Source organism: Lentzea sp., from assembly GCF_035525475.1.
Classification (GTDB): Bacteria; Actinomycetota; Actinomycetes; order Mycobacteriales; family Pseudonocardiaceae; genus Lentzea.
In genome coordinates this window covers 1-42479 of sequence record NZ_DATLEC010000258.1, presented here as the reverse complement: position 1 = coordinate 42479, position 42479 = coordinate 1, and the positions used below count along the sequence as shown (strand labels likewise).

The window sequence follows — 42479 nt, the reverse complement described above, 5'->3', positions numbered from 1 at the left end:
TGCTGCTCGACGAGCCGACGAACGACCTGGACATCGACACGTTGCAGCAGCTGGAAGACCTGCTCGACTCGTGGGCGGGCACGCTCGTCGTGATCTCCCACGACCGCTACCTCGTCGAGCGCGTCTGCGAGAAGGTCGTGGCGCTCTTCGGCGACGGCGGCCTGACCGACCTGCCCGGCGGCATCGACGAGTACCTCCAGCGCCGCGACTCGCTGCGCGACAGGGAGAGCACCACCACCGCGCCGGCCGCGGACAAGGCGCCGTCGAACGCCGCCGACCAGCGCGCCGCCCGCAAGGAGCTGGCACGGCTGGAACGGCGCCTCGAGGTGCTGCACAAGAAGGAAGCCGAGCTGCACGCCGCGCTCGCGGAGGCCGCGACCGACTCCGCCAGGCTGCTGAAGCTCGACGCCGAGCTCCGCGCCGTGCTGGCGGAGGAGTCCGACGTCGAGGCCGCCTGGATGGCCGCGGCGGAGGCCGTGGAGGGCTGAGGCCTGGTGAGAGGGGCTACTTGCCCCGGCGGCGGAGCTCGTTCGCCAGCTGGGGCAGCAGCTCGTCGATGAACGACGTGTCGTAGCCCTGGCCGGAGAGCAGGGCGTAGCTGAACCGCGCCTTCATGACCTCCTCCGAGGTCGCCCCCAGCATGCCGTCGAGCGCGACGCCGATCTCCTCCAGCATCCGGTCGACCTGCGCGGTGCGGTAGCCGCGCTGCCCGGCCGCCGCCTGCGGGATCCGCAGCTGCCGGAGGTCCTTCCACGACTTGACCGCGGGCATGCTGCGCATCGGTCCGGAGAGCTGCTGCTCGATCTGGCCGAGGAACGCGTCCACCTCGGTCTCGTCGTACCCGCGCCGTCCGATGAGCGGACGGGAGAACCGGATGTCGCGGACGTCCTTGCCGGTCAGGTTGTCCTGGCCGAGGAGGGTTGCCTCGATGCGGTCGAGGAACGCGTCCACCTGGGACTCCTGGTAGCCGCGGCGGCCGCGGGGAGGGCGGTGGAACGCGACGTTGCGGATGTCCGCGGCTGTGAGCTTCGGTGAGTCGACGGACGCCGGCGCCGCGGGTCGCTGCACGGGAGGCTGCTGCTGGGGGCGCTGCGGCGGTTGTGGACGCCTTTGCTGGGGTCGCTGCTGCTGTTGCGGCAGCTGGGTCGTCACGGGAGGCGCCTTGGGCGGCGGAGGCGCGGTCTCGAACATGAGGACCACGAGGTCGAGGAACGTGTCGACGTCCTCCTGGTCGTACCCGAACGTCCCCGGCGCCGACTCGCCGAACACCGCGTCCTGGACCTGTTGCGCGGTCAGGTTGTCCCTGCCGCGCAGGGTGGCCTCGATGCGGTCGAGGAAGGCGTCGATCTGGCCTTCGTGGTAACCGCGGGTCCCCGGTCTGGGCTTGTGGAAGCGCACCGCGGCGACGTCGTCCGGCGACAACCGGACCGCGGGTCTCATCGCCTGCGACGTGGCGTGCGCACCCTGCGCGGGAGCCGAGGCCTGCTGGCGTTGCGGAGTGGACCGCAGCGTGTCGGCGACGAGCTCCATGAAGACGTTGACCTCGTTGACGTCGTAACCGGGGTCGCGGGTCGCCGTGCTGAACCTGACGTTCAGCACGTCCTCGCGCGTCAGGGCGTCCCTGCTGCGCATCGTGTTCTCGACACGGTCGAGAAAGGAGTCCACCTCGGTCGCGTCGTACCCGCGCTGACCCCTGGGGGGCCGGTGGAACGCGACGAGCGCCACGTCCTGAGCGGAGAGCAGAGGTGCCGGATGCGCGGGCAGACGATGCTGCGCTCCGGGGCCGCCCCGATCCACCAATGACCTCCTCCTGCGTACCTGTACTGGGGAGTATCGCGTTTCGCGTGGCATAACGTTTCGCCCTGATGGACCAAACGGCGCCACTACGATCGCGAACATGAGTCAGTTCGTGGATGTGATGCTGGCAACGGCCTCCAGCGGCGGGGACAGGGGCATGACGACGGGTGAGCCCGCCGAACCCGTCCGCCGGACCTGGGCCGAGGTGCACGAACGCGCCCGGCGGATGGCTGGTGCGCTCGACGTGGCGCCGGGCACCGCGATCGCGGTGCTCGCCGCCGAACCAGCCGTGATCGCCCCAGCCGTGCAGGCCGCATGGCTGTGCGGAGGCAGCGTCACGATGTTGCATCAACCCACACCGCGCACCGACCTGGCCGAGTGGGCCGAGGACACGCTGCGGGTGCTCGCCATGATCGACTCGCGTCTCGTCCTGCTCGGCAGCCCGTTCGACGCCCTGGCTCCCGTGCTGGACCAGCACGGGATCCCCTACCGCAAGTTGTCCGAGCTGGACGCGGAGCCGATCGCTGCTCCTGTTCCCACCCCCGAGGATGCCACGGCCCTGCTGCAGTTGACGAGCGGGTCGACCGCGGATCCGAAGGCGGTGCGCATCACACACCGCAATCTGATGGCCAACGCGGAGGGAATGCGGATCGCGGCGGCGCTGGACCCGTCCTCCGACGTGATGGTGTCCTGGCTGCCGTTGTTCCACGACATGGGGATGGTCGGGTTCCTGACCGTCCCGATGCTGTTCGGACTGGAACTGGTGAAGGTCACCCCGGTCGACTTCCTGTCGCGCCCGACCCTGTGGGCCGACCTGATCACGCGGCACAAGGGCACGATCACCGCCGCGCCGAACTTCGCCTACGCGATCGTGGCCCGCCGGCTGGCCTCCTCGTCCGACTCGTTCGACCTGTCTTCCCTCCGGCTCGCCCTGAACGGCGCCGAGCCGATCGATCCGGCCGCCGTGGAATCGTTCGTCTCGGCAGGGGCCCGTTTCGGATTGCGGCCCGAGTCCATTCTGGCCGCGTACGGGATGGCGGAGACCACGCTGGGTGTGGCTTTCGCGCCTCTGTTCACCGGACTTTCGGTGGACGTGGTGGACGCCGACGCCGTCGAGGCCGACCGTCGTGCCGTGCCCGCCGCCGAGGGGCGTGCCTTCCCGTTGCTCGGGCCGCCGTTGCCGGGGCTGGAGCTGCGGGTGGTGTCCGGCTCCGGTGAGGTCCTGGGCGTCCGGGACGTCGGTGAGCTGCAGATCCGGGGCGAGGCCGTGACTCCGGGGTACCTCACCGTGGACGGTCCGCTGGCCACTCAGGACGCTGAGGGGTGGCTGTCCACTGGGGACGTCGGGTACGTGGTGGAGGACGGTCAGGTCGTCGTCTGCGGGCGGCGCAAGGACGTCATCATCATGGGCGGGCGGAACATCTACCCGACCGATGTGGAGCGTGCCGCCTGCTCGGTCGAGGGTGTCCGGGCCGGCAACGCCGTCGCGGTGCGGTTGGACGCCGGAACGCAGCGCGAGCGGTTCGCCGTGGTCGTCGAGTCGAAGCTCGCCGGGGACGCGGACGCGGAGAAGGACCTGGTCAAGCAGGTCACCGCCCGTGTCGTCGACGCGGTCGGGCTGCGGCCGTTCGCCGTCGTGGTGCAGCCGCCGGGGACGTTGCCGAAGACCCCGTCCGGGAAGCTCCGCCGATCGGCGGCGGCCGCCCTGGTCTAGGCCCAGTCCGGCAGGGCCTAGTGGAAGGCGTTCTGCGCGGCCTCGAGGCCCTTGGTGACGAGGGCCTCGGTCGCGTCCGCCGCCCTGTCGACCTCCAGCGCGAGCTGCTTGCGTTCGACGGTGGAGAAGTCCTTCAGGACGTAGTCCGCGGGGTCCTGGCGGCCCGGCGGGCGGTCCACCCCGAAGCGGACGCGGTGGTAGTCCTTGGTGCCCAGCGACTTGGTGATCGAGCGGAGTCCGTTGTGGCCGTTGTCGCCGCCGCCGAGCTTCATGCGGATGGCGGCGAACGGCAGGTCCAGCTCGTCGTGGACCACGACGATGGTGGTCGGCTTGAAGAACTTCACGGCGCTCGCGACGGGGCCGCCGGAGAGGTTCATGAAGCTGCGCGGCTTGGCGAGCACGACGCGGTGACCGGACAGGCGGCCCTCGACGATCTCGGCACCCGACCTGTGGGCCTTGAACTTGCCGTTCATGCGCGCGGCCAGCTCGTCGAGAACCAGGAAACCGATGTTGTGGCGGTTGCCCTCGTACTTCGGACCAGGGTTGCCGAGGCCCACGACGAGGGCGAGGTCAGCGTCCACGGAACCGCAACTCCTGCTCGAGATCGTCCAGCAACGTGTCGACGGCCTGCACCTGGTACCCCTTGCCCAGCAGACCGGACGTGGTGCTGAACCGGGTGTTGCGGACCTCGGTGGAGGTCATCGCGCCCCGGCCGTCCAGGTTGGCCCCGGCGCGGAGGATGAAGGCGTCGACTTCGGCGCGATCGTAGCCGGTGCCGGACTTCGGCAGCTTGCGCGCGCGCAGGTCCTCGCCGGTGTTCAGGCCCGTGGGCGGCACGATGCCGTTGCGGAGCTGGAACTCCAGCAGGTGCAGGACGCCGTCGACGCTCAGCGGGTCGTAGCCGTTGGGGACCGCGGCGAACCGGACGGTGCGCACGTGGTCGGGGTTCAGGCGGATCCGGCCGGCCAGCGCGTCGGCGATGATCAGCAGGAACTCGTTCACCTGGCCGGGGTCGTAGCCCTGGCGCTTGCGGCGGAACGTCTTCGACCTGACATCGGTCGGGCTCAGGTACCGCAACGGCGCGCCTCCCCCCTCGTGAGGGGGTGGCGCGCCGTCTGTGCGGCCCGACGTGATGGGGCTCAGCTTTCCTCGGTGGCCTCAGACGCCTCGGCGCCCGTGTCGTCACCCTCGAGCTGCGCCGCGGACGGCGCCTCGTTGACGGCGACGACGAGAGCGTCGGCGTCGGTGATCAGGACGGCACCGTCCGGCAGGGTCAGGTCGCTGGCGTGGATCTGCGTGCCGGCGGCGACACCGGCGATCGACAGCTCGATCTGGTCCGGGATGTTCATCGCGTCGGACTCGATCTGGATCGTGCTGAGGTCCTGCGTCAGCAGCGTGCCCGACGCGGGCTCGCCGGAGATGACCAGCGGTACCTCGACGGTGACCTTCTCGCCCCGCTGGACGAGGAGGAGGTCGACGTGCTCGATGTAGTTCTTGATGGGGTGCGTGGTGACGGTCTTGGTGAGCGCCAGCTCGTTCCCGCCTTCGAAGGCGAGGGTGAGGACGGCGTTCTGGCCGTGCTCACGGACAACACGGGCGAACTCGAGCGCCGGCAGAGCCAGGTGCTTCGGGTCGGAACCGTGGCCGTAGAGCACCGCGGGGATCTTGCCGGCGCGACGGGTACGGCGGGCTGCGCCCTTGCCGAATTCAGTGCGCTGCTCAGCGGCGAGACGGACCTCGGACACGGTGGGGTACTCCTTACAAGTCTGGCCTTGTACGTCGGGGCGGTGCACAAGTACTCAGCGTTGGGTGGTGGCCAGCGGCGGCGAGCAGCGCGGAAACGGGTCAACACGCGCGGCATCAAGCCACCGCGTCGATCACGCCGAGCTGGGGAGCTCGCCCTCGCCGAGGCAACCCGACCAGTGTAGGTGAGTGGGCATCGGGGAGGCCAATCGGGGGTGGCTGAGTGGGTTTTGGGTGGTGGGTGGGGGTGTTCGGCTTGGGGTGGGCGCGAGTTGGTGGGTGGTCGTTTTGCGTGGCGCGACCGGGTGGGTGGTTGTTTTGCGTTGGGCCGTGCCTGTTGCGTGCTTCCCCAGGGGCTCTGCCCCCGGACCCCCGGCAATCTGATCGGGGGACCGCGCCGCTCGTGGGTTGATGGCACGCCTGTTTCGTCGGGCGGCTTGCGGTTTCGTAGGTGGTTGCGTTGCGGTGGGGTCCCCGTCACAAGTCGCACCAGAAGCGGGCCACATGCAGCAGGAGCTGTGGCGCGACTCGTGACGGGGACCCCACCGCTGGAGCTTCGCTTCGCGCGGCGCCTCGGCTCTTGTTGTTGTCAGGCGTTGCCGTCGAACAGTGACGTCACCGAGCCGTCCTCGAACACTTCCTGGATCACTCGGGCCAGCAGTGGTGCGATGGACAGGACCGTCATGTTCGGGAAGCGCTTCTCCGCCGGGATCGGGAGCGTGTCGGTGAACACGACCTCGCGGGCGCCTGACTCCTGAAGGCGTTTGGTGGCCGGGCCGGAGAGGATGCCGTGCGTCGCCGCGATGACCACGTCGGAGGCGCCTTCGCTCAGCAGCTGCTTCACCGCTCCTGCGATCGTGCCGCCGGTGTCGACCATGTCGTCGATCACGATGCAGAGGCGGCCCTCCACCTTGCCCACCACTCGGTTCGAGACCACCTCGTTGGGGCGGAGGGGGTCCCTCGTCTTGTGGATGAAGGCGATCGGGGTGCCGCCCAGGGTGTCCGCCCACTTCTCGGCCAGCTTGGTGCGGCCCGAGTCGGGGGAGACGACTGTGATCTCGTGGCCCGCGTACTTGCCCCGGATGTGGTCCGCCAGCAGGGGCATGGCCCACAGGTGGTCCACCGGGCCGTCGAAGAAGCCCTGGATCTGGGCCGTGTGGAGGTCGACCGAGACGAGGCGGTCGGCGCCTGCCGTCTTGAAGAGGTCGGCTACCAGCCTGGCCGAGATGGGTTCGCGGCCTCGGTGCTTCTTGTCCTGGCGGCTGTACGGGTAGAACGGCATGATCACGGTGATGCGCTTGGCCGAGGCTCGCTTCAGGGCGTCGACCATGATCAGCTGTTCCATCAGCCACTGGTTGATGGGGCTGGTGTGGGACTGGATGACGAAGGCGTCGCAGCCTCGCACCGACTCCTCGAAGCGGACGAAGATCTCGCCGTTCGCGAAGTCGTAGGCCTGCTGCGGGGTCACCGTGACGTTGAGGTGCTTCGAGACCTCTTCTGTCAGCTCCGGGTAGGCACGCCCGCCGAAGAGCATCAGGCTCTTCTTCGGTGTGCCGGGCATCTGCGGGTTCACGGTCAGCGACCCTCCTCTGTCTTCTCGTCCGCATTCTGCTTCGCGAGGGCTGCTGCCGCCGCCTGGGCCGCGGCGGTGCCCTCACGGCGGTTCAGGACCCAGCCCTCGAGGTTTCGCTGCGGGCCGCCGGACACGGCCAGCGCTCCCGGTGGGACGTCGCGGCGCAGGACGGTTCCCGCGCCGGTGTAGGCGCCGTCGCCCACCGTCACCGGTGCTACGAACATGTTGTCCGAGCCGGTGCGGCAGTGGGAACCGACGATCGTGCGGTGCTTGTTCACGCCGTCGTAGTTGACGGTCACCGAGGCGGCGCCGATGTTGCTGTGGTCGCCGATCGTGGCGTCGCCGATGTAGGACAGGTGGGGGACCTTCGAGCCCTCGCCGATCGTCGAGTTCTTCGTCTCGACGAACGTGCCGATCTTGCCCTTCACGCCCAGGGACGTGCCGGGGCGCAGGTAGGCGAACGGGCCGACGGAGGCGTTGTCGCCGATCACCGAGTCGCTGCCGTGGGTCCGCACGACCGACGCGCCCTCACCGACCGTCACGCCCGACAGGGTCGTGTCCGGGCCGACGGTGGCGCGGGCGCCGATCACCGTGCCCGCGCGGAGCTGCACGTTCGGCTCGACCAGGGCGTCCTGGCCGATCCGCACGTCCGCGTCGACCCACGCCGACGACGGGTCGACGAACGTGACGCCGGCGCGCAGGTGGCCCTCGACGATGCGGCGGTTCATCTCGGCGCCGACGGCCGCGAGCTGCACCCGGTCGTTGATGCCCTCGACCAGCCAGCGGTCGGACGCGATCAGCGCGCCGACGCGCAGGCCGTCGCCGCGGGCGATGCCCAGGACGTCGGTCAGGTAGAGCTCGCCCTGCGCGTTGTCGGTGGACAGCCGCGACAGGCCGTCGCGCAGCACCGCCGCGTCGAAGGCGTAGACGCCGGAGTTGATCTCGTTGATCGCCTGCTCGGCGGAGGAGGCGTCCTTCTGCTCCACGATCCGCTGCACGGAGCCGTCGGAGTCGCGGACGATCCGGCCGTACCCGGTGGGGTTCTCCACCACGGCCGTCAGGACGGTCACGGCGTTGCCCGCGGCCGAGTGCTCCGCGAGCAGTGCCCGGAACGTCCTGGTGTCGAGCAGCGGCACGTCGCCGTAGCTCACGATCACGGTGCCGCCCAGGTCGTGCGGCAGCTCGGCCAGGCCGCACGAGACCGCGTGCCCGGTGCCCTTCTGCTCGGCCTGCACCGCGACGGTGACCTTGCGGCCCAGCGTCCCGGCGAGGGTCTCCAGATGCTCAGTGACGGCTTCACGGCCGTGGCCGACGACGACGGCCAGGTGGTCGGGGTCTGTGCCGGCAGCCGCACGCACCGCGTGTTCGACGAGTGAGCGTCCGGCGATCCGGTGCAGCACCTTGGGCGTGGACGACCGCATGCGGGTGCCTTCCCCGGCGGCGAGCACGACCGTGCTGACAGGGCCCTCGAGCATCAATGCTCTCCCTAACAGGCTGGGTGGTTCGAAGTCCGCGGACCAGCCTAAGCCTCCGGGGACGGCTCTCCGGCCACAGCCGCAACCTGGCAGCCACCCTGGCGCTTCGCCACGTACATCGCGGAGTCAGCCCTCGACAGGGCCTGGTTCGCGGATTCGCGGGGGCGCAGCGAGATGACGCCGACCGACAGCGTCACCCCGCGGGAGAGGTCGATTGGCAGGCCTGCCACGGCATCCACGGCCCTGCCCAGTGCCGCTTCGGCGGCGTGCAGGGGGGCGCCCGGCAGCAGCACGACGAACTCGTCGCCGCCGTAGCGGGCCACCATGTCGTCACCCCGCAGGGCCTGCCGGAGTGTGCTGGCAATCACCCGGAGGACGTCGTCACCGTCGGCGTGTGAATGCCGGTCGTTCACGCCCTTGAAGCCGTCGAGGTCGACCAGGGCGATCGAGAACGGGTCGACCTGGCCGGCGATGAGCTCGGCCATCTTGTCGTCGAGGGCACGGCGGTTCGGCAGGCCGGTCAACGGGTCTTGCAACGCCTGCTGCGCTATCGCGCCGTGCGCGCGCGTCAGCCGTTCGTGCTCACGGCGCGTCTGCAACGTGGCCACGCGGGACTCCCGCATCTGCCACAGCTCCAGCTCCAGCGCCGCGTTGTACGCCTGCAGCGCGGACGTCGTGTGCGGGCCGCAGAGGTGCGCGTACTCGCGCTCCAGCGACAGCACCAGCGACGGTTCCGACGTGTCGTGCTCCATCTGCGTGCGCGTGTCGCCGAGGACCTTGAGCGCGTCGTCGAGCCGGTTCGCCTCGACTAAGCACCGGGCCAGCGCGATCGCGACGATGATCAGCTCTCGCGCGTACATCGACAGGCCGCGCAACGACCACAGCCGGTCGAGGTGGTCCTCGGCCGGGTTCGTCAGCGCGTGGGCGGCGCCGAGGATCGGCACCTGCTCGGCGGCGTCGAGGTCGCGCCGGCCGGGGTGCAGCGACTGCCGGAACGGCACCTCCGCGGCCTCGGCGAGCCCGGAGGCCACCCGGAACTGCTCGGCCGCCGCGTCGTGCAGGTTCACCCGTTCGAGTCGCAGGCCCCAGCCGATCCGCAGCCGGGCCCTGTTCACCAGGTGCACGTAGATCTGGTGCGGCTGGCCGCTCTCGCGCAACGCGTTGTTGGCGCCCGCCAGCACGTCGTCGGCCATCTCGTAGACGCCCAGCTGGGTCAGCACGAGCGCGATGTCCTGCAGCGTCGTGGCCAGCAGCTGGTCCCACGTCCGCTTGTCGAAGACCGGGTCGACCTCGGGTTCCTCGTCGAGCATCATCGCGAGCGCCGACGCGATCTCGGTCAGCGCCTTGTCCTCGGCGTTGCCCAGCAGGAACCGGCGTCCGCGCAACGCCCGCGCGTCCGCCTCCAGCACGATCAGGCCGTGGCGGCGGGTGTGGGCGAGCATCTCGTCGAGCTGCGGGTCGGACATGTCGACGAGTCCCGGGGTGACCAGCCGGACCACGGCGGCGGCCCTGAGCAGCTGCGCGACGATGCGGGGCTCACCGCGGCCCTGCGCCTCCGCGAGGATGTGGTCGATCTCGGAGGCCGCGTCCAGCTGTGCTGCGAGGTGGCTGCTCTGGGCGACGGCGACGAGTTCGCTCGCGCGGCCCACCAGCCACGCGTCGGACATCTCGTGGTGGCGGTGGCGCACGTTGCCCTGCTCGTCGACCGTTTCCTCGGGCAGCTCCGCACCTCCCAAAGACACCTCGACCCTGTGCTTCCAGGGCCCTGCTCCGCCACCAGGATTCGAACCTGGACCATCGGAACCAAAATCCGAGGTGCTGCCTTTACACCATGGCGGACCGGGCGGGCGCGCGCCCGTCCTGCGCACATGTTGTCATGAGACCTCCCGCCGTTGTCCAACCGCCACTCGTCCGGCTCAGGTCATGATCGCGTTTTCACGCCGATCGAGCTGGTCAGGAACTCGCTCAGGGCGGCCTGGTACGTGTCCGTCGCCACATTCCAGCCCGACGTGTGGTCGGCGCCGGGGATCTCGACGTACCGCAGGGGCCACCCGAGACCGCTCGCGGCGGCCGCCAGGTCGCGCGACGACTGGGCGGGCACGGTGCCGTCCGCGGAACCGTGGAGGATCAGCGTCGGGGGCCTGAGCGCCGGTGGGTTGCGGACGAGGTCGAACCGGTCGAAGTCGAGGTCGGCGCGCCAGCCGGACACGACCTCGGCGACGGGCGTGAGCCACGTCGGCACGCCGCGGTTCTGGGCCTGGAGGTTCAGCGTCCGCGTCCAGTTCGTGACGGGGGAGTCGAGCACGACACCGCTCACGGCCGCCGCGATGCCCGACCGTGCCAGCGTCTGGCCGACGATCGCGCCGCCCATCGACCAGCCGTAGAGCACGACCTTCCGCGCACCCCGCGACTGCGCGTACCTGATCGCGGCCTCGACGTCGCGCCACTCGGTGTCGCCGAGGTGGTAGAGCCCGTCGGGCGATCGGGGCGCGCCGGCGTCGTTGCGGTAGGTGATCAGCAGGACGGGCAGTCCGGCGGTGTGCAACTGCGGAACGACCCGCAACGCCTCTTCCCGCGACGCGCCCCGCCCGTGCACGGTGATGACCCACGTGTCCTGGTTCGCCGCCGGCACGAGCCAGGCGGGCATCTCGCCGAGCTCGGAGGGCACCCGGACCTCGCTGTAGACCAGACCCAGCGTGGTCTTGGGGTCGCCGTCGTGGACGTCGGTCTCGATGCGCACCTTGGTGCCCTCGGGCGGTGCGGTGCCGTCGAGCAGAGGACGTTCGACGCGGCCGTTCTCGTTCGCGGCGACGTCGCCGACCTTCGCGGCGCCACCGGGCCAGACGACGCCGAACGTGCCGCGCAACGTCGTGAGCTTCGACTCGGCGAGGACGAGGTTCTTCTCGTCCATGCCGAGCGCGGTCTCCGGGTAGCGCTGCGGCTGAGCCTCCGCCGGCTTGAGCAGCTCGTTGCTGTAGTACCAGCCGACACCACCCAGCGCCGCCGTGACCAGCACGAGCAGGACGAGCACCGAGGTCGCGGCGATACGGATGATCTTGCGTCTGGCCATGTGTCGATGATGCCCGGTCGGCGTCCGGCCAGGGCCGGCGCCGGGCGGTGGTCTTTGTAGGCTGGCTCGGTGGCCAGGGTCAGGATGACGGGCAAGGAGCGGCGGGAGCAGCTCCTGGACGTCTCCCGCGCCCTGTTCGCCGAGAAGGGCTTCGAGGCGACCTCGATCGAGGAGATCGCCCACCGCGCGAGCGTGTCCAAGCCCGTCGTCTACGAGCACTTCGGCGGCAAGGAAGGCATCTACGCCGTCGTCGTCGACCGCGAGATGCGGCGCCTGATGAACCAGATCGCGGAGGCGCTCGACGGCGGCTCGCACCCGCGTGAGCTGCTCGAACGGGCCGCGTGCGCGTTGCTCGGCTACATCGAGGGCTCGACCGACGGCTTCCGCATCCTGGTGCGGGACTCGCCCGTCGCCTCGTCCTCCGGCACGTTCTCCTCGCTGCTGAACGACATCGCCTCGCAGGTCGAGCACATCCTCGGCCAGCACTTCGCGCGCAGGGGCTACGACCGCAAGCTCGCCCCGCTGTACGCGCAGGCGCTGGTCGGCATGGTCGCGCTGACCGGCCAGTGGTGGCTGGAGGCGCGCAGGCCGAAGAAGGACGAGGTCGCAGCCCACCTGGTGAACCTGGCGTGGAACGGCCTCTCGGCGATGGACCACAAGCCGAAGCTGCGCAGCCGTTGGTGAAACGGTTCGAGTCCTCCCGAACGATGTCCTCAGAGCATGGCGCCGTCGCGCCGTTCGTCGAGGGGTCGAGCGGCACGGCGGCCTACACGTCTCCGGTGAGCCTCAGCAGCTTGTCGTTCGAGCCGTTCGACGTCGTGATGTAGAGCGACCCGTCGGGTGCGGTCCTGGCGGCGCGCAGGCGGCCGTACCTGTCGTTGAGCTCGTCCGGGATGCTGACGTTCTGCACCTTGCCCGCCTGGTCGAGCGTGAACAGCAGCAGCTTCGCGCCCTTGAGCGCCGTGATGGCGAGCTTGCCGTTCCAGAACGCCGCCTGGCAGATCGCCTCGGTGGGGGAGCCGGAGGACCACACCGCCGGCACCGCGTCCGGGAACCGCTGAAGGTCGGTCATCGGCACGCTCTCGTCGTACCCGCCCCGCGTGCCACCCTCGGAGGGGTCCCAGCCGTAGTTGGCACCCGCCTCGAGCAGGTTGACCTCGTCGTCCACCGAAGGCCCGTGCTCGCTGGAGAAGGCCTGCCCGGAGTCCGGCCGGAACACGACGCCCTGCACGTTGCGGTGGCCGTAGGTGTAGATCCGGCGCTCGTTGGCGTTCGTCGAGCCGATGAACGGGTTGCCCGCCGCGCCCTCGCCGGTCTCGGCGTCGATCCGCAGCACCTTGCCGCCGAGGCTGGTGCGGTCCTGGGGGTTGCGGGCCTGCGCGATGTCACCGGTGGCGACGTACATCGACCCGTCCGGCGCGAGCGTGGGCCGGCACCCGGAGTGCCGCCCGCTCGAGTTCGACGGCATGCCGGTGAGCAGGTCCTTGGTCTTCGTGGCCTTGGTGCCGTCGAGCGTGAACGTCACCAGCCGCACGTCCCTGGTCGTGTTGTAGCAGACCGTGAAGCGCCGGTCGTCCGGGTGGACGACGAGCCCCATCAAGCCGCCCTCGCCACGTGCCTGCAGGTCGGTCAGGTCGATGTCGACCGGGGTGACCTGGCCGTTCCTGACCAGCTTGACCGCGCCGGGGCGTTCGGTGACGAGCATCGAGCCGTCCGGCAGGAAGCCCAGGTCCCAGGCGTGCTGGAACCCGCCGGCGACCTCCTCGACCTTCAGGCCCTGAGGTGCGGGGGCCTTCGACGGCGCGGTGCCGCCGGGTTCCGGCGCGGAGCAGGCCGTGAGGGCCAAGACCGAGACAGCAGCAACGAGTGCGCGCATGTCCCAACTATGCGTTTTGTGTCGTGGTGGTTGCGTAAGGCCGTTCGACGGGCAGCAGCGCACGCGCTCCGTCCAGGTCGTGTGCGAGCACCTTCTCGTGGACCTGCCTGGCCAGCGGTGTCACGTCGGTGATGCTGACCGTCCACTCGTGGACGTACCTCTCGACGGCCTCGCGGGTCAGGCCGATCTGGATCGACCGGTGCGGCAACGCCTCGTGGTGCAGGCCGCGTTCGGGGTCCCACTGCACGCGGACCTGCGGCTTGCCGCCGATGGTGCTCTCGACGGCGTTGGCGACCGCCCAGTCGAACCCCTCGCGCGTGATGCGGACGGCCAGAACGCGTTCCTGGCCTTCCTTCCGCGCGTATCCGCAGCGGTACATCATCCAGAGGAACGACGGCTTGATCCACGTCATCCGCTCCATCTTGAACGGCGGCACGAACCGTTGCACCGCCACGGCCGGATCTGCGATCACGGGTGAATAGGCCTGGTAGACCACGATGGACTGATCGTCGTAGTCAGCCCTGATCTCTCTCATCGACACACCGACAGGGTGACTGCCCGGCAGCGCGAGAGCCACCGATATTCGCTGTCCGCCCGCCATGCCCCGTGCTAGACACCGGCGGTGCAGAACGCTCTGGGCTTCCCCGACCTCCTCCGCCTCATCGACGAACGGTCGGCCGCCTTCCGCGCCGCCGTCGCCGCCGCACCCGACCTCGGCGCCAAGGTCCCGAGCTGCCCGGAGTGGACGCTCGCGGACCTCGCGCAGCACATCGGCGACGGCCGCAGGGCCTGGGCCGCCACCGTCGCCGCGGGTCCCGCGACCGCCAAGGCGGACGTCGGGGACGTCCCGATGCCCGAGCAGCGCGACGAGATCCTGGCCTGGCTGGAGGACGCGACGCGGGAGCTGGTGACCGCCCTCGACGAGGCCGGCCCCGACCGCGAGTGCTGGGCCTGGTGGACCGGCTCGCCGCACAACGCTCGCGCCGTCGCCCGCCACCAGCTCCAGCAGCTCGCGGTCCACACCTACGACGCCCAGCTCACCATCGGCGCCGAGGAACCGCTGCCGACGGACATCGCGCTCGACGGCGTCGACGAGTTCCTGCAGACCTGCGTGACGACGGCGTCTCCCTGGCCGCACGAGCCCGCGACCATCGGATACCACGCGGCGGAGGGCCGGAGCTGGTGGCTGCTGCTGGACGGGAACGGCGCGCGCACCGTCCAGGAGACCGACGCCACCGCGGAGGCCACCGCCACCGCCAGTGACCTGGTTCTCTTCATGTACGGCCGCCACGACCTGAGCGCGGTGGACGCCAGGGGCGACCACCGCGTGTTCGAGCGGATCATCGCGTGGGAGCCTGCTTGAGCCGCGCCGGAACCACCCGATGAGGATTCGCTCCACGAGCTAAGGTGGGGAGTGAGACCCCTCGTCCCAGGCAGGGGTCTGTCCGGCGTCGCAAAGCACTTGACCGGGGTTTCTCACTATGCCGCTGCTCGGCCTGCTCGATGGTGTCCTTCCCGACAAAGCACTCCGCACGTTGATCGACTCCGCCGGTGTGCCCGAGCTGGGGCTGGACGGCCCGCTCGCCGCCCGGCCGCTCGTCACCGCGGCGCTGTCCACGGTCAGGCCCGTCCTGGCCGTCACGGCGACCGGCAGAGAAGCCGAAGAGCTGACGAACGTCCTCAAGGACCTGATCGGCCAGGACGCGGTGGCCTTCTTCCCCAGCTGGGAGACGCTGCCGCACGAGCGCCTGAGCCCGCGCGCGGACACCGTGGGCGCGCGCCTGCAGGTCCTGCGCAGGCTCAAGCACCCCGAGGGCAACCCGATCAGGGTCCTCGTCACCACGGTCCGCAGCCTCATCCAGCCGATGGCGCCGGACCTGGGCGAGCTGCGGCCCGTGCACCTGAAGGTCGGCGAGGAGCAGGACTTCGCCGAGCTGGTCACGCGCCTGGCCGAGAACGCCTACACCCGCGTCGACATGGTCGAGAAGCGCGGCGAGTACGCGACGCGCGGCGGCATCCTCGACATCTTCCCGCCGACGGCGGAGCACCCGTTCCGCGTCGAGTTCTGGGGCGACGAGGTCAGCGAGATCCGGCCGTTCTCCGTGCAGGACCAGCGGTCGCTGCCCGAGGAGGTCGCGGAGTTCGTCGCGCCGCCGTGCCGTGAGCTGCTGCTGACCGAGGACGTGAAGCAGCGCGCCGCGAGCCTGGCCGAGGAGCACCAGTCCGACGCCCACCTCGCGGAGATGCTGGAGAAGATCTCCAACGGCATCGCGGTCGAGGGCATGGAGGCGCTGATCCCCGCGCTCTGCCCCGGCGAGCTGGAGCTGCTCACGGACGTGGTCCCCGCGGGCACGCACGTCCTGCTCAACGACCCCGAGAAGATCCGGGCCCGCGCCGCCGACCTGGTGCGCACGGGCCAGGAGTTCCTCGAGGCCTCGTGGATGGCGGCGGCGGGGGGCGGCAACGCGCCGATCGACCTCGGGCGCAGCGCCTACCAGGGTCTCGGCGAGATCGCGGACCACGCCAGGGCGAACGACCGTCCGTGGTGGACGCTCAGCCAGCTCACCACCGACGCGCCGGACGTCGTGCACCTCGACGTCAAGCCGGTCGAGGCCTACTCCGGCGACGTCGAGCGGGCGTTCGCGGACCTCAAGGCGCACACCGCGACCGGTGGCGCGGCCGTGCTCGTCGTACCCGGCGCCGGCACCGCGCAGCGCGCCTACGAACGCCTGCGGGAAGCCGAGGTCTCCGCCGTCTGCGTCGAGTCCCTCGACAAGGCGCCTAAGGCGAGCACCGTCACGGTCGTGCGCGGCTGCCTCGAGGACGGCTTCATCCTGCCGGACCTCGCGCTGGTGGTGCTCACCGAGACCGACCTGACCGGCGGTCGCGGCGGGACGTCCACCAAGGACATGCGCAAGATGCCGTCGAAGCGGCGCAACGCGGTGGACCCGCTGGCGCTCAAGGCGGGCGACTTCGTGGTGCACGAGCAGCACGGCATCGGCAAGTACGTGGAGATGGTCCAGCGCACGGTCGCGGGCGCCACCCGCGAGTACCTGGTCCTGGAGTACGCGAGCAGCAAGCGCGGCCAGCCCGGCGACCGGTTGTTCGTCCCCACCGACCAGCTCGACGAGGTCAGCCGGTACGTCGGCGGTGAGCTGCCGACGCTCAACAAGCTCGGCGGCAGCGACTGGAAGAACACGAAGTCCAAGGCGCGCAAGGCGGTCAAGCAGATCGCGGCCGAGCTGGTGCAGCTCTACGCCGCCCGCCAGTCCGCTCCCGGCCACGCCTTCGCCCCGGACACCCCCTGGCAGCGCGAGCTGGAGGACGCCTTCGCGTTCACCGAGACGCAGGACCAGATGGCCGCGATCGACGAGGTCAAGGCCGACATGGAACGCGGCGTCCCGATGGACCGCGTCATCTGCGGCGACGTCGGCTACGGCAAGACGGAGATCGCGGTCCGCGCGGCGTTCAAGGCCGTGCAGGACGGCAAGCAGGTCGCCGTGCTGGTGCCGACGACGCTGCTCGCGCAGCAGCACCTCAACACGTTCGCCGAGCGCATGCGCCAGTTCCCGGTGAACGTCAAGGGGCTCAGCCGCTTCACCGACCCCGCCGAGTCCGGGCAGGTGATCGCGGGGCTCGCCGACGGCGAGGTCGACATCGTCATCGGCACGCACCGGCTGTTGCAGAAGACCGTGCGGTACAAGGACCTCGGCCTCGTGATCGTCGACGAGGAGCAGCGGTTCGGCGTGGAGCACAAGGAGCACATCAAGGCGCTCCGCACGCACGTCGACGTGCTGACGATGTCCGCGACGCCGATCCCGCGCACGCTGGAGATGTCGCTCGCGGGCATCCGCGAGATGTCGACGATCCTGACCCCGCCGGAGGAACGGCACCCGATCCTCACCTACGTCGGCGCGTACGACGACAAGCAGGTCGGTGCCGCGATCCGCCGCGAGCTGCTGCGCGACGGCCAGGTCTTCTACGTGCACAACAGGGTCTCGACGATCGAGAAGGCCGCGAAGCGCATCCGCGAGCTGGTGCCGGAGGCCCGTGTCGTGACCGGGCACGGCCAGATGAACGAGGACAAGCTCGAGCACCTCATCCAGGGCTTCTGGGAACGCGACTACGACGTCCTCGTCTGCACCACGATCGTGGAGACGGGCCTGGACATCTCCAACGCCAACACGTTGATCGTCGAACGCGGCGACCTGCTCGGCCTGGCCCAGCTGCACCAGCTGCGCGGCCGCGTCGGCCGTGGCCGCGAACGCGGGTACGCGTACTTCCTGTACCCGCCGGAGACGCCGCTGACCGAGCACGCGCACGACAGGCTCGCGACGATCGCGCAGAACACGGAGCTCGGCGCGGGCATGGCCGTCGCGATGAAGGACCTGGAGATCCGCGGCGCCGGCAACATCCTCGGCGCCGAGCAGTCCGGTCACATCGCGGGCGTCGGCTTCGACCTCTACGTGCGGCTGGTCGGCGAGGCCGTCGAGGCGTTCCGCAAGCACGCCGGCGCCGACGGCGGGGAGGTCGAGGAGGAGCTCGCCGAGGTCCGCGTGGACCTGCCGGTCGACGCGCACATCCCGCACGAGTACGTGCCGGGCGAACGGCTTCGGCTGGAGGCCTACCGCAAGATCGCGGCCGCCGCGGACGAGGCGTCGCTCCAGTCCGTCTGGGACGAGCTCAAGGACCGCTACGGCACGCCGCCGGAGCCCGTCGAACGCCTGCTCGGCGTCGCCCGCCTGCGGCACACCTGCCGCCGCCACGGCGTCACCGAGGTCATCGCGATGGGCCAGAACGTGCGGTTCGCGAAGCTGGAGCTGCTCGACTCGCAGCTGGTCAGGTTGCGCCGGCTGTTCCCGAAGGCCCTCTACAAGCAGGCGGTGGGGACGGTCACCGTTCCTAGGCCGACGGAGGGAGCCGCGGGCGGCCGGATGGGTGCACCGCAGCTGCGTGATCAGCAGCTGCTGAACTGGTGCGGTGCGTTCCTCGACTCACTGGCGGGGACTCCCGTGACCCCGGTCACCACGGCGTGAGAGGGTAGATCCTCGTGAGCACTGTTCTGAAGCGTTTCTCGCTGGTCGGTGTGGCTGTGGCACTGCTTGCCACCGGTTGTGGCACCGGCCCCGCCAAGGCCGGTTCGGCCGCCATCGTCGGTGATCAGACGGTCAGCCTGCAGACCGTCCAGGACCGCACCGTGACGGTGCTCAAGAAGGAGCCCGCCGCCCAGCAGATGCAGGACCAGGGCAAGCTCGACCAGGTCTCGCGGCTCGTGCTGGCCGACGAGATCACCCACCAGATCGCGGCCGCCGCGGCGCAGCGCGAGAACATCACGGTCGACGAGACCAAGGTGTACGACGCGGTGCAGGAGAAGGGCGGGCCGGAAGAGGCCGCCAAGCAGAGCGAGCAGGACTCCACCACGATCTACCGCCGCCAGCGCGACGTGCTGGTCATGGGTGAGCTCGCGCGCCGCAACCTCTCCACGCTCGAGGTCGTGATCGACTTCTTCCAGGCCAAGGACCCGAAGGAAGCCAGGGACAAGGCCGCGGAGGTTGCCGCCGACCCGTCGAAGATGGCGCGGTTCATCCAGGAGGCCCCGCGCACCACCAGCGGCCAGCAGGCGTCGGCGACGAACCAGCGCGTGCGCGTCACCGAGAACCCGTCGCTGGTCCACACGATGCTGTGGGGCGTGCGGCCCGGCACCGTCGTCGCCTTCCCCGCCGACGAGCAGCAGGCCAGCTGGATGGTCGCCGTGGTCAAGGAGCGCAACAAGGTCTCGCCGACGCCCGGCGAGGAGGACCTGACCGAGCGCATCGACCCGCAGCTGCTCGCCGCGTTCGGCCTGCGGGTCGCGCAGTACCTGGCCGCGGACATGGACGTCGAGGTCAACCCCCGCTACGGCGTGTGGGACCCGACCGCCGCGACCGTCGTCGCCGCCTCCGGTGAGAAGGCCGGTTTCGTCGGCGTGCCCGCGGCCAAGAACAAGTCTTGATCACCGCAGTCGTCCTGAGCGAGCGGCTCGGCGCCGTGCTGCCCGCAGCCGCCCTGCCCGCGTTGCGCACGGCCAAGGCCGTCTACGCGGGCGAGGGCGTGCCCCTGGAGTTCTGGTCCGATCTCGGGGTCGACGGGCCCGCGCCCGCCGTCGTGGAGGACGGTGCGGTGGTGATCACGACCGACGCGTCGCCGTACCCGGACGCCCGCGTCATCACGACGCCGGAGCCGCTGGGCGCCGCCCTGCTCGACGCCGCCGCGGTGATGCACCGGCTGCGGTCGCCGGGCGGCTGCCCCTGGGACGCCGAGCAGGACCACGAGTCGCTGCGCCAGTACCTCGTCGAGGAGACCTTCGAGCTGCTGGAGGCGATCGAGGACGGCGACCGCGCGGCGATGCGCGAGGAGCTCGGCGACGTGCTCCTGCAGGTGCTGTTCCACGCGCGGGTCGCCGCCGAGGACGCCGAGGACCCGTTCGACATCGACGCCGTGGCGTCGGACCTGGTCGCGAAGCTCGTCGGCCGCCATCCGCACGTCTTCGAGGGCAACGATCCCGCCGTGCACGACGCCACGTCGCAGCAGCACCGGTGGGAGGAGCTCAAGCAGGCCGAGAAGCAGCGCGAGTCCAGTGTGGACGGTGTGGCGCTCGGCCAGCCCGCGGTCGCGCTGGCCGCGAAGCTGGTGCAACGCACCCGGCGCGCCGGCTTCCCCGTCGACCTGCTGCCAGAGGGCGACGACACGGGCACGACGTTGTTCGCCGTGACCGCCTTGTCCAAGCTCGCCGGGGAGGACCCGGAGACGGAGCTGCGCCTGCTCTGCCGCCGTTTCGCGGCGAACGTCCGCGAGGCGGAGGCCAAGGGACGGGCCGAAGGTCTGGATTCTCTTGCAGCTGAAGACTGGCGGCGTTTTTGGCCCTCCTGAGACGCTGAGCGTGGGCTACCGTCGATCACGTGACTTACCTGCGGTATCCGCACCTTCGCGGTGACTTGGTGACGTTCGTGGCCGAGGACGACGTGTGGCTCGCGCCCGTCGACGGAGGAAGGGCTTGGAGGGCGTCCGCGGACCAGGTCCCGGTTCGCTCGCCGCGTTTCTCCCCCGACGGCACGCATCTGGCGTGGGCCAGCACGATCGACGGCGCTTCCGAGGTGCGGGTGGCGCCTGTGGACGGTGGCCCCGCCCGCCGGTTGACGCACTGGGGTGCCGCCCGGACGGCGGTGTCGGGCTGGACACCGGACGGGCGGGTGCTCGCCGTGTCCGCGGCAGGTCAGCCGTCGAGGAACCGCAAGCACGCGCACGCCGTCCCGCTGGACGGCGGACCGTCCGAGGTGCTGCCGTTCGGGTGGGTCAACGACGTCTCCTTCGGACCCGGCGGCCAGGTCGTCACGTCCTCCAGCTACCTGCAGGAACCCGCGGCCTGGAAGCGGTACCGCGGCGGCACGGCGGGCAAGCTGTGGGTGGACACCGACGGCTCCGGTGACTTCACCCGGATCCTCGGCGACCTCAAGTCGACGCTGTCGAACCCGATGTGGGTCGACGGCCGCATCGCGTTCCTCTCCGACCACGAGGGCGTCGGCAGCGTGTACTCGGTGCTGCCGGACGGCACCGACCTGCGCCGTCACTCGTCAGGGGAGTTCTACGCGCGCAACGCCTCCAGCGACGGCTCGCGGGTCATCTTCCACCAGGCCGGTGAGCTGTGGCTGCTCGAAGGCCTGTCGGACCTGCGCAAGCTCGACATCAAGCTCGGCGGCCCGCGCACCGGCCGGCAACCGCACCACGTCAAGGCTTCCGGCAACGTCGAGTCGTTCAGCGTCGACCACACCGGCCGTGCGTCGGCGGTCGAGGTCCGCGGTTCGGTGCACTGGGTGACGCACCGCGACGGCCCGGTCCGCGCGCTGGCCGACCGGTCCGACGTCCGCTCCCGGCTGCCGAAGGTGCTCGGCGAGACCGGCCACGTGGTGTGGGTGACCGACGTCGAGGGCGAGGAGGCCCTGGAGATCGCGCCGGTCGGCGGGGTCGAGCCGGGCAACACGGCCCGTCGCGTCGCTTCCGGCCAGCTCGGCCGGGTCATGTCGCTGGCGGCCGCACCCGACGGGTCGCGCGTCGCCGTCGCCACGCACGACAGCCGGTTGTTGCTGGTGGACATCGCTTCCGGCGAGGTCCGCGAGGTCGTCCGCGGTGCGAACGCGCACATCACGCACCTCGCCTTCTCGCCCGACTCGTCGTGGGTCGCGTGGTCGCACCCCGGACCGGCCTCGTTGCGGCACATCAAGATGGTGAACGCGACCGACCTGTCCGTTGTGGACGTCACGCCGCTGCGGTTCGTGGACTTCGCGCCGACGTTCACCGAGGACGGCAAGCACCTGGCGTTCCTGTCGATCAGGACGTTCGACCCGGTCTACGACGCGCACGTGTTCGACCTGTCGTTCCCGACGGGCTGCCGCCCGCACCTCGTGCCGCTGGCCGCGACCACGCCGTCGCCGTTCGCACCGATGCACGGCGGGCGCCCGGCCGGTGACGAGGACAAGGACTCCGAGGACGACGACGAGAAGCCCTCGGTCACCAAGGTCGACTTCGAGGGCCTCGCCGACCGCGTGGTGCCGGTGCCCGTGGCCGCCGCCGACTACATCGCGCTGAAGGCGGCTCGCGGCGGACTGCTGTGGCTGCGCCGGCCGCTGCTCGGGGTGCTGGGCGACAACCTGGCGTCGCCCGAGGCACGACCGCCGCGCACGGCGCTGGAGCGGTTCGACTTCGCGAAGCAGAAGACCGAGTGCCTGGCGGACAGCGCGGACGCGTTCGCGGTGTCCGGCGACGGCAAGCGGATGGTCGTCGAGGACCGCGGCGACCTGCGCGTGGTGCCGACCGACAGCAAGGCGGACGAGGACTCCGCCGACTACGTGGAGATCGACCTGTCGAGGGTGCGGGTCGTGGTCGACCCGGCCGCGGAGTGGGCGCAGATGTACGCCGAGAACGGGCGGCTCATGCGTGACCACTTCTGGCGCACCGACATGGGCGGCGTCGACTGGCAGGGCGAGCTCGACCGCTACCGGCCGCTGGTGGCCGAGGTGGGCAGCCACGACGACCTCGTCGACCTGCTGTGGGAGGTGCAGGGCGAGCTCGGCACGTCGCACGCGTACGTGTGGGGCTCCGCGCCGCACGTCCCGGCGTCCCGGCGGCAGGGGCTGCTCGGGGCCGATCTGGTCCGGTCCGGTTCCGACTGGGTCGTCGAACGCGTGATCCCCGGTGAGACGTCCGATCCGCACGCCCGGTCGCCGCTGTGCGCGCCTGGTGTGGCTGTCCGGGCCGGGGACGCGCTGGTCGCCGTCGACGGCCGTCCTGTCGGTCTGGCCGGGCCTGGCGCGTTGCTGGTCGGGACTGCCGGAAAGCCCGTCGAGCTGACCGTGCGGCCTGCTGGTGGTGGTGAGCTTCGCCGGGTTGTCGTGGTGCCGTTGGCCGATGAGGAGCCGCTTCGCTACCACGACTGGGTGGCCAACCGGCGTGCCCGCACGCACGAGCTGTCCGGTGGGCGCGTGGGGTACCTGCACGTGCCGGACATGATGGGGGCCGGGTGGGCTCAGCTGCACCGGGACCTGCGGGTCGAGCTCGCTCGTGAGGCGCTGGTGCTGGACGTCCGCGAGAACGGCGGCGGGCACACCTCGCAGCTGGTGATCGAGAAGCTCGGGCGGAAGGTCATCGGGTGGTCGGTGGCTCGCGGGTACACGGCCTCGGAGTCCTACCCGCAGGACGCGCCTCGCGGTCCTGTGGTGGCCGTTGCGGACGAGTACGCCGGGTCTGACGGGGACATCGTCAACGTGGCGATCAAGGAGCTCGGGATCGGGCCCGTGGTCGGGGTCCGGACCTGGGGCGGGGTGATCGGGATCGACATGCTCTACACGTTGGTCGACGGGACCATGGTCACCCAGCCGAGGTACGCGTCCTGGTTCAAGGGGCACGGGTGGGGTGTCGAGAACTACGGTGTCGATCCTGACATCGAGGTCGTGATGACGCCTGCGGACCGGGTTGCCGGGCGGGATCCTCAGCTGGAGAAGGCTGTCTCGCTGGCGTTGGAGAGCTTGGCTTCATCGCCTGCTGCTCACGCTCCGGAGTTGCCGCCGCTGGCTTGATTTACCCCCATCGTGTCGGGCGAGAACTGTGACGGACTGTTCCATGTGGACGATTGATCAGGTGGAACAGTTCGGTCACCGTTCGGGGGTGTGGGCTTTGAGTCATCGGGATGAGCCTCGTAGTGGGCGTGGGTGCTTCGGGGCGGTTGTCGTTGTGCCGTTTCTGGCTTTGGGTGGGATGTTCGCCCTGATCGCGTTCACCGGGACTGCTGGGAAGTCTCCTGTGGGTACTCCGCCGGTTACTCGGCCCACCTGGTCTTGGTGGGGTGAACCGGTTGAGACTGCTGGGACTCGGGTGGTTCTGTCCACCGTCACCCAGACTGTCGTTCGTGGGGGTGGGCGGGTGGCCGGGCCTGCTTCTACCGTCACTCAGACCGTCCGCAGTACGGTCACGGCCACTTCGGTGGTCAAGCCTTCTGCTGTTGGGCGCAGTGAGGTCGAGCCCGATGTCGTGGAGCCCGTCCCGTCTACTTCGGACAGTTCCTCGCCGGTCGCCACTTCTTCCGGGGTTCCTGTGTCCTCCGGCTTCGAGGCGCCGGTTTCTTCTGCGGTCACCACGCCCGAAGCGCCTTCTGAACGTTCGCTGCCCGTGGGTGGGGAAGGTTCTGCTCCAGGCGCGGGGCTCCTGCCCGGATCCAGTCAGCCGGCCAAGGACCGGCCGGCGCCGCACGCGGGTTGACGGCGCGCCTGTTCGTGTTGGGCGGCTTGCCCGTGCTCTTCTACTGTGCTGTGCTTGCTCTCGCGTAGGCGTCGGCCCCGCTGAACACGTTCTGGCCGTACTCCACCGAGTTGTTGTAGGTCATCACCGCTGCCCACCAGCCCTGGCCCGTGCCCAGGTCCCGTGCTCCTGCTCCGCACAGGTAGTTCGCCGCTGTCAGGGCCGCGTCGTCCATGTTCTGCGGGTCCGCCGGCTGGCCGTCGCCTGCTGCCCGCTTTGCCCAGTGGTTCCAGGTGCCCGGGATGAACTGCATCGGGCCCACTGCCCTGTCCCACGTCGTGTCGCCGTCCAGGCGGCCGCCGTCCGTGTCGTGGATGGCTTTGACGCCTGGGCCGCCGTCCAGGGGGATGCCGATGATCGGGCGGGTGGGGAGGCCGTTGTCCTGCAGTTTCGCACCGTTGATGTTGCCGTGGTGTGACTCGATCCGGCCGATGCCTGCCAGGGTTGCCCAGGAGATGCGGCAGGCTGGGGCTTCTCGTTGCATCGTCAGGTCGGCCGCGGCGTAGGCGTGCAGGGCTCGGGCTGGGATGTCGGTTTTTGCCGCGACCCTGGTCGCCCACTCGGCCAGCGGGTTGGTGTCCTGGGCTGTTCCCGGGGCTGAGGCGTTGCCCGGGGCTGCTTCGCCCGGGGTCACGTCCTGGAGGGGGACTGGGAACGGGGGTGGGCCCAGGGGGGCCGCGTTCCTGCGGTTCAGGGCGCCCAGGCCCCAGGCGCCCGCGGCCACCACGACGATCAGCAGCAGCACCAGGACGATGCGGCCGAAGATGTTGCCGGAACGGGGGCGGGGGGCTCTGGTGGGAGGTGCGGGCGGCGGTACCACGAGACCGAGCGTACGTGCTCGGTTCAAGTGGGGCGTGGTGTCGGAGTGATGTAAACGGCACCGTTGGCGGCTGGACAATCAGGTGAGCCTTACCTTAAATGAGGCCGACCTAATTCGTGGAGGCGCCGGGATGCTGTTCGCCAATGGCTTGATCGGGCTGCGCGAGGGGCTCGAGGCCGCCCTCGTGGTGAGCATCTTGATCGCATTCCTCGTGAAGACCGGCAGAAGGTATGCCCTCAAATGGGTTTGGGCCGGGGTCGGGATTGCCGTGGCGTTGTCCGTGGCGGCGGGGGCCGTCATCACGTTCAGTGCTGCCGGCATGTCGTTCGAGCAGCAGGAAGCGTTCGGCGGGACGATGTCGATCATCGCGGTCGCGTTCGTCACGGGAATGATCTTCTGGATGCGCCGGGCGGCCAAGACGATCGCCGTCGAGCTGCGCGGGAAAATGGACGAAGCGCTCAAAATCGGACCATTCGCCATCGTCCTCGTGTCCCTTTTGTCCGTTGGGCGGGAAGGGTTGGAGACGGCTGTCTTCTTCTATTCCAGCGTGCAGGCCGCCGGGGGCGGGACGACCGAGCCGCTCCTCGGGTTCCTGGGCGGCATCGGGGTCGCTGTGGTGATCGCCGCACTGCTGTACCAGGGGGCGATTCGGTTTGATCTTGGAAAGTTCTTCACCGTCACGGGTGTGCTGCTCGTGTTCGTGGCGGCGGGCGTGCTCAGCTACGGGATCCACGACCTGCAGGAAGCCGCGATCCTTCCCGGGCTGAACACGCTGGCGTTCGACATCAGCGACACCCTGCCGGAGGACTCCTGGTACGGGGCGCTGCTCAAGGGCTTCTTCAACTACTCGCAGCGCACGTCCGTGCTGCAGGCCGTCGCGTGGGTCGCCTACGTGGGGGTCGTCCTGTCCCTGTTCCTCATCCGGCCGCGCCGTCGCGCTGCCGTGTCCAACTGATCGATGGAGTGGCAACCGTGCGCAAAGCAGTGGTCATCCTGGGCTCGCTCGCGGTGCTGGCGGCGTGCGGCAACGGCGGCACGAGTGGTGACGCGAGCGGGAACATCGCCGTCGAGGCCACCGACGACGCGTGCAAGGTCGCCAAGACCGAGGCGGCGACCGGCAACGTCACGTTCGAGGTGACCAACAGGGGCAGCAAGGTCACCGAGTTCTACCTCTACGCCGAGGGCGACCGGATCCTCGGCGAGGTCGAGAACATCGGGCCGGGGCTGAGCCGCAAGCTGATCGTCGAGGTCACGGAGTCCGGCAAGTTCCAGACCGCGTGCAAGCCCGGCATGAAGGGCGACGGCATCCGCGGCGACTTCAGGGTCACCGGTGCCAGCTCGAAGTCGACCGACGGCAACGCGTTGCTCGCCGACGCGACCAGGAGCTACCAGCGCTACGTCACCTCGCAGGCCGACCAGCTGCTGGTGAAGACCGAGGAGTTCGTCAACGCCGTCAAGGCCGGGAAGGTCGACGACGCCAAGGCGCTCTTCCCCGTGTCGCGCACCTACTGGGAGCGCATCGAGCCCGTCGCGGAGAGCTTCGGAGACCTCGACCCCAAGATCGACGGCCGTGAGGACGTCATCGAGGAGGGCATGGCGTTCACCGGCTACCACCGCCTGGAGAAGGACCTGTGGTCCTCCGGGCTGCAGGCAGACTCCGGCAAGATCGCGGACGACCTGCTGACCGACGTCAAGGAGATCGTGTCCAAGGCGAAGACGGTGGAGCTGACGCCGGTGCAGCTCGCCAACGGTGCCAAGGAGCTGCTCGACGAGGTCGCCACCGGCAAGATCACCGGTGAGGAGGACCGCTACTCGCACACGGACCTCTGGGACTTCCGCGCCAACGTCGACGGCTCGCAGGCCGCCATCGCCGCGCTGCGGCCCGCCGTGGAGCAGAAGGACAAGGCGCTCGTGTCCACGTTGGACGCCAAGTTCAAGGCGCTCGACGAGGCGCTGGAGAAGCAGCGCAAGGGCGACGGCTTCAAGTCCTACACCGAGCTGTCCCAGGACGAGGTCAAGTCGCTGGCCGAGGCCGTCGACGCGCTCGGCGAGCCGGTCAGCAAGGTCGCGGAAGTGGTGTCCGCCAAGTGACCGAGGTGTCCCGGCGCAGGCTGCTCGGGTTCGCGGGCGCCGGTGTGGCGCTCGCGGGCGCGGGCGCCGCCGCCGGTGTGCTGGCGTCCGGCGCGTCGCCGGCCGTCGAGAACGTCGCCGCGGCGAAGGTGCCGTTCCGCGGCGACGTCCAGGCCGGCATCACCACTCCCGCGCAGGACCACATGCACTTCGTCGCGCTGGACGTGAAGACGAAGAGCCGCGACGAGCTGGTGGAGCTGCTGAAGGAGTGGACTCTCGCTGCGGAACGGATGACGGCCGGTCAGGAGGCGGCGGAGAACGGCGCGGTCGGCGGCAACGCCGAAGCGCCGCCGGAGGACACCGGCGAGGCGCTCGACCTGCCCCCGTCCGCGCTGACCATCACGATCGGCTTCGGCCCGTCGCTCTTCGACGACAGGTTCGGGATCGCCTCGAAGCGGCCGGAGCGGTTGATCGACCTGCCGCGCTTCCCGAAGGACGACCTGGACCCCGCGCGCAGCAACGGCGACATCTGCCTCCAGGCCTGCGCGAACGACCCGCAGGTCGCCGTGCACGCCATCCGCAACCTGGTCCGCATCGGCTTCGGCAAGGTCGCGGTCCGCTGGTCGCAGCTCGGGTTCGGCCGCACGTCGTCGACCACGCGCGACCAGGCCACGCCGCGCAACATGTTCGGGTTCAAGGATGGCACGCGCAACATCAAGGCCGAGGACACCGACCTGCTGCGCGACCACGTGTGGGTGTCGGAGGAGGACGGGCCGGACTGGCTCGCCGGCGGCACGTACCTGGTGACGCGCCGGATTCGCATGCACATCGAGATCTGGGACCGCACGTCGCTGACCGAGCAGGAGCAGATCGTCGGCCGCACCAAGGGCGAAGGCGCGCCGCTGGGGCAGCAGAAGGAGTTCGACGAGCCCGATCTGCACGTGAAGGGCAAGGGCGGGGTGCCGTTGATCGGCGAGATCGCGCACATCCGGCTCGCGTCACCGGAGTCGTTGAACGGGGCCAGGATCCTGCGCCGCGGCTACAACTTCACGGACGGCTCGGACGGGCTCGGGCACCTCGACGCGGGCCTGTTCTTCGTGGCGTTCAACCGGGACACGCGCAAGCAGTTCGTGCCGATGCAGCAGGCACTGTCCACGAAGGACGACATGATGGAGTACGTCGAGCACACGGGGTCGGGTCACTTCGCGGTGCCGCCGGGCGTGAAGCCCGGCGGCTACTGGGGCGACACCCTCTTCGGGTGAGCGATCAGGACGCCGTCTTGATCCGGACGCCGTGGGCCGCCATCTGGCTCGTGATGTCCGGGAAGAGGATCCGCTGCGAGCACCTGCGGCCGTCGCGCTCCGGTACCCCGCTGCACTGGCGCAGGTCAGAGGGGTTGAGTGAGATGGCCGTCAGGGTGCCGCGGGCGACCAGGCGGTCACCGGGCTGCCGCACCGAGAAGACCGGGCCGCCGCTGTCGCCGTTGCCGCCCGCGCTGTAGCCGCCGCGGTGGACGGCCTCGACCAGGTCCGCCGTGCAGCCGAAGTCGGGGAAGCAGGCGGTCACGCCGGTGTTGACCGCCTGGATCTCGCAGATGGTGCCGGAGTACGCGCCGGAGTCGCACAGCCAGTCGCCGGGCAGCGTGCCGGTGGCGCCGACGACGTCGAGGGGGTACTGGTTCGTCGCGGGCTGGAGGATCTCCGACTCGATCGAGTCGCCGATCCACACCCGCGGTTGCGCATCGGCCACGCTGATGATCCCGCTGTCCGACCACGGGGACCGCTCCTCGACCCAGCCGACGGTGTGGCCGTAGCCGTTGGCGAAGGTGCTGTCGAGGTCACCGCAGTGCGCGGCGGTCAGGAGCTTCGTGGTGTCGGTGGTGTCGGTGAGCACCGCGAAGCCGGAGCTGCACGTGCCCTGCGGCACGGCGTCCTTGTAGTTCGAGATGTACGCGCCGCCCTTGAACGGTGCCCAGTCCACGAGGCGGGACGCGGCGAGCTCGAACCCGCCGGACCCGGCCTTCGGCGTGACCGCGAGACCGCTGCCGTCGTGTTCGGCGGCGACGCTCCGGATCGAGCCGGTCTGGACCAGGCGCGCGGCCTCGGCCTTCAGCTCGGCCTGCGAGTGCTTGGCGTTGTGGACCTCCACGGTGAGACCCCGCGTCCTGGCGACGGCCGCGACGGCGTTGACCTGAGCGGGTGCCTTGCCCTTCCAGTGGACGTGGAGCGTCTTGCCGCCCGCGTCCACGTAGAAGCCGCCGAACCCGTTGCCCTTCCCGATCCGGCCGGCGATCTCGTGCAGCTGGTCCTGGGTCGCCATCAGTGCGACGACCTCGGGCGAGATCGGTCCTTCGTGCTGCCGCGCGAGTGCCGGAGCGGCCGGTGCCAGCAGCGCCGCCGTGATCGCGGCCAGTGCCGTGAGCCTCTTCCTCATCGTCCCCCCGGATTTGCCGCTGTGACGAGGAACCGGCGGACCCGAGTCCACAGAGGACTCGGATCCGCCGGTCGGTGGTAGGTCAGCCGATCGTCTTGATCCGGACGTTGTGGTCGGCCATCTGGGCCACGATGTCGGGGAAGATGATCCGCTGCGAGCACCGGCGGCCGTTCTCCGCCGGCACGCCGCTGCACTGGCGGAGGTCGGCGGCCGCGACCGAGATCGCGGTCAGGGTGCCGCGGGCGACCAGGCGGTCACCGGGCTGCTGCACCGAGAACACCGGGCCGCCGCTGTCGCCGTTGCCACCCGCGCTGTAGCCGCCCTGGTGCACGGCCTCGACGGAGTTGTTCACGCAGCCGAAGCCGTTGAGGCAGATGGTCAGGCCGGTCTGCGTGGCGCGGATGTCGCAGATGGTGCCGGAGAACGAGCCCGAGTCGCACAGCCAGTCGCCGGCGATCGTGGCGGACGAGCCGATGACGTCGAGGCCGTACTGGTTGGCCGTCGGCTGGTTCAGCTCGGTCTGGATCGAGTCGCCGATCCACACGCGCGCCTGGCCGGTGGCGTTGATGATCTCGCTGTCCGACGCCACCGAGCGGCTCTCGACCGAGCCCATGAAGTCGAGGTTGCCGTTGGTGTAGTAGCTGCCGAGGTCACCGCAGTGCGCGGCGGTCAGGAACTTGTCGGCGCCGGTGGCGTTGCTGGTCACCGCGAAACCGGAGCTGCAGGCGCCCTGGACGATGCCGTTGGCGTAGTTCTCGATGTACGCGCCGCCCTTGTAGGGCGAGGAGTCCACGAGACGCGACGCGGCGAGCTCGACCTCACCGGACTCCACCTCGACGGCGACCGAGCTCTGCACGGCGGACTTCGCGGAGAAGCCCGCGGAGGCCTGCTTCGCGACGAGGCCGCTGCCGTCGTACTTGGCGGCGATGCTCTGGATCGAACCGGTCTTGGCCAGGCGTGCGGCCTCGGCCTTGAGCTCGGCCTCGGAGTACCTGGCGGAGTGGACCTTCACGGTCAGGCCCTGCGCCTTGGCGACGGCCGCGGCGGCGTTGACCTTCGCGGGCGCCTTGCCCTTCCAGTAGACGTTGAGCGTCTTGCCGCCCGCGTCCACGTAGAAGCCGCTGAAGCCGGTGCTTCTCTCCACCTTCTCGGCGATCTTGTGGAGCTTGTCCTGCGTCGCCATCAGCGCCTTGACCTCAGGCGTGAACGCGGATGGACCGGTACCGGCCTGCGCGAGCGACGGCGCGGCCGTCACCAGCAGCGCTGTGGCGGCGGTGATCGCCGCCAGAGCCGAAAGCCTGATCATTTTCACTGCACTGAACCCCTCTGTCGCGGCCTGTGAAGGCACACCGAATCGAGGGCAGCGCACACCGCGCTCACGGTTGGATCCCCCCAGATCCGGCGGCCGTCAGAACGCTCCGTGCGTCCCCCCGGTGGCCTCACAGAGAACTTAGTCGCTCACGCACCGTTGAACACACGTCCATTCGGGGCAACGTGCGGGGGAGTCCTCAGTGGACGGTCAGTTCCGGTCGCGTTCGACGGCCATGCGGGCGCGGACCTCGCCGAGGGCTTCCTGGTACTCCGGCGACGGGTTCATCGCGACGGCCATCCGCAGCTGGGCCAGCGCCTCCGGCAGCCTGGCCAGCCGCTGCAGCGTCTTGCCGAGCGCGAACCGCGCGTAGTGGTCGCTCGGGTCGAGGTCGAGCACCTTGCGGAACGCCTGCTCCGCCCGGTTGAGCTGAGCGGACCCGAGGTACGCCCGGCCGGCGAGCAGCTGCACCGACGGCGCGTCCCCCGCCTCGTCCAGCACCGGCTTCAGCTCGCGCAGGGCATCGAGCGGCCGGCGCTGTGCGAGCAACGCCTCCGCCTTCCTGAACGCCTCGAAGGTGCCGTCCGTCATTCGATCAACGTTACCCACCGATCACGGGTTCTTCGACTGCCGTCCGGGCGACAGGACTCGAAGGAGTGGACGAACCCGGCGAACCGGAGTCCAGTTGGGACTTCCGCTGGTGTCCGCTGACGACCGGTCCGTGGGACGGGGAAGGCGGGAATCCCCGTCGGCGTTGTGGTGTTGCATGAGCCTGCGCTTCTCACTGATGGGTCCGGTACGAGCCTGGCGCGAGGACGAGGAGATCGACCTGGGGCCGCGACAGCAGCGGGCGGTGCTGGCGGCGTTGCTGCTGAACAACGGCACCAGGCTGAGCAACGACCAGCTGATCGGCATGGTCTGGGACGACCCGACGCCGAGCGCGGTGATGGCGTTGCGGACGTACATGTACAAGATCCGCAAGACGCTCCCCGAGCTGGACCTGAGGTCCAAGGACGGTGGCTACACGCTGCGCGCCGAGTTCGTCGACGACTGCCGCGGCGAGCCCTTGGAGGGCCTCCAGGGCACCTACTTCGAGGCGCAGCGCGTGCGGCTCGCCGAGCGCCGGCTCAAGTCGCGCGAGGAGTGGCTCGAACGCGAGCTGGACGTCATCGAGCTGCAGAAGCACGTCGCGTCCCACCCTCTCCGCGAACACCCGCGCGTGCTCCTGATGCACGCCCTCTTCCGCGAGGGCAGGCAGGCGGAGGCGTTGGAGCACTACCACCAGGCGCGCGCACTGCTGGGCGAGCAGCTCGGGCTCGAACCCGGCCCCGAGCTGCGCAAGGCGCACGCGCGGATCCTCAAGGGCGACCTCCACCTGCCGCGCAAGCCCGAGCAGCTGCCGCCGGACGTCGCCGACTTCACCGGGCGCGTCGCCGAGATCGCGCGTGCCCTCGACGTCCTTCCCGGTCTGGTGGGGATCACCGGCATGAACGGCAGCGGCAAGACCGCGCTGGCCACGCGGATCGGGCACCTGGTCAAGGGGCGTTTCCCCGACGGCCAGATCTTCGTCAGGTCCGGTGACGTCGCCGACGAGCTGCTGCGCGCGGTCGGCGTGGAGAACCCGGCGGGCGACAAGGCCGCGCTGTGGCGGGAGAAGGCGCGCGGCAAGCGGTTCCTGGTCGTCGTCGACGACGTCCCGTCCGCCGAGGCGGTGAAGGACCTCCGCACGCCGGGTTCGGCCATGATCCTGACGAGCGTCCGCCGGTGGAACGACCTGCCGGGCGTGACGTGGCTGAAGATCGCCGGCCTCGCGGTGCCCGAGGCGCGGGCGTTCTTCCGCAAGGTCCTCGACCCCGCCAGGATCGCGGCCGAGGAGCAGCAGGCCGACGAGGTCCTCGCCCGCGTGTCGTACCTGCCGAACCCGATCCGCGTGCTCGGCGGCAAGCTCAGCGGACGCCCGGCCTGGACCGTCACGATGCTGCTGAAGCAGATGGACCGGGAGACCGTGCTGGGCGAGGCGGTCCCGTCCGACTGCCGGGCCGTGCTCGCGCCGATCATCAAGGCCGACCGGCAGCTGACCGCGGAGCAACGGCACCTGCTCACCTGCTTCGCCCGGCAGAACGCCGACGTGATCAACGTGTGCGAGGCCGCGGAGATGAGCGGCGGCGAGGTCGACCGCATCGACGTCCTGCTGGAGTCGCTCGCGGACGTGCACCTGATCGAGCCGGTGGTGCTCGGCAGCTACCGGCTGCCGCGTTTCGTGCAGATGTACTTCGGCCTGCGCTCACTGGTCCCGACCAGCTGATTCACCCGGAATTTATGGCATGACGACGCGGCGCGGGCACGGTGGGAGACATGTCAACCAAGACTCTCGCGAACAAGAAGGCACTCGTCACCGGAGCCACCTCGGGCATCGGCCGCGCGATCGCGGTCAGGCTCGCCGAGGCGGGCGCCACCGTCTACGTGACCGGCCGCCGCGCCGAGCTCGGCAAGGAGACCGTCGAGCTCATCGAGAAGGCCGGCGGCACCGGTCACTTCGTCGTCTCCGACGTCGCGAGCCTGGAGGACGTCCGCGAGCTCGCCGCGGAGGTCGGCGACGTGGACGTGCTCGTCAACAACGCGGGCATCTTCCCGTTCTCGCCGACCACCGAGCAGTCGTTGGAGACCTACCAGCAGGTCTTCGACGTGAACGTCCGCGGCACGTACTTCCTCACGGCCGCGCTCGTCCCGGCGATGGTCGCGAAGAAGAAGGGCGCGATCATCAACATCTCGTCGATCGGCGCGGACGTCGGCAACCCGATCACCAGCGTCTACAGCGCCTCCAAGGCCGCGGTGGACGCGCTGACCCGCTCGTGGGCCGTGGAGTTCGGCGCCCACGGCGTCCGCGTGAACTCCGTGGCACCCGGCCCGATCCGCACCGAGACCGCCGTGACGCAGGCGGGCGAGGTGTTCGAGAAGATCAGCGAGACCGTCCCGATGAACCGCGTGGGCGAGCCGGAGGAGATCGCGGACGTCGTGCTGTTCCTGGCGTCGGACCAGTCGAGCTACGTCACCGGCGCGGTGCTCGCGGCCGACGGCGGCTACCTCGCGAGCTGAGCCAGCACGGTGTGCAGCGACGAGGGCGACTCGACGTGGACGTTGTGGCCGGCGCCGGGGAACACCACCGGTTCCGGCACCAGTTCCGCCAGGTGCTCCCGAGGACACATCGGGTCGTTCTCGCCCGCCGCCAGCACGACCTCGGCCTTCGACGCCATGACCAGCCCCGGCACGTCCGGCCGCCCCACGCCGAAGGCCCTCATGTCCAGCGACGGCGCCCACCCGCCGTCCACTTCGGACACGCCGTGCCGCAACGGCACCCCAGCCATCCTCGACGCCCGCTCGACGGCCTCCGCCTCGCTGCCGAAGACCTTGCCCGGCCGAGCCGCGAGCGAGGCGGCCTTCTCCAGCTCCTCGTCGGTCCACCGCACCTTGATCCCGACCCCGACGCACGTGGTCACGCCGACCCCGAACCACCCGCTCGCCAGCGCCAGCCCGACCACGCCCCCCAGCGAGTGCCCGACGACCGTGACGGGCTCGCGCGGGACCACCTCCGCCACAGCCGCCGCGAGCGAGCCGAACGAGTACCGGCCGATCCTCGCGCTGCGTCCGTGACCGGGCAGGTCCGGCACGAGCCAGCTCCCCGACCAGCCGGCGACGACGTCCTCCCACACCTCGCCGGTGGCGCCCAGCCCGTGCAGCAACACCAGCAGAGGCCCGTTTCCGCCACGTTCGACATGAAGCACGTCAGAATCCCGTTCTATGCGGACCGATGCCGAGCTGATCGCCGACCCGGACACGTATACCTCGGGTGTCCCGCACGACGCACTCACCCGGCTGCGCGAAAAGAACGTCGTGCGCGTCGACGACTTCTGGGCGATCTTCCGCTACGACGACGTCCGGACGGTGCTGCGCTCACCCGGCGTGTTCTCGTCCCACCGCGGCGCCACGCAGATCCGCGACCCGGCACCCGCGGACCTCGCGTACGTCCAGCGCATGATGCTCAACCAGGACCCGCCCGCGCACACGCGCCTGCGCCGCATGCTGACCCGGGCCTTCACCCCGCGCGCCGTGGCCCGGCTGGAGGACGGCATCCGCTCCCATGCCCGCGAGATCGTCGCTTCGCTGTCCGGCGACTTCGCCGCCGACGTCGCCGACCTGCCGTTGCTGACCCTGGCCGACGTGTTCGGCGTGCCGCGCCAGGACCGTGCGCTGCTCTACGACTGGAGCAACCGCGTGATCGGCTTCCAGGACTCCGAGTACGCGCTGTCGTCAAGCTCCACCGCCGGGATGACCGACATGGCGTTGGCGGCGTTGGAGCTTCGTCCTGACGACGGCCGCGACCCGCGCGCACGGGATGGCATGCCGGATTTGTACGCCTACGCGCACGCTCTCGGCGCGTACAAGCGTGCGCACCCCTCGGACGACGTGATGAGCAACCTCATGCGGGAGGACATCTCGCTGGAGGAGTTCGAGAACCTCTTCTGGCTGTTCTCGGTGGCGGGCAACGAGACCCTGCGCAACGGGATCCCCGGCGGGATGATCGCTCTGCTGGAGCACCCCGACCAGTACGCGCGGTTGCGGGCGGACCGTTCGTTGTTGCCCTCCGCCGTCGAGGAGATGTTGCGGTGGTGGACACCCGTCATGCACTTCCGGCGCACGGCCGTGCAGGACACCTCGTTGTCCGGGGTGCGGATCAGGGCGGGGGAGAAGGTCGTCGTCTGGTTCTCCTCGGCCAACCGGGACGAGCTCGTCTTCACCTCGCCCGAGGCGTTCGACGCCGGGCGGCGGGAGGCCGACCACCTGAGCTTCGGGCACGGGCCGCACTTCTGCCTCGGGGCGCAGCTGGCCCGGACGCAGATGCGGGCGGTGTTCGACGCCGTGCTCGATCTACCCGGGGTGCTGGAGCTGGACGGGGAGGTCGTGCGGTTGCGGTCGAACTTCCAGAACGGCGTGAAGCACCTGCCGGTGGTGGTGTCGTGAGCAGCCGGCGCGATCGGTGAACAGGACGAGATCGCGGTCAAGTTCCGGGAGGTCTGGGCAGCGGGTAGGTCGTCTGGCACGATTCAGACGACCGACCGCGCGCTCCACCGTGATCCGCAGGTGATCCACACGTGATCCGCAGGTGTCGAGCCCCGGCCGGTCACCTGGCCCAAGTAGGCTCGTCACGACGACGAGACGCAGGAGAAACAGGGAGCGCAAGTGGCGGTCATCGAGCAGGTCGGAGCACGCGAGATCCTTGACTCTCGCGGCAACCCCACCGTCGAGGTCGAGGTGGCGCTGGACGACGGCACGCTGGAGCGTGCGGCTGTTCCGTCGGGTGCTTCGACCGGTGAGCACGAAGCGGTGGAGCTGCGGGACGGCGACGCCAAGCGGTACCTGGGCAAGGGTGTCGAGCGCGCGGTCACCGCGGTGCTCGACGAGATCGGCCCGGAGCTGGTCGGGATCGAGGCCGTCGAGCAGCGCGTCGTCGACCAGAAGCTCGTCGACCTGGACGGCACGCCGGACAAGTCCCGCCTGGGCGCGAACGCCATCCTCGGCGTCAGCCTCGCGGTGGCGAAGGCCGCGGCGACGAGCTCCGGCCTGGAGCTGTTCCGGTACGTCGGCGGCCCGAACGCGCACGTGCTGCCCGTGCCGATGCTGAACATCCTCAACGGTGGCGCGCACGCCGACACCGACGTGGACATCCAGGAGTTCATGATCGCGCCGATCGGCGCGGAGACGTTCCGCGAGGGCCTGCGCTGGGGCACCGAGGTCTACCACGCGCTCAAGTCCGTGCTGAAGAGCAAGGGCCTCGCGACCGGCCTGGGCGACGAGGGCGGCTTCGCGCCCAGCCTCAGCAGCAACCGCGACGCGCTCGACCTCATCCTCGAGGCCATCGAGAAGGCCGGCTACCGGGCCGGCCGCGACGTCGCGCTCGCGCTCGACGTGGCCGCCACCGAGTTCTTCACCGACGGCGCCTACACGTTCGAGAAGTCGAAGCGGTCGGCCGAGCAGATGATCGGCTACTACTCCGAGCTCGTCCGCGACTACCCGCTGGTCTCCATCGAGGACCCGCTGTCCGAGGACGACTGGGACGGCTGGGTGCAGATGACCGCCGAGCTGGGCGAGAAGGTCCAGATCGTCGGCGACGACCTGTTCGTCACGAACCCGGAGCGCCTGGAGGAGGGCATCTCCCGCCGCGCCGCCAACGCGCTGCTGGTGAAGGTCAACCAGATCGGCACGCTGTCCGAGACGCTCGACGCGGTCTCGCTGGCCACCTCCTACGGCTACAAGTCGATGATGTCGCACCGCTCGGGCGAGACCGAGGACACGACCATCGCCGACCTCGCCGTGGCGACCGGTGCCGGTCAGATCAAGACCGGTGCGCCCGCCCGTGGTGAGCGCACCGCGAAGTACAACCAGCTCCTGCGCATCGAGGAGAGCCTCGGCGACGCGGCGCGCTACGCGGGTGAGCTCGCGTTCCCGCGCTACACGCCGGAGGGCTGAGTCGTGGCCGAGCGCGCGCGTCGTCCCCGCCGCCCCCGTGCAGAACGGGAGGCGCGGCCCGCGCGCGCTCGGAAGCCCCCGCGTCCCAAAGCGCCGTCGCGTCGCAGCGACGGCACGGGTGGCGCGTTCGGCATGACGGGGACGCGGCGGGCCGCGATGTTCGCGATGGTGCTGTGCGCACTGGCGTTGAGCATCGCGGTCCCGCTGCGGACCTACCTCTCGCAGCGCGACGAGCTCCGCGACGTGGGGGCCGAGCAGCAGAAGCTGCGGGAGACGGTCGCCGCGCTGGAGCAGCGCAAGGCGCAGCTGCAGGACCCCGGCTACGTGGAGATCGAGGCGCGCAAGCGGCTGCACTGGGTGCGGCCGGGCGAGACGCCCTACATCGTGCAACTGCCGGGTGACGAAAGTCGCAACACCGAATCGGAGAGGCCGTCGGGCAAGCCCGCGGCACAAGGGTCTTGGTACGAGGAACTGTGGGAATCGGTGACGCACAAGTAAGTGCTGCTGACCTGGAAACGGTCGCTCAGCAGCTCGGCCGCACGCCGCGCGGGACACGCGCGATCGCCTCGCGGTGCCCCAGCGGGCACCCGAACGTCGTGCAGACGGACCCGCGGCTGCCCGACGGGACGCCGTTCCCGACGCTGTACTACCTGACCTGCCCGAAGCTGAACTCGCTGGTCAGCACGCTCGAGGGTGGCGGGCTGATGAAGGAGCAGACCGAACGGCTGGCGACCGACGAGGAGCTCGCCGCCGCCTACCTGCGCGCGCACGAGTCGTACCTCGCCGAACGCGACGCCATCGAGTCGCTGGGCACCCAGGTCACCGCGGGCGGCATGCCGAGCAGGGTCAAGTGCCTCCACGTGCACGTCGCGCACGCCCTCGCGAAGGGCCCCGGGGTCAATCCCATGGGGGACGAAGCCCTGGCACTCTTGAAGGCGCAGGAGCTCTGGCCCGCGGGCGACTGTTCGGGACCTGCCACCTGAGTTAACAGTCAACGGAACCGAACACACGCTTCACTCCGTCTTGGGTACACCTGGTCCCACCGGTGGGGCAGGGTGGAACGGGTCAGCACGGGGGCGTCCGCCGTAACTGCGAGACGGCGCGCCGCGATGACGCACGAGAGGTGAGTATTCGTGGCAATGGACAAACTGCGCGGTCCCGCGGCGCTGTCCCCGAAGCAGAAGGGGTTCGCCGTTGCCGCGCTGGCTGCGATGCTCGCGCCGTCGCTGATCGTCGGCACCAGGCTCGTCGACTGGGTCAACCTCTCGAAGCACAACGACATCGCCGTCTCCCTCGGCCCCGCCGACGTCTTCAACGCGCTGCGCCGCGACCCGTCCGAGCTCGGCGCGGGCGGCCGCCTGCCCCTGTCCGAGGAGCTGAGCGCCGCGCTGCTCGCCGACCTCGAGGACGGCGACCTCGACACCCTCGACAACGACCCCGGCGTGATCGACGACTTCCCCGGTGAGCACGGCATCCCCGGCGTCGTGCTGGAGGCCTACCTCCGCGCGGAGGACAAGATGGCCCAGCTCGTCCCTGGCTGCAACCTCGACTGGGCCCTGCTCGCAGGCATCGGCAAGGTCGAGTCGAACCACGCGAGCAACGGCCGCGTGAACGCCGTCGGCGACGCCACCCCCAAGATCCTCGGCCCCGTCCTGAACGGCGCTCCCGGCATGGCCGCCATCCACGACACCGACGGCGGCCGCCTCGACGGCGACAAGGCCTGGGACCGCGCGGTCGGCCCGATGCAGTTCATCCCCGCCACCTGGGCGAGCTTCGGCGGCGACGGCAACGAAGACGGCAACGTCAACCCGAACAACGTCTACGACGCCGCCCTGGGCGCCGGCCGCTACCTGTGCGCGGGCGGCGGCGACCTGACCAAGCAGAGCGACCGCGCCGCGGCCGTCTTCCGCTACAACCAGTCGACGACGTACGTCCAGACGGTCCTCAAGTGGGCCAAGGAGTACAGCGACAACGTCGACTCGCTGCCATTACTCCCGTCACTCCCGAACGACGGCAACAACCAGCAGAACCCGACCCCGGGCAACCCGAGCACCCCTCCCGGCGGCGACCCCGGTGGCAATCCGGGCACGTCGAACCCGCCGTCGTCCACGCCACCGTCGTCGACGCCGCCGAACTGCCCGACCACGACGCCGCCGTCGTCGTCCACCACGACGTCTTCCACTCCGACTTCGACGTCGACTTCGTGCCCGCCGTCCTCGACGCCGCCGTCGTCCTCCACGACCACCACGACGACGACCACCACCTCGTCGAACCCGCCGCAGACCGAGCCCTCGACGCCGCCCGCGTCCGAGCCGTCGTCCGGCACCTCGCAGTCGTCGGTGAACACCACCACGAGCAGCGTCCAGAACGAGAGCTCCGTCCAGCCGACCTCGAACAGCTTGGTCACGACCACGCCGAGCTAGTCCGGAGTGTCGCGTTGGAACGGCTCCAAGCCGTACTTCGTTCGGGGCGATTCGGGCCGAAACGTTGGAGCGGAGGGGACCCGGCCCCCTAACGTTCGCTCTCATGCCGAAGCGCAACTCGAGCGTGGTGGGCCGGGAGTTCGGCAATGGCGTGCGCGACGCCATCGAGCAGAGCGGCATGACCCAACGCGGACTCGCCCGACAGCTGGACTGGCAGGAGGCCAAGGTCTCCGACCTGGTGCAGGGCAAGGGAGGTGTCACCGAACTCGACGTGGTGCGGCTCCTCTCCTACTGCCGTGCCCCGTACGCCGATGTCGAACGCATACTCGCGCTGTACCGCGAATCCCGCGAAAAGGGCTGGCTCCTGTTCCCGGAAGACGGTGTGCCGGACCAGGTCCACTCGCTGATCAGCCAGGAACGCCTGGCCAGCAGGATCACCGTGTGGTCGATGAACCTCGTCCCAGGCCATCTCCAGATCGCCGCCTACATCCGCGCCGCGGCCGAGAAGTCGGCCAAGATCAAGCCCGCTGACGTCGACGCGCTGATCCGCGCGAAGCTCGATCGCCAGGCGAGTTTCCAGCCCGGCCGCGAGTTCGTGTTCTACGCGCACGAGCAGGCACTCCGGCTACCGGTCGGTGGTCCGGAGGTGATGCGGGCCCAGCTGACCCACATCCAGCTGGTGCTGATGCGCAACTACATCACCTTCCGGATCGTGCCGACCGCGATCGGCGCGCACGCCGGGCTGTCCGGTTCGTTCACGCGGCTCAGCTTCGACAGGTACGAGCCCGTCGTGTTCATCGAGAGTCAGAACTCCGGTCTCTTCCTGGAGGACAAGGACTCCTTGGCCTGCTACGCCGAAGTGCTGAAGAGGTTGGATCGGGAGGCCTTGGATGCGGAACAATCGAGGAGGTTGATCACCAGCATGCTTGTCTGAGGAGGCGCTCCGGATGTCTGCCTGGCGCAAGAGCAGCTACAGCCCTGAGGCCAGTGACTGCGTCGAGGTCGGTCACGGCATCGGCATCCGCGACAGCAAGGCCCCCGCCACCCACCTCCCGGTGTCGGAGGAGGCGTGGGAGGCGTTCCTCACCCTCGTTGTGAAGGCGTGACTGAGGAAAACTGATCTCGGATCTGAGGACGAGGACGTTCCGCACCGCGTGCGGTGCACGGAGCGGCCTGCTCGTCGACGCCGCCATCCGTCCCGTGACCGACGCTCCGGTGTGACTCATTCGTTCGACGACCGATGAAGTTCCTCTGGCTGGCCTATACCCTTCCCGTTCGACTTGGACCTAGAGTTCCGCCTGCGGATCAGGGGACGGGACCGCGTCGGACAAACTGCTGGTGGGGACCAGCAGGTGGGGGGAATTGGTGTTCACCGCCAGAGGGCGGAGCTTTGCTCTGCCCGTGCTCAGTGCTGCTCTCGTTTTCACAGGCACACTCATCGGCTCGGTCCCCGTGGCGACCGCTGCCGTGCCGGACGAGGTCGCGGACGCCACGACCGCCGAGAAGCTCGCCCAGCAGAGCGGCAAGTCGATCGTCATCGGTTCGGCGACGACCGAGACGTCCGAGGTGAAGGCCAACCCGGACGGAACCAGGACGCTGGTCAACTACGTGCATCCGGTGCGCGTCAAGCAGAACGGTGCGTGGACCGATGTCGATCTGAACCTCGCCCCGCAGCCCGATGGCACGCTGGCGCCGAAGGCGGCACCGGTGGCCATGTCGTTCACCGCGGGTGGCCTGGGCTCCGCGGCGGCGCCGGTCGCGCGGCTGGTGAAGGGTGACGCCGAGGTCGGCTTCGGCTGGACCGCCGACCTGCCCCCGGCACGCATCTCGGGCAAGACCGCCACCTACCCGGACGTGCTACCAGGGGTGGACCTCGAGGTGCAGGCCGGACTGACGGGCTTCTCCCAGAATCTCGTGGTCAAGACTGCCGACGCGGCCAAGAACTCCGAGCTGAAGAAGATCACCTTCAAGTCGCACACAAAGAACACCAAGATCAGCCAAAGCCCTGCTGCCGGGGTAGCCGCGAAGTCGGCCGCGGCCTCGACTTCCGGCGGGCTCGTCGTGACCGGGCCGGACGGTCAGCCGGTGTTCGGTGGCGACGCGTCGCGAATGTGGGATGCCTCCGAGTCGGCGCGCCAGGCGGTCATGGGCGTGGAGGTCGGTGCGAGCACGATCTCGGTCACGCCCGACCAGGCGTTCCTCGCCGACCCGAACACCGCTTATCCGGTAAGGCTTGATCCGGACTACTACTGCCTGACGTGCAGCAAGCAACATCACGCGGTGGTGCAGTCGCCGTGGGGCGATGCTCAGAACTACGACAAGGCCGACGGTCAGCTCAGCGATCTGAAGGCCGGCTATGTGAACGCCGCTGAGCTGGGTTCGACGAGTGCTGGCATTTCACGCACGTATGTCCAGATGAACACGACCGACATCATCGGCAAGAAGATCCATTCGGCGACCGTGCACGCCACGGTGATCAAGTCCTACTCGTGCAATCCGACCCCGACGCAGTTGTGGCTGACGGGTCCGATCGGCTGGGGCACCACCTGGGACAGCCAGCCGGTCTGGGACTACACGTTGGGGGAGAACAACAGGGCGAACAATCCTGGGAAATGCCCATCGGACGGTGGTGCCGACTTTGATGCGACGGGTGCGGTGATGCGCGCCGCGGAAGGATCGTGGACCCTTACGACGTTCATGTTCGCCGCGAAGAACGAGGGTTCGCTCGACGCATCGTGGCGCCGGTTCGCGCTGAACCCGTACCTCGAGGTGAAGTACAACTCGTACCCCTCGACACCGGCTGACCTCGGTGTCGAAGGCTGGG

At 69.8% G+C, this 42479-nt stretch carries 35 protein-coding genes, 1 tRNA gene and 1 pseudogene; 21 read left to right on the top strand and 16 right to left on the bottom strand.

Annotation, left to right across the window (positions count from 1 at the left end):
* Positions 1-488: pseudogene (locus VM306_RS39310) on the top strand (ABC transporter ATP-binding protein); the annotation flags it as partial.
* A gap of 16 nt (positions 489-504) precedes the next feature.
* On the opposite strand, the gene VM306_RS39305 reads toward VM306_RS39310, so the two are convergent.
* The gene (locus tag VM306_RS39305; RefSeq protein ID WP_325524282.1) at positions 505-1797 is read right to left on the bottom strand and encodes a DivIVA domain-containing protein; all 1293 of its coding nucleotides are present in this window, start codon (positions 1795-1797) and stop codon (positions 505-507) included.
* Between the two features lie 100 nt (positions 1798-1897).
* Here VM306_RS39305 and VM306_RS39300 point away from each other — a divergent pair, with 100 nt between their 5' ends.
* The gene (locus VM306_RS39300; protein ID WP_325524280.1) at positions 1898-3511 is read left to right on the top strand and encodes a fatty acyl-AMP ligase; all 1614 of its coding nucleotides are present in this window, start codon (positions 1898-1900) and stop codon (positions 3509-3511) included.
* Between the two features lie 17 nt (positions 3512-3528).
* On the opposite strand, the gene pth is transcribed toward VM306_RS39300, so the two are convergent.
* From pth to VM306_RS39260, 8 genes are all read right to left on the bottom strand, one after another.
* Entirely contained in the window at positions 3529-4092 is a 564-nt protein-coding gene (gene pth, locus VM306_RS39295; protein ID WP_325524278.1) for an aminoacyl-tRNA hydrolase, read from the bottom strand.
* A complete protein-coding gene (locus VM306_RS39290) occupies positions 4082-4588 on the bottom strand; it encodes a DivIVA domain-containing protein (protein ID WP_325524275.1) in 507 nt (168 codons plus the stop codon). Before VM306_RS39290 ends, pth begins: the two co-directional genes overlap by 11 nt.
* Positions 4589-4650: 62 nt before the next feature.
* A complete protein-coding gene (locus VM306_RS39285) occupies positions 4651-5256 on the bottom strand; it encodes a 50S ribosomal protein L25/general stress protein Ctc (protein WP_325524273.1) in 606 nt (201 codons plus the stop codon).
* 587 nt (positions 5257-5843) lie between these two features.
* Complete coding sequence (locus VM306_RS39280) at positions 5844-6815, bottom strand: ribose-phosphate diphosphokinase (RefSeq protein ID WP_325524288.1); 972 nt, start codon at positions 6813-6815, stop codon at positions 5844-5846.
* A gap of 14 nt (positions 6816-6829) precedes the next feature.
* A complete protein-coding gene (gene glmU, locus VM306_RS39275) occupies positions 6830-8302 on the bottom strand; it encodes a bifunctional UDP-N-acetylglucosamine diphosphorylase/glucosamine-1-phosphate N-acetyltransferase GlmU (protein WP_325524271.1) in 1473 nt (490 codons plus the stop codon).
* Positions 8303-8349: 47 nt separating this feature from the next.
* Positions 8350-10044, bottom strand: coding sequence for a GGDEF domain-containing protein (locus VM306_RS39270; protein ID WP_325524269.1), 1695 nt, complete (start codon positions 10042-10044; stop codon positions 8350-8352).
* A gap of 26 nt (positions 10045-10070) precedes the next feature.
* Positions 10071-10141: transfer RNA gene (locus VM306_RS39265), tRNA-Gln, on the bottom strand.
* 82 nt (positions 10142-10223) lie between these two features.
* Positions 10224-11372, bottom strand: a complete 1149-nt coding sequence (locus VM306_RS39260) for an alpha/beta hydrolase family protein (protein ID WP_325524267.1) — start codon at positions 11370-11372, stop codon at positions 10224-10226.
* 84 nt (positions 11373-11456) lie between these two features.
* On the opposite strand from VM306_RS39260, the gene VM306_RS39255 reads away from it, so the two are divergent.
* Entirely contained in the window at positions 11457-12056 is a 600-nt protein-coding gene (locus tag VM306_RS39255; protein WP_325524286.1) for a TetR/AcrR family transcriptional regulator, read from the top strand.
* An 82-nt stretch (positions 12057-12138) separates the two neighbouring features.
* Here VM306_RS39255 and VM306_RS39250 read toward each other — a convergent pair whose 3' ends face one another.
* Positions 12139-13248 carry a PQQ-dependent sugar dehydrogenase gene (locus VM306_RS39250; RefSeq protein WP_325524265.1) on the bottom strand — a complete coding sequence of 370 codons (1110 nt, stop codon included), beginning with the start codon at positions 13246-13248 and terminating at the stop codon, positions 12139-12141.
* Positions 13249-13255: 7 nt separating this feature from the next.
* Positions 13256-13783 carry a DUF4291 domain-containing protein gene (locus VM306_RS39245; RefSeq protein ID WP_325524263.1) on the bottom strand — a complete coding sequence of 176 codons (528 nt, stop codon included), beginning with the start codon at positions 13781-13783 and terminating at the stop codon, positions 13256-13258.
* An 87-nt stretch (positions 13784-13870) separates the two neighbouring features.
* On the opposite strand from VM306_RS39245, the gene VM306_RS39240 reads away from it, so the two are divergent.
* The 5 genes from VM306_RS39240 (at position 13871) to VM306_RS39220 (ending at position 23357) form a co-directional block, all read left to right on the top strand.
* Positions 13871-14611, top strand: coding sequence for a maleylpyruvate isomerase family mycothiol-dependent enzyme (locus tag VM306_RS39240; protein WP_325524261.1), 741 nt, complete (start codon positions 13871-13873; stop codon positions 14609-14611).
* Positions 14612-14729: 118 nt separating this feature from the next.
* Positions 14730-18284: a transcription-repair coupling factor gene (gene mfd, locus VM306_RS39235; RefSeq protein ID WP_325524259.1), complete on the top strand. Its 3555-nt coding sequence runs from the start codon at positions 14730-14732 to the stop codon at positions 18282-18284.
* Positions 18285-18298: 14 nt separating this feature from the next.
* Positions 18299-19240 carry a hypothetical protein gene (locus tag VM306_RS39230; protein WP_325524257.1) on the top strand — a complete coding sequence of 314 codons (942 nt, stop codon included), beginning with the start codon at positions 18299-18301 and terminating at the stop codon, positions 19238-19240.
* Complete coding sequence (locus VM306_RS39225; RefSeq protein WP_325524254.1) at positions 19237-20157, top strand: MazG family protein; 921 nt, start codon at positions 19237-19239, stop codon at positions 20155-20157. The genes VM306_RS39230 and VM306_RS39225 overlap by 4 nt, the downstream gene beginning before the upstream one ends.
* A 29-nt stretch (positions 20158-20186) precedes the next feature.
* A complete protein-coding gene (locus tag VM306_RS39220) occupies positions 20187-23357 on the top strand; it encodes a S41 family peptidase (protein WP_325524251.1) in 3171 nt (1056 codons plus the stop codon).
* A gap of 719 nt (positions 23358-24076) precedes the next feature.
* On the opposite strand, the gene VM306_RS39215 is transcribed toward VM306_RS39220, so the two are convergent.
* A complete protein-coding gene (locus VM306_RS39215; protein WP_325524249.1) occupies positions 24077-24922 on the bottom strand; it encodes a lytic murein transglycosylase in 846 nt (281 codons plus the stop codon).
* A gap of 103 nt (positions 24923-25025) precedes the next feature.
* On the opposite strand from VM306_RS39215, the gene efeU reads away from it, so the two are divergent.
* From efeU to efeB, 3 genes are read left to right on the top strand one after another with little or no spacing between them, the layout of a single operon-like run.
* On the top strand, positions 25026-25850 hold the full coding sequence (gene efeU, locus VM306_RS39210; protein WP_325524247.1) for an iron uptake transporter permease EfeU: 825 nt from the start codon (positions 25026-25028) through the stop codon (positions 25848-25850).
* A gap of 8 nt (positions 25851-25858) precedes the next feature.
* Positions 25859-26986, top strand: a complete 1128-nt coding sequence (gene efeO / locus VM306_RS39205; RefSeq protein ID WP_414672506.1) for an iron uptake system protein EfeO — start codon at positions 25859-25861, stop codon at positions 26984-26986.
* Entirely contained in the window at positions 26983-28227 is a 1245-nt protein-coding gene (gene efeB, locus VM306_RS39200; protein WP_325524242.1) for an iron uptake transporter deferrochelatase/peroxidase subunit, read from the top strand. The genes efeO and efeB overlap by 4 nt, the downstream gene beginning before the upstream one ends.
* A 4-nt stretch (positions 28228-28231) precedes the next feature.
* Here the strand turns inward: efeB and VM306_RS39195 are convergent, their stop codons facing one another.
* From VM306_RS39195 to VM306_RS39185, 3 genes are all read right to left on the bottom strand, one after another.
* Entirely contained in the window at positions 28232-29398 is a 1167-nt protein-coding gene (locus tag VM306_RS39195; RefSeq protein ID WP_325524240.1) for a hypothetical protein, read from the bottom strand.
* Between the two features lie 82 nt (positions 29399-29480).
* Positions 29481-30704: a hypothetical protein gene (locus VM306_RS39190; RefSeq protein ID WP_325524238.1), complete on the bottom strand. Its 1224-nt coding sequence runs from the start codon at positions 30702-30704 to the stop codon at positions 29481-29483.
* A 213-nt stretch (positions 30705-30917) separates the two neighbouring features.
* Positions 30918-31298 (bottom strand): tetratricopeptide repeat protein, encoded by a 381-nt coding sequence (locus VM306_RS39185; RefSeq protein ID WP_325524236.1) that lies wholly within the window; start codon positions 31296-31298, stop codon positions 30918-30920.
* A 175-nt stretch (positions 31299-31473) separates the two neighbouring features.
* Here VM306_RS39185 and VM306_RS39180 point away from each other — a divergent pair, with 175 nt between their 5' ends.
* Positions 31474-33012, top strand: a complete 1539-nt coding sequence (locus tag VM306_RS39180; protein ID WP_325524234.1) for an AfsR/SARP family transcriptional regulator — start codon at positions 31474-31476, stop codon at positions 33010-33012.
* 50 nt (positions 33013-33062) lie between these two features.
* Positions 33063-33803 (top strand): SDR family oxidoreductase, encoded by a 741-nt coding sequence (locus VM306_RS39175; RefSeq protein WP_325524232.1) that lies wholly within the window; start codon positions 33063-33065, stop codon positions 33801-33803.
* Here VM306_RS39175 and VM306_RS39170 read toward each other — a convergent pair.
* Positions 33788-34489 carry an alpha/beta hydrolase gene (locus tag VM306_RS39170; protein WP_325524231.1) on the bottom strand — a complete coding sequence of 234 codons (702 nt, stop codon included), beginning with the start codon at positions 34487-34489 and terminating at the stop codon, positions 33788-33790. The two genes, VM306_RS39175 and VM306_RS39170, sit on opposite strands and share 16 nt — an antisense overlap.
* 16 nt (positions 34490-34505) lie before the next feature.
* Between VM306_RS39170 and VM306_RS39165 the strand changes: the two genes are divergently transcribed.
* The 8 genes from VM306_RS39165 to VM306_RS39130 form a co-directional block, all read left to right on the top strand.
* A complete protein-coding gene (locus tag VM306_RS39165) occupies positions 34506-35726 on the top strand; it encodes a cytochrome P450 (protein WP_325524230.1) in 1221 nt (406 codons plus the stop codon).
* A gap of 219 nt (positions 35727-35945) precedes the next feature.
* Positions 35946-37232, top strand: a complete 1287-nt coding sequence (eno, locus tag VM306_RS39160; protein ID WP_325524228.1) for a phosphopyruvate hydratase — start codon at positions 35946-35948, stop codon at positions 37230-37232.
* 132 nt (positions 37233-37364) lie between these two features.
* On the top strand, positions 37365-37730 hold the full coding sequence (locus tag VM306_RS39155) for a septum formation initiator family protein (protein ID WP_325524226.1): 366 nt from the start codon (positions 37365-37367) through the stop codon (positions 37728-37730).
* The gene (locus tag VM306_RS39150; RefSeq protein WP_325524224.1) at positions 37706-38215 is read left to right on the top strand and encodes a DUF501 domain-containing protein; all 510 of its coding nucleotides are present in this window, start codon (positions 37706-37708) and stop codon (positions 38213-38215) included. Before VM306_RS39155 ends, VM306_RS39150 begins: the two co-directional genes overlap by 25 nt.
* A gap of 156 nt (positions 38216-38371) precedes the next feature.
* On the top strand, positions 38372-39655 hold the full coding sequence (locus VM306_RS39145) for a lytic transglycosylase domain-containing protein (RefSeq protein ID WP_325524284.1): 1284 nt from the start codon (positions 38372-38374) through the stop codon (positions 39653-39655).
* 103 nt (positions 39656-39758) lie between these two features.
* Positions 39759-40589 (top strand): helix-turn-helix transcriptional regulator, encoded by an 831-nt coding sequence (locus VM306_RS39140; protein WP_325524220.1) that lies wholly within the window; start codon positions 39759-39761, stop codon positions 40587-40589.
* 13 nt (positions 40590-40602) lie between these two features.
* Positions 40603-40761 (top strand): DUF397 domain-containing protein, encoded by a 159-nt coding sequence (locus tag VM306_RS39135; RefSeq protein ID WP_325524217.1) that lies wholly within the window; start codon positions 40603-40605, stop codon positions 40759-40761.
* A gap of 259 nt (positions 40762-41020) precedes the next feature.
* On the top strand, positions 41021-42479 hold a 1459-nt coding region (locus tag VM306_RS39130; RefSeq protein WP_325524215.1), incomplete at its 3' end, for a DNRLRE domain-containing protein.

Coding starts and splice junctions, on each gene's coding strand:
- VM306_RS39185 (WP_325524236.1), bottom strand. CDS start 31,298: ATGACGGACGGCACCTTCGAGGCGTTCAGGAAGGCGGAGGCGTTGCTC.
- VM306_RS39195 (WP_325524240.1), bottom strand. CDS start 29,398: ATGAGGAAGAGGCTCACGGCACTGGCCGCGATCACGGCGGCGCTGCTG.
- glmU (WP_325524271.1), bottom strand. CDS start 8,302: ATGCTCGAGGGCCCTGTCAGCACGGTCGTGCTCGCCGCCGGGGAAGGC.
- VM306_RS39155 (WP_325524226.1), top strand. CDS start 37,365: ATGACGGGGACGCGGCGGGCCGCGATGTTCGCGATGGTGCTGTGCGCA.
- VM306_RS39145 (WP_325524284.1), top strand. CDS start 38,372: ATGGACAAACTGCGCGGTCCCGCGGCGCTGTCCCCGAAGCAGAAGGGG.
- efeU (WP_325524247.1), top strand. CDS start 25,026: ATGCTGTTCGCCAATGGCTTGATCGGGCTGCGCGAGGGGCTCGAGGCC.
- VM306_RS39135 (WP_325524217.1), top strand. CDS start 40,603: ATGTCTGCCTGGCGCAAGAGCAGCTACAGCCCTGAGGCCAGTGACTGC.
- VM306_RS39260 (WP_325524267.1), bottom strand. CDS start 11,372: ATGGCCAGACGCAAGATCATCCGTATCGCCGCGACCTCGGTGCTCGTC.
- VM306_RS39255 (WP_325524286.1), top strand. CDS start 11,457: ATGACGGGCAAGGAGCGGCGGGAGCAGCTCCTGGACGTCTCCCGCGCC.
- mfd (WP_325524259.1), top strand. CDS start 14,730: ATGCCGCTGCTCGGCCTGCTCGATGGTGTCCTTCCCGACAAAGCACTC.
- VM306_RS39280 (WP_325524288.1), bottom strand. CDS start 6,815: ATGCCCGGCACACCGAAGAAGAGCCTGATGCTCTTCGGCGGGCGTGCC.
- VM306_RS39165 (WP_325524230.1), top strand. CDS start 34,506: ATGCGGACCGATGCCGAGCTGATCGCCGACCCGGACACGTATACCTCG.
- VM306_RS39300 (WP_325524280.1), top strand. CDS start 1,898: ATGAGTCAGTTCGTGGATGTGATGCTGGCAACGGCCTCCAGCGGCGGG.
- VM306_RS39250 (WP_325524265.1), bottom strand. CDS start 13,248: ATGCGCGCACTCGTTGCTGCTGTCTCGGTCTTGGCCCTCACGGCCTGC.
- VM306_RS39190 (WP_325524238.1), bottom strand. CDS start 30,704: ATGATCAGGCTTTCGGCTCTGGCGGCGATCACCGCCGCCACAGCGCTG.
- VM306_RS39140 (WP_325524220.1), top strand. CDS start 39,759: ATGCCGAAGCGCAACTCGAGCGTGGTGGGCCGGGAGTTCGGCAATGGC.
- VM306_RS39245 (WP_325524263.1), bottom strand. CDS start 13,783: ATGAGAGAGATCAGGGCTGACTACGACGATCAGTCCATCGTGGTCTAC.
- VM306_RS39175 (WP_325524232.1), top strand. CDS start 33,063: ATGTCAACCAAGACTCTCGCGAACAAGAAGGCACTCGTCACCGGAGCC.
- VM306_RS39180 (WP_325524234.1), top strand. CDS start 31,474: ATGAGCCTGCGCTTCTCACTGATGGGTCCGGTACGAGCCTGGCGCGAG.